The sequence below is a fragment of the Holdemania massiliensis AP2 genome (assembly GCF_000327285.1).
Lineage (GTDB): Bacteria > Bacillota_I > Bacilli_A > Erysipelotrichales > Erysipelotrichaceae > Holdemania > Holdemania massiliensis.
Window position 1 is genome coordinate 1,379,649 of sequence record NZ_HE998567.1, and the last position, 57,318, is coordinate 1,436,966.

The following is a 57,318-nucleotide window of genomic DNA, read 5'->3' on the forward strand; positions in this document are numbered from 1 at the left end:
TACTTTTTTAGATGACGAGCCGAAAACTAAGCTTGCCGCTTGCACCACCGCAAAAAGGTTTCGTGCGAAACGCCAAGCTGCGAGGCCGCCTGCCGTGATGAAATCTCTTGATTTTTCCACTGCTGACGTAGTTCATTGAATTGATCGGGAACCGGAATCTTCGGTCTTCCGAATTGAACACCTTTGCGTTTTGCGGCTTGAATTCCCTCTTTTTGCCGCTGCCGGATATTTTCACGTTCAGTCTGCGCGACATAGCTTAACAGCTGCAGCACCAGATCGGCAATCAAAGTGCCGGTGAGGTCTTTTCCTTCCCGCGTATCCAAAAGCGCCATGTCCAAAACCACAATGTCAATGCCTTTTTCTTTCGTCAGATGCCGCCACTGCTGAATAATTTCTTCATAGTTGCGGCCCAGGCGGTCAATGCTTTTAATTACAAGCAGATCGCCCTTTTTCATTTTGCGGATCAGCCGCCGGTAACGTGGGCGGTTAAAGTCTTTTCCACTTTGTTTCTCGATGACGATGTTCTTTTCAGGGACCGGGAATTCCAACATCGCAATCATCTGTCGATCTTCGTTTTGATCCTTCGTCGATACTCGTACGTAGCCATAGATTTGGCAAGTCATGATCTTTCCTCCTTTTTCCATTCTATATAAAACCCTATACAAAACGCAATTATACGCTAAAGGTAAAAATTTCCAGCACTTTTAGTAAAAATAAAAAACACAGATTTCTCTGTGTTTTCAATGAATGTAATAATTAATGGAGTAATTACTCGCCAGATATCGCCAAATTTTCTACATACAGCGAGCTGCAGCGCACACCGTTTAAATCCTGCCGGCCGTCATTGCCCACAGCCACGATCGAATTCATCATTTCCAAATAATTGGCAGCGATCGTAATTAAGTGAATCGGATAGGCAATTTGACCTTTTTCAATTTTAAACCCGCTGGCCTGCAATGAGAAATCTGTCGTCAGCGGATTCAATCCTGCATGCAGTCCCTGCAGATCAGTGATCAGCACGCCTTCCTCGATCTGAGCCATCATGGCGTCCAGGGATTGATCTCCCGGCTCGACAAGCAAATTCGTCGGTGAAATCTGAACCGGACTGCTGCAGCCATTTTTAAATCCATTGCCAGTCGAGGCTCGGTTCGCTTTCAGCGCACTTTTCCGATCATAAAGCGCTTCTTTAAACACGCCCTTTTCAACCAAGACTGTGCGTTGGGTCGGGACGCCTTCATCATCAAAGTCACAGCTGACAAAACCATCAGGAAGCTGCGGATCATCGACAATCGTGATCAACGGACTCATAACCGCCTGTCCCTGACGATCCTTCAATACCGAAAGGTCTTTCTGAATCTGTTCCGAACTGAACATCGACCACAGAGAACCCAGCAGATCTGTGGCGACATCATAACGCAGGATCGCCGGATAACGGCCGGAAGGAATCCGTACGGCAGAGAGCTTGGACACCGCCTCCTGTACCGCTTCTTCGACCAGCTCATCCGCATCCTGGGATGTCAGATCCTTGATGGAACGCCAGCTGAACCCATTTGTTTGTTCCTTGCCGTCCGACGCAATGACGCTCAGCGTGATCAGACCTAAAGTAGAACTGCGGGTTCCCTGTAATCCCTGGGTGTTGGCCAGAGTCGTCAGGGAAGCGACCTCTTGATAGCCGCAGGCAGATACCCGCTGAATTCGGGAATCTTTTTTCAAGGCGGCTGCTTCAATCTTTTTCATGAATTCAATTTTTTCCGATGCCGTATGCTTGGCCAGCGTCTTATCGCTGCGATCATCCGTCATCGGTGTCTGGCCCGGTGTAAACAGAACGGTATCCTCGGTTTCCAAAGCATCCGCCAGTTCACGACATTGTACTGCCAAGGCCTGCAGTGAAGCCTCGTCTGTTTTTTCGCTGTAAACACTGGCGCAGCGCCCCTTCCGGGTTCCCCGCAGCGAAAGTCCGCTTGAATCCGAGACGACAAACTGCCGTGACTGCTGATCAAGGATATCAAAGCGCAGTGTCTGAGTTTGACTTTGATAGACCTCAGCCTCTTCCAGGCCCTCTTCCCGGGCAAATTTCAAAAGTGTTTCTGCGATCATTTCAGTTTTCCTCCTTTGCCGCCGACGGTCATTGAACGGACACGGATTGTCGGCTGTCCCACATCGGTGGGAATGGAACCGCTCTTGGATCCGCACATCCCCTGTTCCCGTGAACCGTTATCTGCGATTTTATCAATTTTAAACAGGATTTCAGCTCCGTTGCCGATCAGTGTCGCACCTCTTACTGGTTCGGCAATCTGACCGCCGCGAATCATGTAGGCTTCCAGTACCGCAAAGTTGAAATCACCGGTAACCGGATTGACTGAACCGCCGCCTAAACGCTTCGCATACAGGCCCAGCGGGGTATCCGCAATGATTTCTTCCATCGTCGAGGTTCCATTTAACAAAAATGTGTTAGTCATCCGGGAAGTCGGCTCAAACGTGTAGTCCTGACGGCGCGAAGAACCGGTCGCTTCCATCCCCATCCGCCGAGCGTTCAGCGGATCGATTAGATAGCCCTTGAGGATCCCGTTTTCGATCAGCAGGTTCCGTCGGCATGGGTAACCCTCATCATCGATGTTATTGCTGCCCCAGGCGTGCGGAATCGTTCCGTCATCGACGGCGTTGACCAGCTCACTGGCGACTTTCTGCCCCAACTTACCGCAGAAGACTGAATTGCCGTAGGCGACACTGGTGGCTTCCAGCGAATGTCCGCAGGCTTCATGGAAGATGACGCCGCCGAAGCCATTGTCAATGACCACGGTCATTTCTCCGCTTGGACATTCATCGGCGTTCAGCATCACCTTGGCTGTGCGGGCAGCATCCTGAGCCATGGCTTCGATGTCGATTTGATCATAGAATTCATATCCGGCATGAGCGCCCGGCGCTTTCGCGGAGTTCTGCATCCGATCTCCCTCGACGGCTACCGCCTGCATGCGCATCCGTGTCCGCTGACGGTTGTCACGGACAAACTTACCTTCACTGGACGCGATGATGACGGTTTGATCTTCATCGGCAAGATTAACCATGGCTTTTTTAATCACAGGATCATAGCTTAAAAGGGCATCGTTGGCGCGCTGCATTAACTGGCGGCGCTGCTTTAGGGTCACGCTTTGAACCGGGATTTCCGGTGCATGCTGATCTGCGATTTCCTGCGGCTGAAGAAGCCGGCACTCCGCCTGCCGTTTGCGGCCGATGGACTCGGCCAGCTGATCGATCACCGCCATGATTTTTTCATCGTCCTGTTCGTTGGTATAGCCATAGACTGTGCGTAATCCGTCAAAAATCCGGATTGACAAACCCCAGCGTTCACCGCTGTTAGCCGCTTCAATTTTGCCGTTGAGCATGGAAACACTGCACGTCCATTTTTCCTCTTCAAACAATTCTGCGAAATCTCCGCCCCGAGCCAAAGCCCGATCGAGATATCGCTGTGCTTTTACCGTATCTAAAAACATAGTTTTCCCTTTCTTTTTCTGTTTTTCAGCAATTATTCACACAGGATAACTTGTTTTTCTGTGTGAACCTTGTTATTATGGGACTTGTAGTTTTTCAAAAGGAGTGATTTCATTGGAAAAACCCATTGGATCCCGTAAAAATTTCGCCGATTCCGAAGAAACGCTGGTCAGCGAATTCATGGAACTGGTTCAGGATATTCTGCATATTGACGACGTTCAGGAGCTGCGCGATTATGTTCAGCATTGCAAGACCACCCGTCTGCAGCATTGCGTTAACGTCGCTTATTATACCTTTTTAATCAGCCGCCGCTTGGAGCTGAATGTCCGCAGCGCTACGCGCGGGGCACTGCTTCACGACTTTTACCTGTATGACTGGAAAAACAACGAACAGCCGATCGAAGGCCGTCACAGCGTGGTTCATCCGCAGGTTGCCCTGGCCATGGCCAAACAGTATACGCAGGTCGATTCCATTATGGAAGACTGCATCCTCAATCACATGTGGCCGATGTCCCGGCAGCGTCCGCAGACGAAGGAAGGCTGGGTTGTCCAGGGCGTAGACAAGCTGTGCGCCGCGATGGAAATGGGAACCCAGTCCGTTCGCCGCGTCAGCCCGGTAAAGCTGAAGGCCCTGATGGTTTCCGCCATCGCTGCCCGTTATTAATTTCTGCCCTTTTTCTGTCAGGTTTAAAACATACATTCAGCACACCCTTGCGGTGTGTTTTTTTATGCCTTTGCAATCCGGTGGCTCTGTTTTCTTTTTAACAAGCAAAGGCTTACCACTGCGGCAAGCCTTTCCTGTTTGGGATTATGCTTGGTAGACAATCTTGCCGTCGATGATCGTGCAGAGATTTCTGGCTTCGGTATCCACTGCCGGCATGCCGTCAAAAATCAGCACATCGCCGTCTTTGCCGGCTTCCAGAGAGCCAATGCGATCGTCGCAGCCGATGATTTTGGCCGCGTTGATCGTAATCATATGCAAAGCCCGGATTTCATCCAGACCAGTGCGGACGGCCTCGCCAGCCTGGGTTATGATCATGTATGGAACAAAGCATGGGCCATCGGTCATGATGGCGCAGCAGACTCCGCGCCGATCCAGCTCCGCCAGACAGTCGATATCCACCTTGCAGCCTTCCCCGCCAAATAACGGAGCCCCTAACGGCCCGTAAATCACACCGCGGACATGCTTGCTGGAAGCAAGCTCGTCATAGAAATCACTGGAACCTAACGCATGATCCAGCGTCACATCAAAATCAAACTCCTCGGCCAGCTGCAAGAGCGACATCATATCATGCTGATAACAATGAACTTTGAGCGGAATTTTCTTCTCCAGCACCAACAGACCGTTTTCCAGCCCCTGATCGAACTTCGGCATTTTTTCCGGATCCGTTTGACCCTGAGCTTTTTTAGCCTGATAGTCTTTCACCTTTAGAAAGTAATCACGAAATAAATCCGCAACCCCTAAGCGCGACATCGGCATCGCTGTCCGCGGTCCGTAAACACCTTTGGGATTGACGCCCATTGCGGCTTTTAAAGCGATGGGATTGCGCAGTGTTCGGCTGGCCAGCGACGTTCCGGCGGATTTCACGGCACAGGCTAATCCGCAGATCACGTTGCCGCTGCCGGGGGTAATCGCGCTGGTTGTGATTCCGGCCTTCGCTGATTCCATAAATGAACGATCCAGCGGATTAATGCCGTCGTAAGCCTGAATTTCAGGTGTCTGCGGCTTGGTCAGCTCATTGAGATCCTGAGCGCCGGTGTCCGTATCAAAACCGCCGATATGGGAGTGGGCATCGACAATTCCCGGCATGACAATCCGGCCGGACGCGTCGATGACCTGAGCGGCTTCGGCTTCAATCGCCGCGGCGACTTTTACAATTTTGCCGTCATCGCCGATCAGCACATCAGCCTGTTCCAAAACACCCTGCGGCCCCATCGTCAGCACTTTCCCGTTTTTTATAAGAAGCATTTCATCGCATCTCCTTTCCGATACAAAATTTCACCGTTGGCGATCGTCATTTCGACTGCGCCCTTGTAGCTGGTGATCGGATTGGCACTCCACAGGACAAGATCGGCACGCTTGCCTTCTTCCAGCGAACCTGTCAGGTTTTCAATTCCCAACAGTTTGGCGGCATTGTAGGTCAGCATTGTCAGCACCGCCTCATCATCGTGGATCACTTTCTGCATTTCCAAAGCCGACCACAACAAATCCTCACGGCCGCCGAAACCATTGTCAGCGGCGCTGAAAGCCACCGTCGCTCCCTGTCGGGCCAGCTCGGCAATTCCGGCATAATCGGTATTGCGCGTATATTTATTAAACCCATTGGCCGGATTGGCGACGATCAGACCGCAGTGCTTCTCTGCCAGTTCGGACAACGTACCATCGACGCCAAACCCGCCGCAGAAAACCAAGTCCAGGTCATACTCAGCGGTTGCCCGCAAAACCGAACGAATCTCCGTCGGCGTATTGCAGCTGACAAACAACGGCATCCGCTTGTCAACGACCTGTTTTAAAGCTGCCAGTTTTTCATCTCGTTCTGTCTTTTCATCTTCTGGATTATAATTTTTGGCTGCCTCCAGCTTTTCCTTGAACATCGCAAAAATGCCCATTTTGGTCATTGGCGCCAGATTGCGGGATCCATACGCCTCTTTCACCGCTTCGGTTACCGAAGCTTTCATGCCTGTCTTTTCCTTGATCAGCATCTTCATCGGATTGACGCCATGAACGTCAAAAGCCGCCATCTGTCCGCCGAACACATTGTTGTTGGCCGGAGCGACGCCCACCGCCGTAATGCCGAAAGCATAGATCTGCTGCCGGGTAATGCCTCGGCCGTTAAAGGCATACTTGACATCCAGCTGCGGCGTGAAGACGTCGGAGCGTTCATCATTGTCATTGGCATTGCCGCGGATTTCCCGGCCTGGGCCTAAAATTCCCCAGTCGCTCAGCGGATCAATAAAGCCTGGAAACACCTGCATCCCTGCCGCATCGATCACCTCGGCTCCGCTGGCCTTTAGATGCTCACCGATTTGAACGATCTTGCCGTCTTCGATCAACAGATCCGTGTTTTTTACCTGTCCCCGGCCGTTATGGACACAGCCGTTTTTGATTAAAATCATCGAATTCATCATCCTTTCCCTGATGTTCATTATACTCATTTAACGCAGAGTCTTCCAGCGATTTCCGACAGAGAATGCACAAAGTCATCAAAACGAGAGAGTTGAGTCATTTTCAAGAAAAATACAAACTAAAAAAGGCTGATCCTGCGGCCAATGGATCAGACCCTTTTTTGATTTTCTGATGTCTGATGAAACAGGGCCAGGCTTCACCCTTAAGCATGGAGGCAGATCATCCCCGACAGCGGCGGTTTTCCACAATTCCCCATAACATCAAACCGATCGCAATCAATTCGATGAGAATGAATAATCCATGCGGCAGCTCCTCAACAAGACCATTCAGCATCAAAGCGAAAGCATTAAGGAATAATCCCAGCGTTAACGGCCAGGCTTGTTTTTGACGGCGGCACATAATCTCAGGCCTCCTTCTAAATCCGACGGCTGTAGTAGGTTTTACAGCCGATCATGACGACTAACAGCACCACCAGCACCGCTAACAGAGTAAAGAATACCGTGGAATTAAACATTCCGCTTAATAACAGCGCAAAATATTCCAATCCCATCATGATCATCAAGGTCGAAGCACTGGTCTTCATGCCGATCAAGGCCTGACGTTCGTCCTTTTCTTGAATTTTGCTTCGCTTCAGCTGTTCAGGATTTTTCAGCAGCTTCATTTTTTTATAGACGTCAAATGCACCAATGATGACTAAGCCTGTTCCTGTTCCCATATAAACTCCCTTTAAAAAAGAAGCAAATTCCAGTTCACCCGAAGGCTTCCACAGACTGGCGATCACAATCACGATGATCCCCAACATGACCCCCAGAATCGAAAGATTTCGGCGATTTTTTATCGTTTTCGTATACTCTGCATCGCTGAGCAGAGCCTGACTTAATGCTTTTGCCAACATTTCATTCATCCTCCTCAAATAAGAAAATATCCTCGATCATCAAGCCGAAATACCGGGCAATCTTGTGCGCCAAGGTCAGCGAAGCATTGTACTTCCCATTTTCCAGCGAGATGATGGTCTGACGGGTGACCTCGACCGCATCGGCCAGTTCACTTTGCGATAAGCGGCGCTGTTTGCGCAGCTCCTGAATTCGATTTTTCAATTTATCACGCTCCATAGTATAGCTAGCTTTACATTTATAGTATAGTCAGCTTTACACATTTTGTCAAGCGAACTTTACACTTTTTCTGCAACTGACTTTATGACCTTCCTTTTTGAGGATTAATCGTTGACATGCTTCCCTCAGCTCGCTGCAGTCTGCCGAAAAAACCAAACGCTGTCAAAGTCGGCGGATGCTTCTTCCGACTTTCTTTCGTCATGAAGAAGAGAACAGATATTGCCTTGATCGGCATTATAAAAAGGGCATTTCTGCCCTTTATCAGACTATTCCGGTTTTGAGGAATCTTCTTTTTTCTGCGTGTTCTCTTCCAAATGATTCAGCCGCCAGACCAGCGCACTGCCCAGAATCAGTCCGGCCAAGATCAGAAAGAACTTCCACAGAATAAACGGATTGGATCGGTCATGAATCATATAATCATCATACAAGGCGACATTAAAGCCCATATCCAGATAATTCACAAACAGCAGGATCAGAAATAAGACAACGATCGCGGATCCCAGCCAGCGTGTGACTGTTATTTTTTTCATAGGTTTACCGTTAGTCTTACATCTGTTTCAAAATGACAGACAGCTTCGGCATCAGCTGCTGCTTGCGGGAAATGATGTCATGATCATATCCTGAATGATCATCAAACTTCGTGTCGATGATTTCATTCATCACATAAGAGAGCGGTCCGCTGTAAACGAACATGGTTCCCTCCGCCATGATATGCGAGAACATCATGACCATCAGATCAAACTGCTTGGTTGTCTGTTCCTTTTCCAACTGCTCGCGGAAAGCCGGCAGGATTGCCTGAATGTCTTCAATATTTTTATAGTTGGTCTGCCCGATCGCTATCTTGTATTTTCCCATATCATAGGTTTTCAGGTCGCGGTTGAGAATCTGGGTCGGCGTCGACTCCTTAAGCGCCACCGAAGCGCTCAGCATTTCATCGGCATAGTGATCCAGATCTACTCCGGCAATTTCCGCCAGACCGTAAGCGATATCCTTATCCAGCTGCGTTGTCGTTGCGGATTTGAAATGCAATGTATCGGAGATAATCGCACTCATCATAATTCCAGCCATCTGAGCGGACGGCGTAATCCCGTTTTCCTTATACAGCTGCGCGATAATCGTACAGGTACAGCCGCAGCGCTGATTGCGGTAAAAGATCGGATACGAGGTTTCAATGTTGCCGATGTGATGGTGATCAATAATTTCTTCAATCTCGGCATCTTCAATGTTGTTGATCGCCTGATTCTTTGCGGAATGATCGACGAGAATAAACTTCTTGCGCCGATAATTCAGCAGATGATAGCGGGATACGGCGCCGACCGCTTTGCCTTCGATATCCAATACCGGATAGCTGCGGTAACGGGTATTCGCCATCTTCTTGGCGACATCATCCACATATTCATCATCCTGGAAGGTAATCGGATTGCGGCTCATCAGACTTTCCACCGGGAATGCCTCGTTGATGACCTTGGCCACCTTCATCGTGTCCCATGGTGTACGGATGACAGCACAGTCCTGTTTGCGCGCCAGCTCCAGATTGTCCGGGCTGATCTGTTCGTTGCATGTAATAATCATGCAGCGGGTTCCCATTTCCAGCAGTTGCCGTTGTTTGCGGTTGCCGTCTGAAAGGATCGTGATGGAATGCTTGAAGTTTTCTTCAAATTTTGTGCCGTCATTGAGCGTCACAATGAAAACTTTGCCGTTGGTCTTGAAGTTTTTAGGTTCGTAATCAATTTCACCGTTGATCGTTTTAGCCAGCGCTGATAACGATGCGGTTTTCATCAGTTTCTGCATCAGTTCATCGCTCATCATCCGCGGGGAAGCCAGATTGGAAGTGGAAACGATCCCGGTCAGTTTCTGCTGCTCATCCAGGACAAACAGTGACTTGTTGCGAGCCTTGAACAAGACGTCCCAAGCTTCTTTCAGTGAGGTTTTCGTTGAGATCAGCGTGGGTTCATCAATGTCAATGTCCCGCAGCTGAGAACGCGCATCTTTCAACAACAACGGATTCTCCAGACCGAAGCGTTTTAAAACATATTTGGTTTCTTCGTTGAGGGGGCCTAAGCGGCACGGAATCGCATGGACGCCCAGCCGCTGCTTGAGTTCAGCATAGGCCAAGGCAGAACAAATTGAATCGGTGTCCGGATTCTTATGACCGACGATATAAACATATTGCTGCATAAATTCACCCTATCATATTTTCTGCGCCGTTATCCAGAACGGCGGTCTTTCTTACAGCGTTATTATAGCATAAAGCCGTCCCTCGCCAACGGTCAATGCTCAATTTTTTACGATGAAAGCGCATTTTTTTGACTGGGACAGTTGACGAAAAAGCGCAGAAAACCTAGAATGAATGTTAAATCAAAACAGAGTTGGGGGATTTTTCAAGTGAGAAGCGAAAACAGTTTAGGATGGAAACAGGGGGCTCGGGATGGACTGCCGATTGCATTCGGATATTTATCCGTGTCGTTTACCTTCGGCATGGCTGCCGCGGCGGCCGGCTTGTCGGTCAGCGAAGCCGTGATGATTTCAGCGACAAATCTGACTTCTGCCGGTCAGTTTGCGGGCTTAACCTTGATTCAGGCTCAGGCTTCCTTCATGGAAATGGCGCTGACGACGCTGATCATTAATTTGCGGTATGCCTTAATGTCGCTGTCGCTGGCCCAAAAACTCGATCCTGCCTTATCCCGATGGCAGAAGGCGATCCTGGCCTTCGGCAATACCGATGAAATTTTCGCCGTTGCCGTCAGTCATCCCGTTGTCTATTTCCGGTATATGCTGGGGTTGATTTTGACGCCAATGGCTGGCTGGGTCGGGGGTACTTTTCTGGGCTGCGCCTTTAGTGCCTTGCTTCCAACGGCAATCCGCTCCGCATTTGCGGTTGCGATCTACGGAATGTTCATCGCGATTATCGCGCCGGTCGCCCGGCAGCTGAAATCGGTAGCCGTCGTTATTGGCATCGCTGTCATCCTAAGCGTAACCCTGCGGATATGTCCGTGGTTCAGCTGGATTTCTGAGGGCTTTTCAATCATTCTCTGCACGATCATCGCAGCCGCGTTAGGAGCATGGCTGTTTCCGGTTCAGGAAGCTGAATCCACAGTCATGCACGACTCATCATCAAACGGCCAAGTTGAAAATTGAATTTTACACGCAGATTAAAGAAAGAATAAAGCAAGCAAATTTTCAGTGCTGAATCAAAAATCATCTGACAATTAAGAACCGGCCGAATCCGAAAAACTTCAATATTGGGATCAGGCCGGTTTTTTTCGTGTTTTCAGATCAAGAAATGGACGCATGAAGCTGCATATTTTGACTGGCTATCCGCTTCATGGATTTTACTGACAAAACACAGATCAGCAAAGTAAGCAGATCCGCTGCTGGCTGGGCAAAATATATTCCATTAACCCCCAGCCAAGGCGGCAGGATGAGAATAAATGGTACATAGAACAAGCCTTGTCGAATCAGAGATAGAAACAAGCCGTATCGGCTGGACCCGATCGTCTGAAACGTAATCGTCATCATATAACACAGCCCGAATGCCGGATACAGTACAACCTGAGAAATCAGCAGTTTTGCACCATACTCAATCACCGCCGGATTGGAATTAAACAGTTGAATCAACGGTCTGGCACTGACAATATAAAGCGCGGCTACGATGATCGTCAACAACAGCGATGCCTTTAAGGCAAACTGCACGCACGCATGAAACCGATCTTCGTTCTTCGCACCAAAAGCATAGGATGCGACCGGCTGGTATCCCTGCATAAAACCCATGATCACATAACAGCCAATCAGCACTAAACGTTGAACCACACCATAGGCTGCAATAATCAAATCAGCATCTGCCATCGGTTTAGCCGCCATGTTGGTTAATGAAGTTGCAACTGCCAAACAGATCTGAATGACCGCCGTTGGAATTCCGATCAGGGTTACTGTTTTTATCAAATTCCAATTTGGTTTAAAGTATTGAGGATGGATTTTGATCAGTGATTTTCCACTGACATAAAAGATGATTAGGATCGCAAAAGTGACAAACTGAGAAACCGTCGTCGCCAGCGAAGCCCCGCCAACCCCCATTCCCAAGCCCCAGTCGAACATGAAAATTGGATCTAAAACAACATTGAGCACCGCTCCGGTAATGACCGCAATCGAGGAAATGCGCACGGATGATTCCGCTCTGGCGGCACAATTCAGACTCTGTGCCGGTAAATTTGCCAGCGCAGCGATGAACATCCAGAACGCATAATCCTTGGCCTGCGGCAGAACCGCGGAAGAAGCGCCAAACGATCGTAACAGCGGTTCCATGAAGAAGATTCCGCCAACACATAACAGAATACCGATCAGAATCGAGATTCCAATTATGGTAGTAACCGTAGTATTGGCCCCTTGCTTATCCGCTGCGCCTAATTGCCGGCCCGCCAGCACCGCAGCCCCGGCGGCAAAGATATTTTCTACGGACACCATGATCAGCAAGAGCGGCAGTGTCACACCAACGGCAGCCAGCGCGATATCAGAGTGTAGCATACCGATATATGCCGTATCTACGATGTTATAAACAGCCTTTGCCAGCAATGCGATTGTGGCCGGAACCGCGAGCTTTACAATCGCTTTTGATGGCTGCATAGCGCTTAAAATTGAACTCTGGGTCTGACTCATAAGCCTTTCCTTTCTGCGTCGACGACGCCGTACAGCAGAATTGCCAAGGCTCTTTGACAAAGCTGCTCACGTTCTTTTCCGTTTTCCGGATCGGTTTGACCTTGGCCTGCATATTGCGCATTGATGAAGTCCTGGGTCTGACGAAACAGATCAATCACTTCCTCACGAGAAAAATCCGGCCGCAGCGTAAGCTGGCCCAAAATCGTATCCAAGACCTCAATGTTATATCGATCAAATTCAACACGTACTTCAGCGATCGCTGAGCGCAGATGCGACGGAGCTGATAAAAGTGCCTCACAGAATAATCGAAGCTGATGCGGGTGTTGATCAAAATAATCCCAGCGTGCTGCAAAATATTGATCCAGCTGGGCCTGAACGCTGGCTTCAGCCTTTGATAAAGCAAGCTTTAGATAAGCAGTTAATCCATCAAAACAATCCTGAATGCACGTCAGATATAATTCATCTTTATCCTTAAAATAGTGATATAGAATTCCCTTTGAGATATCACCCTCCGCACAGATCACATTGATTGAGCTTAATCCGTAGCCCTTTTCCGCAAATTCCTTCGCTGCGCTCTCCAGTATCCGCTGACGGCTGATCTGATTTCTTTCTTCTCTTTTCATTCTAGCCTCCATAAAACAAACTATCTAGTCTGTTTTTCATAAACGATCCTACCACAAACAGACCAAGTGGTCAATCTTTAAGAAATAAAGATTGACAAATTTCCTTTTTTGTATACGCTATACTTTTTCTGTTTTACAGGCCGAACTGATTTAGTCTTTCAGCCACAATAAAACCGTGCGTTTTTGTGCACGGTTTTATTGTGAATCATTTTGATCTGTTAAATCAACATCAGCCAGGCGCTGAATATTCTGAATCAGCTGTTTATTGACTCGCTTATAAGTTTCCAGATCCGATTGAGATATCTCTTGTGTGATCCATTGGGAGAACTTTGCCCGGTTTTCCTGCAGCAGCTGAATAATCGGAGCCGCTTTGTCCGTTAACATCAGATGCACAATACGACGATCACGCTTATCCACTTCTCCACGAAGATATCCCTTTTGCGTTAATGAATCAACACTGCGGCAGATCAACCCCTTAGACACACCCAGTGTAACGGTCAACTCTTTAGCCGTATCCATCTGTGGATTATTGGACAAAAAAATCAATAAATTCATTTCATTTGGGGAAAAAGGCTCCTTGATGATCGCGCGGCAGCAGTATTTACTGTAAGCTTCACGATAACGAGCATACCATTGCAGCATTTCGCCCGCTTTTAAATCAGAAACTGAGATCATGATGTATCCTCCTTTACAGTCTGTTTTAACAGTGATTTCTTTTGATCAATTCTTTCAATGTCTGCCTTATTTCTTTTATTCTATGCTAAAATAAGTACAAATTCCAGTTTTGAATCATTTCCAACGCGATTAACAGAACGGAAGAGTCAGCATTGCAACAAAAGGGAGAGAATTTTTATGCGTTTATCTTTAATTTGTTATACCTTAATCATGGCCGGTGTGACCTATCTTCTGCGGGCAGCGCCCATTCTTATTTTTCAAAAAAAGATTGAAAATGCCTTCATTCAAAGCTTCCTGTTTTATGTTCCCTATGCGGTACTGGCGGCGATGACTTTCCCAGCGATTTTGATGAGTACACGCAGCGGGCTGAGTGCGGCGGCAGGTCTGTTGATCGCTCTGATCTTAGGCTGGCGTGGCAAAGGCCTGTTAACGGTGGCACTGGCAGCCTGTGCTGCGGTGTATCTTGTTGAACTGATTATCTTATAAAAATAAAAGTGATCTATTGTTAAAGAAGGTGATAGGATGCTCATGCTCTGTTCTAACGGTCTGACCTGCAGAGCACTCCGGGATCAGGTGCGTCAGGAACCCCATAAACTGCACAAAGAAAAACCGCGGGCAGCTTTGATCGTTACTTCTGATCCAATTTATAAAGAAAAAAACTATCATGTTGCGCGCTGCCTTCAGGAATTGGAAAGTCTGGGTTTCAGCGTGGATCTGTATGATTTTGATTATCAACGTGCTGAGATGCTTCTGGCCTATGATTGTGCCGAACTGATCGGTGGTAATCCTTATACTTTGCTTCAATCTCTGCGCAAAAGTCAGGCTCAGCCTATACTTAAAGAATTAGCGAAGCATCATATTTTGATTGGCTGGAGTGCAGGGGCACTGGTTTTAGGACCAACAATCGACTTGATTGAACAATATTTCCCTGAGATGAACACGCTTAATCTTACGGATTTGACAGGAATGAATTTGACAAGCAGACAGATATTACCTCATTATCATCAATTTTTAAACCGTGATCCACAATATGAAATACTTTGTCAAGCCTACGAGCAGGATCATCACTGTGAAATTATCCGGCTTAGTGACGGTGAAGGGATCATTATCGATTCAGAAAATGACTCTTTCATACGGATTCAATGACTTTTATGGAATTTAGAATTTTCATTATTCTGACAATAATACTTCTTTCATTTTCAACATAAAAAGAAAACCACGATGCGATCCGGTATGATCAAAACGTGGTTTTTGCTTTATGGGAGAAAAGCCTGGGATTTGGCCTTATCGAATACAGCGTGAATTTCAGAGAACTTTATTCCTTGAACTCCGGTGGATTTTTACGGGCTGGATCGAAGTGCTGACCATCTCCGGACAGATCAAAATAAATTCGGGAATCGGACGTGACGCCCCAGTCCTTTTGCGAACCGCTGTCCACAATCCGATTAAAGGCCTGACGGAACATCGTGTTGTGCGCTTCCTCGCGGTTCAGCAGAAAGTCAATGACTTCGCGGACGCCTTCATCCTCAATCTGACGGTACAGATACTGATACACAACTTTTGCCCGCTGCTCGGCCGCAATATCGGAAAGCAAATCGGCCGCCAGATCGCCGGTTTCATTGACATACGCCGCTGTCCACAAATAGCCTGAAGCATTCGCCAGCAGCGGTGTTAAACCAGTCAGCACATGCGCTTCCATGCCTCCGACAGTAGCATCCTTAGCGTTGAGCTGATCACCGTTAAGCTGATTGATCATCTCGGCGACGATTTCCATGTGACATAATTCTTCGGCTGCAATATCAAGAAATAAATCTTTGATTTCCTTATCCTGAATCCGCAGGCTCTGAGCAAAATACTGCATAGCCGCTTTCATTTCCCCCTGCGGACCGCCTAACTGTTCCTGCAGCAACGCAGCATAGGTTGGGTTGGGTTTCTTCACTTTGACCGGATGCAGCAGCTTTTTCTGATGTTTAAACATGATGTTTCCTCCTTCGTTATTTTTGAACTTTGTTCGTTTGGTATTAGGATGAACCGAATTGAGAAAAATCAAACGTGAAAAATCAAAAATAAGAAAAACCGCGGGTCAGGAACAACATCTGCCGCGGTGCTCAGAAAAAAATAAACGATAAGAAAAACGCCTAAACCACAACCGTCATGGTTTCAGGATTGACCGGATGGGCGTCCGGCTGCTGCGCCGGGGTACCAATAACCAGCGATCCCACGCAGAAATAATTCTCCGGGACGCCTAAGGATCGGGATAGACCGGCAAATTGCGGATGGTTAAAAACATGCCGGCTGTAATCAATCCAGCAGGAACCCAAGCCCAGCGCCTGGGCTGCCAGCATCATGTTGCCCATCGCCAGCGCTGCGTCCGTGATCGGCGAATACGCCTTCTTATCGGCAAACACAACGATTAACAAAGGTGCATTATAATACGGATCTTCCTCTACATTCAGCAGCGAAGCTAGCTCTTCGATCATCTCCTTGCGCTGGATTGCGACAAAATACCAGGGCTGCTGATTCATCGCACTCGGCGCTGCCTGCCCTGCTTTCATCAAAATATCCAGCTGTTCGCGGCTGACCGGCTGTTCCGTATAGCTGCGAATGCTGCGGCGGTTAAAAATGGCGTCTAAAACTTCACTCATCCTTGGATCTCCTTTCGGCTTTTATCTGATTTCTGCTGATTCAGCCCACGCTTTCCGCCTGGGACTGTAACAAAAATCATTGAAACAGAATTCACAGAAGCCGCCGGCAGTCTAATAAGTCAGAATCTGCGGGCCATCCTCCGTGATCAAAATCGTATGTTCCCATTGTGCAGACGGTTTGCCATCCTGGGTGTAGATCGTCCAGCCATTGTAGCGATCCATCTCGACGCGGGCGCTGCCCATGTTGATCATCGGTTCAACCGTCATAACCATCCCCGGCACCAGCAGCATCCCGGTATTTTTCTTGCCGATATGGGAAACAAACGGATCGTCATGGAATTTCAAACCGACGCCATGACCGCCCAATTCGCGGACAACCGAGTAGCCGCAGCTCTCTGCATAACTTTGGACGGCCGCCCCGATATCACCGACAAAATGCCAGGCCTGTGCAGCGGCAATACCGCGGTTCAGGCATTCCTTCGTTTCTTCAACCAGACGACGATTTTCATCGCTGACCTCACCGATCATAAACATCCGCGAAGCATCGGAATAAAATCCATTGTAAATCGTCGATACATCCACGTTGACGATGTCGCCGGCTTTCAACTTGCGGCGATGACTCGGAATCCCATGGCAGACCTCATTGTTGACGGAGGTGCAGACACTTTTTGGGTATCCCTCATAATTCAGCGGGGCGCAGATCGCTCCTCGTGCGGTGGTCGTGTCATAGACAATTTTATCAATTTCCTCAGTGCTCATGCCCTCACAGATTGCGGCGGCCACCGCATCCAGCACTGCCGTGTTAATATCAGCACTGGCTTGTATGCCGGCAATCTCCGCCGGAGTTCGGATCAGACTGTGAGAGGGGACGATGTGACCGCGCTTTTTATAATACGCAATTTTCTGATCCAGCGGCTGGTGGCACTCACTGTATAGATGACCACTGCCGCACCAGCATGGATCTTGGGGTTTAAGATGAATTCGTTTCATACTTCGCCTACTTTCTATAAAATGATCTGATCATTAATCACTAAGGAAAAAGTCAGACCTAACTTTTCCGCCGCTTTGCGGCACAGCAGCATCCGCTGCATAAAGATTTCAAAATAATCCATCACGGCAGAAATCTGCGTGTCGATTTTCAAATCCAGCACAATCTTTTTGCGATCCGGTGTGATTTCTGTGCGCGACTGATGCACAGCATAATTGACCCGGTCGTGAATATCAAAGGTGGCAAAATCACGATTGCGGACACGCGTGCGGCGGACATCGGTTTTGTCTGCCAGAATCAAGGCCGCAGCAATCGGATTAACGGGGTAGGCAGTGCTTTCATCATGATTGCCGATGGCGCTGATTATCGTTGAGATTTCCTCAGCTTCCGCTCCCAGCTTGTCAAGAATCCGAAAAGCCATAACCGCTCCGCTCTGCGCATGATCGACACGGTTAATCACGTTGCCGATATCGTGCAGCCAACCGGCAATTTCCGCCAGTTCCACCTCTCTTTGACTATATCCCAATGTCAAAAGGATTTCCCGCGCTTCTTTCGCGACCTTGCCGACATGCGCAAAACTGTGCTCAGTATAGCCCAGCGCCGCCAAAGCTTCATCCGCTTTCTGAATGTACGTTCTGACCTGGGGATTATTTCTGACCTCTTCAACGGTGATCATCGCGTTCCTCCTTTTCCGTCCTTTGCAGGATTTCCTTCTCTGCCTTTACTATGGACCAATACCGGCATTCTAATCGGCCTGCTGGATCAGCACGCCCTCCTGCGGCATGGATCTGTGGGTACTGTAAAACCGCTGGATCGCCAGGATCATGGCTTCGCTGTCCTCGACTCCGGCAGTTTCATTGCAGGAATGCATCGCCAGCTGAGCTAATCCGATATCGACGGAAGCGATGCTGACCTGAGAAGTGCTGATGCTGCCCAGCGTACCGCCGCCTTTTAAATCAGAACGATTGGTGAAATATTGCGTTTTCACTCCAACTTCAGCGCAAAGCTCCTTGAATAAAGCCGCGCTGATCGCGTCCGAGGTATAACTCTGATTAGCATTGTATTTGATCACGATGCCCTGATTCAGATAAACACGATTAGTCGGATCGGATTTCTCTGGAACATTGGGATGCACGGCATGCGCGTTATCCGCAGAAATCATCAGCGACGAAGCCAGCGCCCGCTGCAGATCCTCCTCCGTCAATGCCATTGCCTGCGTTATTCGGCGCAAGGTATCGATCAAAAAGGTCGAAGCCGCGCCCTGGCGTGTCCGGCTGCCGACTTCCTCATTGTCAAAGCAGCAGTAGACATTCAATGAACGGCGGCTGCGGCCCTGCAGAAAGCCCTGCAGCGTCGTATACGCACACTGCAGATCATCCAGATGCGGACTGGAGATAAACTCTTTGTTCTTGCCCCAGACATAGCCTTTCTGCAAGCAGGTTAAGTACAGATCAAAACTGAGTACCGCCTCCGGTGCGACCTTGAGCTCTTCTGCCAGCAGCGTCTTGATATCAAACGGCTCCTGACCCAAGCCCAGTAATGGAAGCATATCTTTTTGAGCATTGTAGCTGGCGTTGGTATTGGCTTCACGGTTCATGTGAATCGCCAAAGAGGGAATCGTCAGCAGCGGACGGTCAATGTTCAAATACCGGCTGACAATCTTCTCTCCATCCCGCACGATCACCCGGCCAGCTAAGGACAGCGGGCGATCCATCCAGGTGCTGCACAGCATTCCGCCATAACCTTCGGTGTTCAGCTTCAGATAACCGTTTTCCTGAATCACGGCGTTGGGCTTAAGCTTGAAAGTCGGCGCATCACTGTGGGACGCTGCGATATTGAAACTGAGATCTTCTGTTGTTTCTGGCATTTGCCAGGCCAGCAGACTGGAATGATTGCGGATCGTAAAATACCGTCCGCCGGGCGTCAGCGACCAGCGGGCACTCTCAATCTGTTCTTCATATCCAGCCTGGATCAGCCGTTCACGCAGCTGATCGACGGCCTGAAAACAGGTGGGGCTGGCTGCGATAAAATCAAGCATGTCTTGAATTTGTGTGTTTGTCATTTCTTCACCTCATTAAAATTGATCCGGAAAATCCGGGGTTTTTAACCAACAAAACTTAGCCGCAGAAAACTGCGTCATCTCAATTATACTCATTTTCATGCCAAGCGACACATAAAAACATGAATTCCCGGCAGATTTCCCTGTTAAAACAGCGCAAATCGGACAGAATGACTATCAGAATCATAAGTCATTGAAGGAGGAAACAACATGACCATCCAAACCACTCTGCCCCGGATCAATGAACTGGGGTACTATGAAATGCGGCTGGAAAGCATCGGCGGCCTGGGCGCAAATCTGTGCGGCAAACTGTTGGGCGAGCTGGGGGCTGTTCAGCTGGGCCTGAATGCGGCCAGTTTTTCCAGTTATGGCTCGGAAAAACGCGGCTCTCCGGTGAAAGCCTTTATTCGTTACAGTGCGCCGACTCAAGAAATCCGCATCAATTCCCCCGTCCGGCATCCCGACTGTCTGGCCTTATTTCATGAAGCCATGGCAGGAAAGCTGCCGGTTAACGCCGGGGTACAGCGGCATTGCCGGGTTGTCATCAATACGGCGTTGGACGGAGCCGCAATCCGGGATCGGATGCAGCTGTCAGCGCGTGATATCTACTGTGTTGATGCCCTGACTCTGGCGCTGCAGTCGAAGTCGCGTGTGAACATGGTCATGCTTGGGGCGATTGCCCGCGCCACTGGCTTTATACCGTTAGAGGTCGCAAAGCAGGCAGTGATCGCGACACTGGGCAGCAAAGCACCGGAGCTGTTGGGCGCTAACTTAGAGGGTGTGCAGCGCGGCTATGATGAAGTTCAGCTCTATCATTTTGATGATGAACGCTATCCGGAAATTCCATTTGACAGCGAAAGTGAAGGCTGGGGCTGGAAAACCGCTCCGATCGGCGGGGTTAACCCGATCAGCGGCAGTTCTGTACGCAATGATCTCTCTGCCAGCCGTGAAGGTTATCTGCCGCTGTTTGAGCCGGAAAAGTGCATTCATTGCGGCCTGTGCGATTCCACCTGTCCGGATATGGTATTTCAATTCTTTCCTGGGGAACTGAAAGGCCGGAAAACGATGCTCAACCGCGGACTTGACTATCGTTTCTGCAAAGGCTGTCTGCGCTGCGTTGACATCTGCCCGACTCATGCCTTAACCCGCGGAGTTGAGAAAGAACATCCGCATCCAGACTATTTCACTCCGGTTCGCGATCTGTTAACACCCGATCTGCAGCAGACCCATGTCGGCGCCAACAGCTGGGTTACCAGTGAATCACCGAATGAAGAAATTTTGAAAAAGGGAGGAAATGTGTGATGAAAAAACAGATCAGCCTGTATGAAAGCGGCAATGAACTGGCTGCGGTTGCCGCCAAACAGATCAACTATCATGTCATGGGTTACTATCCGATTACCCCTTCAACCCAGATCGCTGAAAATCTTGATCTAATGAAAGCTCAAGGACTGCACGATATTTCCCTGATTGCTGCCGAAGGCGAACACAGCGCGGCTGGAATCTGTTACGGCGCCAGCACCGGCGGCGGCCGGGTTTTCAATGCCACCAGCGCCAACGGTTTGCTTTATGCCCTGGAACAGCTGCCAGTTCAATCCGGCACTCGCTTTCCGATGGTGATGAATGTTGCCTGCCGGACGGTATCCGGCCCCCTGTCCATCAAAGGCGATCACAGCGATATTATGATGATGCTGAACTGCGGCTGGATCATCCTGTTCGCCAACAGCGTGCAAATGGTATACGATTACAACCTGATCGGACTCAAGCTGGCTGAAACTGTCAATCTGCCGGTTGCGGTCGCCTTTGACGGTTTCTTTACCAGCCACCAAAAACGCCGCTGCATGATTTTTGAGAAGGATCAGGACGTTCAGGACTACATCGGACCCGTGAAAAAACGTACGGATATCCTCGATACCGAACATCCGGTAACCATTGGTTCCTATATGAACGAGCCGGATTTAATCAATAATAAGTATCAGCTGCATGAAGCAATGGAACAAGTGTTCAATGAGATTGAGCCGCTGTTTGAAGAATTTAAAGAATTGAGCGGACGGCCGCAGCACCTTGTGGAAACTTATCGGGCGGAGGAAGCCAAAGTGGTCATCTTTGCGCTGGGCTCGACTTATCACACATTAAAAGAAGCTGTCGATCAGCTGCGGAAAGAAGAAATTGAAGTCGGCGCTGTCACACTGACGATGATCCGCCCGTTTCCCAAAGCTCAGCTGATTGAAAAGATCGCCCATGCTGAAACCTTAATTGTCTTAGATCGGCAGGACAGCTATGGTGCCCAGGGCGGCAACATGTCACTGGAAATCCGTGCGGCTCTGCAGGAGGCGAAACTGGATTGCGAGGTCTATACACGAATCTATGGTTTGGGCGGCAAAGACTTCTACTATGAGGAAGCTGTAAAACTGGTGAAGGATTGTCTTGGGCAGGATCTGCCGCGATTTGATTACCTGCAGATAAGCGAAGGTCAGCCTGTTTCCAATCCGGAATACTTTAAACCGCTGACGGCGGAGGATACAGAGTTAGGGCTCACCCAATGCCGGCTTAATGATCAAGGCCAGCTGCAGGTGCAAGGCGGTCAGATCGCTGCGACGACCGCGATGCCGAAGCGGCTTGCGCCGGGGCATGGAGCCTGTCCGGGATGCGGAATCCCAGTCAATGTCAATTTACTGCTTCGGGGGATTGAGGGCGTGGTTGTCCTGTTATTTCAGACGGGGTGCGGAATGGTTGTTACGACTTCTTACCCAAAAACTTCATTTAAAGTTCCCTACCTTCATAACTTATTTCAGAATGGCGCGGCTACGGTTGCAGGCCTGGCGGAAATGTTTCATCAGCGGCAGAAGCGCGGAGAATTGCCTGAGGGGGATATCACATTCATCATGATCAGCGGTGATGGAGGGATGGATATCGGTTTGGGTTCAGCTATTGGTGCAGCCCTGCGCAACGATGCATTCATTTTGATGGAATATGATAACGGCGGATATATGAATACAGGGTATCAGCTTTCTTATTCGACCCCGATGGGAGCGCGGAGTTCCACCTCGCACATCGGCAAAACTCAGTATGGAAAGACCTTTGTCAACAAAGACACGCCGCAGATTATGGCAGCCGCAGGGGCTCAGTATGTAGCGACGGTGGCAGAATCCCAGCCGGCAGACTTTTTAAAAAAGGCGGCAAAAGCTCAGTATTATGCAAAGAATAAAGGCTTTGTTTATCTGAAAGCTCTATCAGCCTGTCCGTTAAACTGGGCAGATGTCCCGAGTCAGGAACGGAAGGTGATTCAGGCTGCCGTTGACTGCGGATATTTCCCGCTTTATGAAATTGAGGAGGGGATCACGTTGATTAACTACAATCCGGAAAAGAACGGAAAACAGATTCCAGCAATCGACTGGCTGAAGATGATGGGACGGACGCGGCATTTAGGAAAGCCGGAATATGCGGAAGTCGTTGGGCATATCCAGAAAGAAATTGACAAACGTTGGACACGTTTGAAAGCGCGGGCCGAAAGTGATGTTTTGTAACTGAGAAGTTTCCTGATTTCATTCTTTTCTCCAGCATAAAGAAAACGCAGTTCTCTTCCCTTTCATAGTTCTTGTGTTAGAGAGGAAAAACTGCGTTTTTATATACGGCTTAGAAAATTTTACTGTTAGAGGTACTGCCGAAACCACCATTTCGCAGCTGATCGACTTCATCATCTACCGTGATGCCGTATTCTACAAAGATTCCCTGCATAAAGCCTTCCCCCTGAGTAAGCGATAGTTGTTTTTCTTCACGGGAATCATTGAGCAGCTTGCAGAAAATATGGCCTTCATTGTCGGAATCATAGTAGTCGGAATCAATAATTCCCACGGTGTTGTTAAACTGCAGCCGATATTTAAAACCCAGACCGCTGCGCGGATAGCATTTTAAGACCCATCCGGCTGCGATCTGAACCCGAATACCGGTTGGTATTTTGATAGATTCTCCTGGTTTGAGGATAAAACTCTGGGGGGCAAAGAAATCATAACCAGCGGAACCGATGGTTGCCCGCTTTGGCAGCTGAAGCTGATCATAGATCTGAATGGCTTCCGCTTGTGTCGCTGTTGTAAACGTATCAAGCCAATCCTGAACAAATTGTTTTTTACTTACTTTTTCAAATTTTGCGATTTTCTGCATGGAATTTATTCCTTTCTTCAACATGTCTGACCTGAATTGTACCTATTGTAAAGAAAAGGATCGGCTTTTGTCAACTCCAGGACTTAACCGATCCTTGCACACTTTGAGATCCCCCTTATCTCAAAGATTATTATTGGGTTCAAACCTCACAGCGTGATTGAGATAAGGGCACGCAAAAACCCGTCCTGACACAGAACATATAGTTTGCCAGGCTATCCAGTCACAGGACTGGATTCAGGTGCATGAACAATATTCATCGCACCGACGATATCGCGATGACAGTGGAAGCCGCAGACACATCGATAAAAACGCTTGTCAGGGGTATTGAGTCTGCCGCAGCGCGGACATCGTTTGGATGTATAGCGAGGATCAACAAAAACTAAACGGAGTCCTTCGCGCTGTGCTTTATAACGGACGTTGTCAATCAAACGGTAATATGACCACTGGTTCAGCTCCCGCTTATCTCTGGATTGTTTCATTTCTCGTTTGCCAATTCCGTGAAGCTGCTCTACACAGAGCACGCCAACATTCTGATCGACTGCAAACTGAACAATCTGAGAGCTGATGAGATGACATTGCGTAATCATCCAGCGGTAAAGACCATGATTCAATTCTTTAATTTTTGAATAGTCTTCCTTTTTTTGAAGTTCTGTAAGTTTTGCATAAAAAGCATTGCGGCGAAAACGGGACTCTCGTCCATTTCCGAAAAAGTGGATTTTTCCATCTTCTGTGAAGGCAACCGCAGGAACTTTAATTCCCAGATCAATGCCCATTCTTTTTGTCGATATGGATTGCGGTTTTTCCGGCACTTTAACATTAAGTTCAGCAGCCCACCATTGTTTGTAGGGATGAATGGTCAGTTTGCCTAATTCCATGCTGAGAAAACGTTGTTGATATGGCTCGGCCATGATTGGTAATTTCAGCGTGTCACCGATACCGAAGCGGCCGCCAACCTGAATTTCTAATTCATTATCCACAATTTTGAAGTTTGGCTGATGCCAGCAGCATTGCGATGTTTTCAATCTCAGTTTTAGATTGTTAAATTTTTGAACATGTTTGAAGATTTGCTTTGCATCCTGAACGACCATTGCACGACTCCAGAAAGGGATGAAAGTGCAGAAGTCGCCATAGGATACATAAACAGGATGTTTGTTTTTGATATAAAGCTGAAGTAAGTTGTTAACCTCATTTTGATAGGCCTTTGCCATAATTGTAAGAATTCTTGATGTATTTTCATCAGTTTTTAATAAGATCCGACAAGTAAGATAAATATTGTCACCTCCTCAGAGTTATTATTCCCTACACTTATAATATTGCGCATTTTTGAAAAAAGCCCCACAAAAAAAATAAAAATTTTTTAAATGCTTCCAACTGCTTTGAAATTTACAGAATTTCGGATCCTTCTCAAGTCCGGCAGAAGCGTCCGATTTGGACAATCTCTACTTTTTTTGTTTTTTTCAAATTTTTTTAAAAAAAGACTTGTCAAATGTACTTCTTCATGATAGTATATAAAAGCGCTGTGAGTTACCAAGTGAAGAAGTACTCAAGAGGCTGAAGAGGTGCCCCTGCTAAGGGCATAGGTCGCGAAAGCGGCGCGCGGGTTCAAATCCCGCCTTCTTCGCCACATTACAGTGCGCGCGCCGAAACAACGATATTGGTCTGGTGGTGTAGTGGTTAACATGCCTCCCTGTCACGGAGGAGATCGCGGGTTCAAGTCCCGTCCGGACCGCCATTATCGCAGGTGTAGTTCAATGGTAGAACGCAACCTTGCCATGGTTGACACGAGGGTTCGATTCCCTTCACCTGCTCCATTGCGATATCAATGACCTTGATTCAATCAAGGTCATTTTTTATACTTTCCGCTCCCTGTTTCGCAATCCCCAATTACAAAAGTCTCCGGGCCTCTCTCCCTGTTCCAAATTCATGGCAAGGTCAGCGGCTTTGACTGTCATCCCCCCTGCTTTTGGCTTCAGACTCTATCTTGGTCCTTTCCCCGCACTCCCCCGCGTTCCACCAGCCCTCTGTTCCGAATTCGCGACCTAAGCCCATCGCAAGACAAACCCGCAGCCGCAGCAGAAGATAACTAAACGTGCAATTTAAAATAAAAAGGCCGCTGTAACATGGCGGTCTTTCCTTTACATGAGCTCTAGCCCCAGACTGACGCACAAAGCTTCGTCTATCGCCTGTAAGGTCTTTCGATCTAATGTGCAAACCCATTGTCCTAATCGCTGCTTATCAATCGTCCGAATCTGTTCCAGCAGTACGATCGACGCCTTTTCTAAGGAATCGGCCGGCAGAATTACATGAGTCGGAATCGGCGGTTTAGTCAGCCGGCTGGATATCGGCGCCACAATCAAAGTTGGCGAAAATCGATTTCCTTTGTCATTTTGAATAACCACCACCGGCCGCAATCCGCCCTGTTCACTTCCGATACTCCCCGCCAGGTCCGCATAATACACATCCCCTCGGCGCACCATCATTATTTCATGACCGATACTTGCATGCTTTCCACAACCTGCATCATCTCCTGCGGCGTCAGATCGTTGGAGTATACAGAATATTCAACCTGACTGTTGGTAATTGTAAGCCGATTTCCGTCATAATATCCGACCAACCCCAAACCTTCGATCAGATCGCCGTTCACTTCCGTGACAGTCAGTTCTTGACTAGGCGCTCTTTCTGTCTGTACAACCGTGAAATCCCGATCACCGCTGAATTCCAGAATGTGCTGAGGCTGACCGTTGACTGAGGAGACCGTTGATGCGACTAGCTTGGAATCAAAAACTGTCATTGGATACAGCGGCAATTCAATCAGTCCAGTGTAGCTGCTGGTCGGTGTTTCAATCGAGTTCTTCGGCGTATCAAAATAGCCAGCTTCAAAGCCTTCATTATAACTGACCGCCGTAAATTCCATGGTTAATGCCGGAGCGTTGTTTGCATCATAGGCAATCAGATATAATGGCTTCGTGTCTTTGTTGAACTTGATTTCCTGGCGGACGAGCTGAGCGGCACTTGGATATTTAGCCTCGGCGCTGATCAGAATCCCATCCTTTTCTTTTTTCGTTTGATGGTCATTCTTCAGGACTTCCATCATCGTCTGAAGCAGATAAGGCTTCGGCGAGTTCATCGGCCATTCGCCTTGGAACTTAAAAACCTGGTTCAATGAAGGAGTAACAACAAAGACACCTTCTTTATTCTTAAGAATAATCTGTTCCTGGTTCAGCGACTTATCGATCATACTGACCTTAAAGTACTCGTCTTCGCCCTCCTTCATCCATGAGGATGTAATCGCGTAGTTCTTGAATTCTTCGCCGCTGGAAATTTCCATATTCCCTTCCAGCTTGTAGCTGGTCAGCTTCTGCATGGTTTTGTCCGCCTTCTTCTCAAATGAGCTGGGTTTCAGCACAAGAAATAACGCGACAACCAACAAAAGGACCCCAACGATCACTGCGACTTTCTTCTTCATAATTCCACCTTTCCTTTTCAACACAAGGTATGCGCTTTTGTGTCGGTTCATGCATAAATCCGCAAAGGTTCGCTATTCTGTAATAGGAGGAATTGTGTATGAAACGAATTCTCAATCTAGCTCTATTCCTGTCCATTATTGCCTGTCTGTTATACGGCCTGGACGGAATCTTTAATCTGGATCTGATCGCCAGTCTTTCGCTGCACTCACCCAGTCTTGCCGTGATGGTAAAGGTTATATTTGCCGCCTGCGGAATGATCAATATTTTATGGTTCTCCGCAGATAGAGATTAAGTTTCTACTTTCTTTTTTTCTGATTGAAAGCGACAGCCGCCTGATTCAGATTTTTTATCCGGCATATAACTGACCGAAGAATAAAGCATCACAACCAGTCTCATTAAAGAAAGTGATGTTAATGTTTGAGGTAAAAGAAAAGAGCGCCGGGAAACGCTCTGCCATTTGTTTAGTGTTTCAATCCACGATCATTGAACAGAGTACGATCCCATCCTTCAATGCGTTGATTGACTTCATGTCCGTGGGGGGATACCAATTTCTCTTTACCCGCCACTGCCATTCATTTTGTTTTTGTGATTCCTCTTTCCACTGATCGAGGTGGAAGAATCCTCACTGATTCTTATTGAATCGTAAAACCGGCTTCCCGGATCGCAGTTTTTGCGGCGTACACCAAATCGTTAGAGCCCTCGATGACCACGGCACCGCTTTCCAGCGCAACTTTATATTCTACGCGAGTATCATCCAGAGCCGCTCGAATGCGGTCTGCCTGATCCTCGGTTTTCATGTCCCGGACAAAAATGATCGTTTTCATTTCTCGGCCTCCTGTTCTGCGTGTTCATTATAGCGAGTTTCCGGATCCTTGCCAAGATGGATGTTGAAAGTTTCAGGAATTCTTCAGTTGGGCTGCCGTTGAAATCTGTCTGGCAATGGCAGCGATTTGACAGGCTTGCAGCGGATCTGAGGTCAGCCGCAGATGCCACTGTCTATCATTCTTCCCCTTTTGTATTTGATCAATCAATATTCGTGTTTCCTGACGGGCATTCTGGAAATGATCCAGTATTTTCTCAGACGCAAGCACTAAGGAATGGTCCGGCTGCTGCAATAATCTGCAAAGCTGCTCAGCAGTAAGGGATCGATTCAGGATAAGGATCAGATCGGCTTCCACATACGACTCCCCTTCCCAGAGCTGAGCCTTTCTTATATTGATCTTTATTTCAGGAAGCAGCCTTTCCAGCTGTGTTTGCAGACAGGAAGCCAACTTCACAGGTTGGTTTTTCAGTTTTTTCTCCTGTCTTTCTGTGCAGACCTCCACTTGCGTCAAAATCGACAGCTGGATCAAAGGCTGCAGCGCCGTCGCAATCATCCAAACTTCCGGCAGTGGTAGTTGGATCTGCCGCAAGGGCCCGTTTTCCAGTCCTAACTGACAAGGCAGATTTTCCGTGTACTGCGCACTCACCAGTTTAGCCTTCCCGTGTTTGTATTGTTGAATTATTTTGTCATTGTCGCTGCAGGGCGGCAAAATCACAATCAGTTCAGCCCGCTCAAAAAGTATCCGGTTCAACGGTTGAGGCCGGATCTCTCCTTCCGCCAAGGTTAAAGGCCTTAACCCTTTCTGACTGCTTGCCCAATTCAAACTGCACGGACATCCCAATACCGTGCATGCATCAATCAGCCGGCTAAGCTGCGCCGGCTTATCCGTAACCACTAATGTTCGCAGTCTTCGCATAGCTGAATCCAAGTTCCCTTTCCAACCTGCAGCGAGGAGCCCACCCAGACACGCAATCGGTGTTCACGGGCAAACAGAATACTCTGCCGCTGCATTACGCGGGCTCCGGCATCAATCATGTGCAGCATCTGATCGTAATCAACCTTGTCCCAATGTCGCGCTTCGGGATTAAGTTTAGGATCCGCATCATAAATTCCGCTGACGTCCGTTAAGATATAGACATCCTTCAGACCTAATGCTTGGGCCAGAAGCATCGCCGTATAATCACTGCCGCCTCGTCCCAGCGTCGTGATTTCATGATCGAGTGTGATCCCCTGATAGCCTGGAACAATCAGACAATCGCAGTGATCGAGCTTTTCCAGCAGCTTCCCCGTCGTGACCGTCAGCACTTCCGCTTCACCATAGTGATCATTAGTGATGATCCCCAATTCCTGCGTACTGAGCGTATCGCTGAGAATTCCATTCTGCCGGCACAGAGAATTGATGACCAACGTGCTAATCATCTCCCCTGCCGAAACCAGCCGATCGCGCTGCTGAGGGGTCAGATATTTAGCCAGGGACATCAGTGTATCCGTCGCATAGGGATCGGGATAGCGCCCCATCGCAGAAACCACTGCAATCACTTTCATTTCCGGAATCAGACGACGGATCAGGCGAACAGCTCGATTGCGGGCAGCTTCCTCTTTCAGCGAGGTTCCCCCAAACTTAATAACACAGATTTCCATAATCCAGCCCCTTTCGTCTTCAACCTAGACTATGAGATGGATCTTCAGGGGACCGGGAACTTGCCCAAATGGAACAAAAAGAAAAACCGGTTTTGAGTTTCCCGGTTCTTGCTTATCAATTTAAGGATTTGATTATTCTGCAGCTTCCAAAGCAATTTCCATCATCTTGGTGAAGGATGTCTGACGCTGCTCTGGGGTTGTCACTTCCGAGGTCACGAATGAATCGGATACCGTGATCAAACAGGCTGCGTTTTTGCCTAAGACCTGAGCATTGTGGAACAGCGCAAAGCTCTCCATTTCAACAGCCAGACAGTGATGAACCTCCGTCAGTTCCTGAATGTAATCGTTGCCGCCTTCGCGATAAAAAACGTCGCTGGAGTGGATGCAGCCGATATGCAGCGGCATTCCCAGTTTTTCTGCCGCATCTTTGATCCGCTGGTTCAGCGTCTGCGATGGATAGGTTTTATCCTGATCATAGCCGCTCTGTACTTTAGCATAACTGGATTCACTGTAGGCACTGTCCGCCAGGACGACATCAAAGACCTTCAAATCGGGTGAATAGGCGCCTGCGGAACCGATACGAATGATGTTTTCGACACCGTATTGACTGAACAGCTCATAGGAATAAATTCCAATACTCGGCATTCCCATGCCGCTTCCCATTACTGAAATCGTCTTTCCTTTATAAGTTCCGGTATAGCCGAACATATTGCGGACGGCATTGAACTGGACAGGATTCTCCAGAAATGTTTCAGCAATGAATTTTGCGCGCAGGGGATCCCCCGGCATCAGAACAGTTTTGGCGATCTGCCCTTTTTCGGCACTGTTGTGCGGTGTTGACATAGTTGAGTTCCTCCTTATTTTCCAGAAATATTATACCATGTTTAGACTCAGGAAGCGATGATGAGTTTGTTCAGAAAAAGGAGTCGAACAAGCGTCTGTATTGACATCTGAGTAACGGTTGAGTATGATCAGAACAGAAAGAAGGCGCGTTATGAAAATTTCTGTCTATTCTGATTTTGTCTGTCCATTTTGTTATGTCGGGCTTTACTCCTTATCTCAGGCCATGGCCGATCTCGATGTTGAACTGGATTTCCATCCTTATGAGCTGCGGCGGTTTCCGACTCCCAAAGTTGATCCGATGCATGACGAAAAGCGTCTGAAACGGTTTGATGAAGTGCTGAAACCGATGGCGGAAAACCTGGGCGTGGAAATGAATTTGCCCATGATTTCTCCGCATCCTTATACAACCGATGCCTTTCAGGGTTATTATTTCGCCAAACAGGCTGGAAAAGGGTTGGATTATGTAAAACTGACCTTCGATGTTTTCTTATCAGCAGCAGAAAGATATCGGCAATCCTGTGGTACTGCGGGAAATTATGGATCAGCTGGGATTGGATGGAGCTGCGTTTTTAAAGGCTCTGGAAGCAGGAACTTACCGGTCCGAAGTCGATCGGGATTGGGAAGCCAAGGCGGAACTGGGGATCCAAGGAATTCCGACTTATCGAATCCATGGCGAAGAAATTCGAGGATATCACACACCGCAGGAATGGCGGACAATCATTTTGGATCAGTCTGAGAAAACAATGGCTGGGATGGTCTGTACTTCGGAAGGCTGCGGTCCAGCTGCGGAATAAGTGTTTTGCCTTCTCTTTTCCCACGATCAGCATGATTTTCAATAAACCAAACAAATTCTGAGTTCTTCATAAAACAGCGTTCACAGATTAAACCGAGGGCTGTTTTTTTAAGTATCTTCTGCTCTGCTGTCTAAAAAAAACAAGACTTGTTGTTCCTAGAATTTTTCGAGATAATAAGACTCAGTTCTTTTATCAACAATTTTTACAAAGAACTGCTTACAGCCTTGCATCCATGAAAATAATTCGTCTGATCTTAGGCGACAGGCAAGAAAAAGGAGAAGAGAAGATTCATGAGAAAAACAACACGCAAACGTTCAGTACAGCGATCTAAAAAGAGAACGCCGCTCACATGGGGTTCTTTAATTGGAGCGATCCTTTTAGCGGGTTTGGGATATTTCAGTCCGCAACTGCTTCCTGAATCTGCCTCCCCATTCAAAAACACACCTTCCCCAGTTCATACCCAGGTCAATTCAGCCCTGACTGTTCATTTTATTGATGTCGGGCAAGCGGATGCGATTTTGATTCAGTCCGGGGAGGAAGCGATGATGATCGATGCAGGAAACAACGCTGATGCCAAGCTGGTCACCGATTATCTTCAGCAGCAGGGCGTCACACACCTGAAATACGCGATTGGTACGCACGCGCATGAGGATCACATCGGCTCATTGGACGCCGTATTGTACTCCTTTGACGTCGATACGGTCATGCTACCAAAGCGAACGCTGGAATCCAAATCGTATAAAGATGTGATTCAGGCTATCGAAACCACTCAGACAGCCCTGATTCACCCCCAGCCTGGGGATACGTTTTCTTTAGGCGAGGATCAATTTGTTGTCTTGGGACCATTAAGTGAAGACTACTCTGAAGTTAACAACTCCTCTCTGGTCTTGCGCTATGTTCATGGCCAAACTTCCATTTTATTCACCGGTGATATGCAGGCCAAATCAGAAAAAGATATCCTGGACAGCTACGCACCCGTTCAAGCCGACATCCTTAAAGCTCCTCATCATGGTTCTGATACTTCTTCCACCCAAGCGTTTTTGGAAGCGGTCAATCCCCAGGACGTAATTATCTCAGTCGGCTTAAACAACGACTATCGGCTGCCTTCTGAAGATGTTTTAAAACGGTATGAAAAGCTGGGATTCTCTGTTTACCGCACAGATCAGTTAGGGACCATTCTGATTGAAAGTGATGGGGTTCATTATACGATTCATAACTAAGGCTTTACGCCAGCTGTTTCCGGATTGTTCTATTCGAAAACAAGCATTTCCATTCTCAAATTTCAGCATAAAGAAAACAGTTTGCCTGTCTGCTTAACAAAATCAAGCGACAAGAATCAAACTGTTTTTTACTGATTTCCTAGCTTTTATCAATGATTACTTTTATCAGAAAACCGACTCAAAATCCAATTTTACTAAAAAAGTATTTGAATCGGCCATCGGGATTTTTTGAAAGAGAAACGATTCAGCACGCCGGAGCTGCTTTACTTTGTGCCTTTGGTTCCTTTGGTGCCGCCGCTTTTCTTATTTGCGCTGTAGCTGGCAAGCAAGTTTGTTTCGTAGGAAAAGATCATTTTCTCCCGTCTGCGCTGCCGATCAATCGCCTGGGTGATCAAGGCATCCATCAGCTGAGTGAAGCTGACTCCTACCGGCTGCCACAGATAGTAAGCCAAAGAGCCTGGAATGGTATTGATTTCATTCACATAAATTGCCCCGGAATCTCCATCCATCATAAAATCAATCCGGCAGACACCGCTGGCGCCTAACACTTTGAACGTTTCGATAGCCAAATTTCGGATTTTTTCCGTCGTTGCTTCATCCACTGGAGCCGGCACGATGCGCGCCGCATTGGCCATTCCGCCTTCAGCACTCTTGGCTCCTCCCTTAGATCCGCACTTAGAACCGCCCTTTGCGGCAGACTGTCCTAAATACTTATCCTTAAAGCTCATAATCTCATCCTGTTTGCCGACTTCTTCAAGCACGCTGGCCTGGCAGTCAAAACAGCTGCCTAAAACGGAACAGTTGATCTCCCGCAGATTTTTGACCATCTGTTCAACCACGATTTTGTTATCATACTGTCGGGCATCTTCAACACCGGCAATGAATTCTTCATCATTATGGGCAATCGTTATCCCCACCGAAGATCCCAAGCACGCCGGTTTCATGACAACTGGATAACCCAGTTCATGAACCTTAGCTAAAATTTCATCCTGTTTTTGTGCAAATTCATGTCCATAAAGCCACAGCCATGGACAGACCGGAAGGCCGCTGTTCTGCAGAATATGCTTCATCACTGCTTTGTCCTGGCCCGCGGCCGCACCGATGACATCACATCCAGCATATGGAATCTTCAGCATCTCCAAATATCCCTGAATTGTTCCATCCTCACCATTGGTTCCGTGCATGATCGGAACAATCACATCGACAGTGCCGATCGGCTTGGTGAACAGGCCTTTTTTTATAGGTTCAACAATCACTTCCTTGCCTTTTTTCACCAGAACAACCGGCGTTGCTTTTTGAATGAGTTCGTTAAGATCTTTATAGTTTTCGATATCCAATAATGCCGGGGATGAATAAAAATCCCGCTGTTTTGATACATATAACGGAATTACTTCATAACGTTCTTTATCCAGAGCTTCGATGCCCTGCAGAGCAGAAATCACGCTGACCTCATGCTCGACGGATTCACCGCCGAAAACTATTCCAACACGAATTTTCATACTTCACTCTCCTAATCTGACCTCTTCTTACTGTATGCCGGAAGGGGTCCTCCATTTCCTTGATTTCCAGGAAATCCTTGTTTATTATATCAGATTTTCATCAGGTTGACCTTGTATTTTAAGCTTAATCATTATAATCTATAACTAACCGTGATTTATTGATGGAAAGGATAAGATTATGATTCCTAAAGATATCTTAAAAAAGATCAAGCCCTGGATGTGGCTGTCCACGTATATTGTACTGCTGCTTTTTGCGATGTTACACTTTCAGGATCTGATGAGTGTTCTCCGCCGCTTGTTTCATCTGTTAACTCCCTTGTTTTATGCCATCGGCATCGCCTTCGTATTAAATCAGCCGATGAAAGCGATCGAAAAAGGATTAATCAAGTTGATTCAGGCTCTGCCGCATAACAAAAAAACCAAACCTCAGCAAGAACCAAAGGTGCGGGGCATTTCAATTTTTCTGACTTTGCTTTTAGCGTTGGCTGTCCTATTTGTTTTGTCGAGTATTATTTTCCCACAGCTGATTGCTTCCATCGTTCAGTTGTTCAACAACTGCGTTGTTTATTTAGGCAACATTGTGGAAAACATCAACAGCTTATTAGCCAGTTTGCATTTGGAAAACATTGAATGGGATTTCGATACCGTGAAAGTGCAGGCTGCTTTAGATCAACTTGGATTGAGCGCAGATAAACTTCTCCAAACTGCTACCAACTGGGTCGGCGGTACAGGCATGACCGTGATTAACAATATCTCGGCGATCACCGTTGGTTTAAGTAATTGGGTTATGGGTTTTATGTTAAGTCTTTATTTGCTTTCCAGCAAAGAAAAATTCATTCGGCAGCTAAAAAAACTAATCGGGGCCTTGCTTCCATTATCGGCTGCCAACCGAGTTTTGACCTTGGGTAGAAAAACAAACCAGACATTCTCCAACTTTATCTCTGGTCAACTGCTGGAAGCTTGTATTTTAGCTATGTTGTACTACGTTTCCATGACTTTATTCAAGATGCCTTATGCGATGTTAATCAGCACTGTAATTGGAGTCACCAGTATTGTTCCTATGTTCGGAGCAATGCTTGGCATGGCCTTCGGCTGTGTTCTTATCTTTGCGATCAATCCATGGATGTCCTTGTTTTTCATGATTTACTTCCAAATTGTTCAGCAATTTGAAAACAATCTGATTTATCCCCGAGTTGTAGGAAACTCAGTAGGCCTTCCAGGAATCTGGGTTCTGCTTTCCATCGTGGTGTTCGGCGGTTTATTGGGATTATTTGGCATGTTAATTGCTGTTCCAGCAACAGCTGTACTGTACACTTTATTAGGTGAATTCGTTAATAGCCGGATGCGGAAAAAAGGACAGGTTCTAGATGAGTCAGGCTTACTAAGTGTGAAGTCAAAGGTAAAAGAAGAAGCTTCACCTACTGCTGAGGATGAAATCAATTAAACTTTAAATATTAGAATTTCACTGCAAGGCTTTTAAAAGTCTTGCTTTTTTATACTTTAATCCAGTGCGAACCTGAGGTGAACATGAAATCCCTAGGAGGTTCGCACCGGAAATATGTGAAAAATGAAGAAAGTATTGTAAGTACAACGATGTTTAGTTATGATAGAGATACGATAAGAATCATATGGGTACCTTTTAGTTTCTTATTAACTGTCGCATCGCTCACGCGGTGCGTGGATTGAAATCTGAATCTCCCGTTAGTGGAGATCCGCAGCAGGGTCGCATCGCTCACGCGGTGCGTGGATTGAAATACTAGCCCCTGGTTTTGTTACTAATTTGCCACCGGTCGCATCGCTCACGCGGTGCGTGGATTGAAATAGTGCAGGCCGATCAAGACGGTTAAGTATAATAGGTCGCATCGCTCACGCGGTGCGTGGATTGAAATAAGTAATGGCGGTTTTTGCGAATTTTATGGTGGCGTCGCATCACGCAAGTGGTGCGTGGATTGAAATAGTGTAAAGAGTGTGGCAACATCAGCACTGAAGTTAGTTGCATCGCTCAAGCTGTTTCTTGCATTAAGATTGTTCCATTTGTCTTTGTTAATTTACAAATCAGTATTGCTTAGCAGCTAACCAGTTCTTATCTCATTCAAGGATATACATCGAAAAAAGCCTGTCTTCATTTTAATATGAAAACAGGCTTTGCTACTTTTTCTAACTAATCTACATCTTGGTCTGCAACATTCCAAGGACGAATTACACACCCCTCCGATGTCAGTTCGGCAACACAGACCTTCGCAGAATGATCTTGATCACTGACAACAAAGGCAAATTTGATATTGGTTCCAACACCCCAGCGGCCATCTTTATCTACACAGATTAAGGAAATCGCCTCAGCTTGTCCACGCTTACGAATCAACTTTTGGGTAAATTCTGCAACTAAAGTTGAGGCCGCCTCTTGGGGCTCCTGCCCCTGCTGCATTCTACGCACTACTTCATAGCTCAGACAGCCTTTCATAATTTCCTCGCCAACCCCCGTCGCTGCCGCGGCTCCAATATCGCTGTCTGCATAGAAACCACTTCCGCAAATTGGAGAATCACCCACACGCCCCGGCATCTTCATAAATAAGCCCGATGTTGATGTTCCAGAAGCTAGCGTTCCTCGGCTATCCAAACAACAGACACCCACAGTATCATGTCCTTTATAGCTGGATAAGGACTCTGGCTGCGCTTTTCGCTGCTCATAGATCATCTGCGCTTCTGGCGTTAACAATTTCTTCATTTCTAATCCAGATTGAATCGCATATTGCCGAGCGCCCTCACCAACCAGAAAATTATTAAACTGATAGTCGGCACACTGTTTGGCCAAAGTGAAGGCTGACGCTACATTTTCAACACAGCCAACCGCACCGACCGATAACGTGTCTCCATCCATATATCCCCCATCCAGTTGAACCACGCCTGCTTGATTGGGCAAACCTGAATAACCAACCGAATGAAAGCGAGGATCATTCTCTACGTTCGTAATTACAGTTGTCAAAGCTGCCTCAGCCGTTCCTGCTTCCCGCAGCGCTGTTTCAGCCAGCTTAACCCCTTCTGCAGCCATTTTCCAGGTTGCAATCACAGTCCATTTCATCCTTTTCTGCCCTTATTGATTAAACGCATCCGGCAAATCATTCTCCAACAGGATTGTATCGGTATAAGACGCTTTTTGATAGACCAAAGCAAACGCTTCCTTGACTGTCGCTACGACATGCACATGATCCATATCAAAACCGCATGCCTGCAAGCCCTCGACAATCGGCTCAGTCTGCCGCTTGCCTACCAGAATCACTTCGTCTGCACAATCCTTCACCTTCATACCAAACTGCTTGTTGATCTCATGCTGGCGCGGTCCTAAATCGATCATGCCCGGAGTTACGATAAACCGCGTTCCCGGCATCGTCTTTAATACCTGCAAGGACATCGCAGAACCTACCGGATTGGAGTTAAACGCATCATCAATAAAGGTATAACCATTGATCTTTTTAACTTCCAGCCGATGTTCAACATAACGCACCTGTGCTATTGCACTCTGCAGCTGCTCCCAGCTTACTCCCAAATGCCGGCCAACGGCAACCGCGGCCAAAATATTGGCAATATTGTGTTCACCCAAAAGACGGGTTTTAAACGGAATATCGGCTCCTTCCCGAGTATGAATATCAAACGTTGACCCCTGCGGACCAAAACTGATATTCACAGCGCGGTAATCCACATCCGTTTGCTCAATCCCATACCAGGCAATCGGGCATTTATTTTTAATATAGTAGTTCCGAATCAACTCGTTATCCTTATTCAATACTCCGAAACCCGTAACCGGCAGCTTCTCGATCATCTTCATTTTCTCTGTGATGATATTTTCCTGAGAACCGAAAGTATTCAAATGCTGCGGTCCAATCGAAGTGACCAAGCCAATCTGCGGCTGAACAAAATCCATCAGCTGTTCGATATCACCCACATGATCCGCTCCCATTTCGCAGATGAAAACCTCATGCGTGGGTTTCAGCTGCTGACGAATTGTAATCGTAATGCCCATCGGTGTATTGAAGGATGCGGGAGTCGGCAAGGAGTAGAATTTCTCAGAAAGAATCTGCTGCAGAATATTTTTAGAAGAAGTCTTGCCATAGCTGCCAGTGATCCCGATCTTAATCAGCTGGTCATGTTTCTTTAAAATATCTTTTGCCAATTTCATATAGTGCTTTTTTATCAGCTTCTCAAACGGGCTTGTAATCCATGCCATCGGAAAAATGAAAAGCCAGTTGATCCAGCAGGCCGCAACCACCCAGACAACCCAGACAGGATAATCAGTGAACATCACAGCCGGGATTAACCAAAGACAGTTCAATATAAACATCACTGCAATCTGACGCTTAACCCGCGCTGTCATCGCCAGAGGTTTGATATAGTTTTTCTTCTTTTCCAAATACAGCATCATGCCGCCGATCAAGACCGCCAGCCACACTGTCGCGATTTTACCCAGACGATAATCCGGAATGATGATGCACCCCAGCGCCAATACAATGATCAACACAGGAAACAGCCAGTGCTTCCATACTTTCAGCTGATCTTTTCCCCATTGAATATAGCGGCCAGGCTCATAGCGGTTCTGCTGGAACATATGCAAGGCATGTTTCCAGGGAACGACCATCATACACAAAAGCAGTGCTGTAAACAGCACTTTTTCTAACAAATCCTGAATCTGTCGTAAAAAATCCATGTCAATCCTCCCAGTCTTCCTTTAAAAAGACATCCAAACACCGGTTAAACCGAGCGCTCTGGTTAAAATAAGCGAAATGATCATCACCTTCAAAAATTGCCAGTCCGGCATTTTTCATCTTCGCTTCCATTTGTTTCCCCATCCAAAGCGGTGCGGCTTCGTCGTTTTCTCCCCATACTAATAAGACTGGAACTGTAATGTCTTCCAGCATATCGCTGACGTCATCGTTGACAACTTTAACGAAGGTTTCACGCATGACGCCGGTCGCATTGCGGTAATCATCAGATCCGGATTTGCGCTTAAATTCTTCCAGCATGGCTTCGTTGCCTGTCATTGAAATTGCTTTTTTTGCTGCCTTATAACCCGCAATTTTTATTTTTGCCTGCCAACTCTGCTTCGGCCGAATTCCCGCGGCGCCCGTCAGCACCATTTTATGCACAGGATTTTTTGCAGCGTAATGGATCGCCACTCGGCAGCCAAAGGAATGGCCGATGAGAATCGGATCCTGAATGTCAAAAGACTGACAAAAGGCCTCCAGAAATTCCCGGTATTCCGGTACGCCCCAGGCAGCTGGCGGTTCATCGCTTTGACCAAAGCCAGGAAAATCGAAATTAAAAACCCGGAAATGCTTCTTCAGATGGTTATAAGCAGGTTCCATCATGATCATACGCTGCCGCCACCCATGCAAAAGCACGACATCGCGGCCCTGCCCTTCTGTCGCAACTTCGATATTCAGTCCGTTAATTTTTATTTGCGGCATAAAAATCCTCCATTGTTTCTACTTTATTATATGCAATCTTCACAAGCTTGGAAAGTACAAAAATAATATTCAGAATAAGCAAAATAAGATATTGAAGATTTTGAGGATTCAGCGTATAATAGAGACATGTAAAAGAAAGGAGATCGAAGTCATGTTTGAGTGGGTTAAGGGCAACGCCTACACGATGTTAGTGACCTTGTATCCAAACAATTTCACATTGAACAACGTAGCGGCTGCCTATTTTGAAGATATTCGATGGTGCTGTATCGGACTGGACCGAGAAGAACGGAAAGTTGCGATCCGCCCCGTAACCAAGCGAGAAGTAGATTTAAAACTCATCCCGCTGGAGCAGCTGCATAAAGTATCCATGGGAAAGGGATATGCCCGCATCAGCAACAAAGCGCTGATTGAGGAAATCGCCCAGCTGACAGGCATCGAATGCAACGGGATTAAAGTTCCCGCGCAGTTTGATGAACGCGAAAAAATGCTGATTATTGATCTGAACAATCCCGTATAAGGAGGTGAGGAAAAATGTATTTCGGTTTATGGATTTTAGTATTCTTGGGGGCTTTAATTGTTGAACTGGCGACCGCAACCAGTCTTGTCAGTATCTGGTTCTGTGTCGGAGCTTTGTTCGCCTTAGTTGCAATGGCGCTGAATCTGGCATTCATCTGGCAGGTTGTCATCTTCTTTGCGGCATCGCTTGTCTGTCTGGCAATGATCCGACCGATGGCCTCGCAGTATCTGCGCGGCAACATTGTGGCCACGAACGCTGATCGTGTGATTGGCCGGCATGTCCAGCTGCTGAAAGACATTACCGGGGAAACCTGGGGGGAACTCAAGGTGAACGGTGTCGTCTGGAACGCATCCAGTGTTGACGGACATCCGATTGACGGCGGTTCTTTAGTCGAAATTGTTGCAATCGAGGGGGCTAAACTCCTCGTGAAAAAATTAGAGGACTGAATACTCAGTCAAGAAAGGAAATAAATTATGAATGGGTTCTTACAGATTTTGATCTTCTTAGTTGTCTTTTTGATTGTGATTGCAGTTATCTGCTACTGCGTGCGAATTGTGCCGCAGGCTAAGGCTTACGTGGTTGAACGATTGGGGGCTTACCACAGCACATGGCATACCGGTCCGCACTTTATGGTTCCGTTTATTGACCGGGTTGCCAACAAAGTTTCTTTAAAGGAAATCGTTAAGGATTTCGATCCGCAGCCGGTTATCACGAAAGATAACGTTACGATGCAGATCGACACTGTCGTTTATTTTCAGATTACTGATCCGAAGTTATACACTTATGGTGTTGAACGTCCGATCAGCGCATTGGAAAATCTGACCGCGACAACCCTGCGTAATATCATCGGTGAATTGGAGCTGGATGAAACGCTGACTTCCCGCGATATCATCAACACCAAGATGCGGGCAATTCTAGACGAAGCGACAGATCCTTGGGGCGTTAAAGTCGGCCGTGTGGAAGTTAAAAACATCATCCCGCCGCGCGATATTCAGGAATCCATGGAAAAACAGATGCGGGCTGAACGTGAACGCCGTGAGGCAATTCTGCGGGCGGAAGGTGAGAAGAAATCCGCAATTCTGACTGCTGAAGGTGAAAAAGAATCGATGATTCTGCGCGCTACAGCCAAGAAAGAAGCCATGATCGCGGAAGCGGAAGGCCAGGCTCAGGCTACCGAACGGTTATATGCCGCTCAGGCTAAAGGTATTGAGATGATTAAGAATTCAGATCCAAGCATGGAATTCTTAACTTTAAAGGGCTATGAAGCCTTGCAGAAAATGGCAGATGGCAAAGCAACAAAGCTGATCATCCCAAGCAACCTGCAGGATATCGCCGGAACCTTAGCTTCCTTATCCGAAGTTATTAAACCGGTTGACAACAAAGATTAATGGAATAAGGCGCCGTCTTGACGCCTTTTCTTATTCAGCAGTAAGTTTATCAATTCAAATCCGAAGTTGACCAAACGGAAGTATCCGCTGGATGGCTTTGTCTGAGATTGGATTTTTGCACATTCGTTTTACTGCCATAGATGGAAGTAACTAAAAGAGGAGTCCTATGATTATGGAAAAACCAAGTTCAGCCACTATCCGTTTATTCTTTCTGACGCTAAGCTTGATCGGCCTTGGAATTTTAAGCGCTATCTTGAAAATAACAATTTTATGGTTCATCTTATTTGCCGTCCTTTGTCTTTATTTCCTGATTCGCTATCATCGCAACATACGACGGGCCGACATTATTTTGGGTGCTGTTATGGCATTGACTGCCATGGTTTCCAATCCGCTAATGGGATTCTTTGTCTTTCCCGGCTATGTCGCCGCGATGGCAAAAATACGTGACGCTCAGCATCCGATCGTCTTGTTTCATCATCAAAAACAAGAGCTCTGGAAAACCATTGGCTGGATCCTAGTCGCAGGGTCTGGTTTGGGAATATTCAATCTTGGACTGGGCTTGGGTCATTTAACCGCGGCCCCTTCCTTTCGGTTCATTTTTCTGTTTGATGCCCTGCGGGCGGGTTTATTTGAGGAAATCTTATTCCGGGTTCTTCTGTATGCCTTTTGCATTGAAGTTACCGGCGGCACTGAGCTAAACCGCGTACAATCGTTCTTCTGTCTGGTTAGCATGATCATGCCGCATGTGCTGATTCATTTTTCAGGAACGATTGAAATCGGCAGTTTAATCGTCATGACGTTGGCTTTTGGGCTGCCGTTTGCCTTGCTGCAATGGAAAGTAAATCTGACCTCTGCGATTGGAGCCCATGCCCTGGTCGATTTCATTCGTTTCCTTGTTTTTGGCGCGTAGTCCCGTTATCCTGCTTTTCTAAGTTCCACTGTTCTTTCTTCTTTCTGTGATATCGTTCCCTTAATTCTTTCCGCAAGCAAAAAGGAATACCGTTTGGCAGTATTCCTTTTTAGCTTATTCTTCCCAATCATATACTGGATATCCTGATCCTTCAAATTCATAATATTGCGGATACCGTTCCTTGTAGGCATCGACTTCTGCTCGTGCCAGATCCGGATAATTAGTAATCAGTCCGCTGACGCCCATATCCAGATAGTTTCTCATTTTATCATAGTCATCCACGGTCCAGACATACACCGGCATCCAGGCCCGTCCCGCCTGTTCGAGAAAGCTCACCGAAATCTGACTTTCCTCCACAGCCAGAAAATCAATATTCCAGTTCCAAATTCGATAGTCCATTTCGCCGGCTGTTCCATAAACACAATATCCAATCCACCATTGTGGACGAAGCCGCTGCAGGATCTGTACTGCTTCGTAGTCGATCGACATAAAAATAGCCCGCGATACAAAATCTTCTTTTTCCACGACATCAATAATTTTCTTAGCCATTTCTTTTTGATTGCCGTTTACGGGTTTCAATTCAATTAACAGCCCGGTTTCCTCTTCCCAGGTTTTCATCGCCGCGATCAGCTGCTGCAGCGTTGGAATTTTCCCTAACTTGCCATCGGTATCCGTCAATGTCAGCGCCTGCAGCTGTTCCACTGTCAAATCCGCAACTTTTTTATTCACTCCCGCTAACCGTGACAACGTTGCATCATGGAAAACAACCGGAATCCCATCAGCACTCAGCTGGATGTCAATTTCCGCATAATCCGCCTGAGCGATAGCTGCCTGGCGAACGCTTTCAATCGTATTTTCCAGGGCATAAATAGATCCGCGGTGACCAATTGACCAGGGCTGATGTTCACGGGATAAAGGGCGAAGATAGAGATCAGCGCTGTACAGCACGGTTAAAATCATCAGTATCCGGATTAGCCAAGGATGCCGCTGCACAATCCGTCGCCGGCTTAACCAGCCATGAATTTTTTGATAGACCCAATCCAGCTTGCTGAAAGTCGTCAAATGCAGCTTCTGCACCATATATCCTAAAAGATACAGCACGCCGGCAATAAGAATAATTGGCAATAGAACAGAGATGAAATCAGGAAAGACTGCGGAAAGGAAAAAGTATAAGATAAAGACCGCTGTCAGACCGCTAAGCCAGGGATGACGATGAATCCATTGATGGAAGCCCTCCCAGGATTTCACCTTCTGAACACTCGCTGCGGTTACCCCGCGAACACGCTGTACAGCTTCATTGAGTTTCTCCGCTTCTTCGCTTTCCGGTTCTTCTTCCAGCATAACCACGCCCTGTGCAGAAACCAGACGAACCAGAAAATACAAAAATGCCAGACTCATCAAGAAAAAGCCGAACTGAATTAATAATGACTGCGTTAAATAGAGGCGAAAGGTCGGCGACATAATTAAATTTTTCAAAAAAAACCGATTGAAATCAGAGTTGATCAGCAATGCCTTTGGCAGGAAGTTGACGATCAGCCATTCCGCCAAAAACCAAACGCCGCATCCTAGCGCCAGCTTAGTCTTTGCCTTGTTGGTCAGCTGCTTCCATATCTGGATATTTTTACGAACAGCCTGGCTGAGTTTCAAACGCTGAAAGATCATCAACAACGGCACAAAGATCAGAAAAATGCCGGCACCATACAGACAAATCCAGAAAGCACCGACGAGCATCCGGCCTGCGGCTGTCAGCTGTAATTCGCCGATGACAAAGTCTGGTACACGCAACCGCGGAATCAGCGCATTGATATAAACCAGATGGACAACGGGCAGAAACAGGGCATAATACAAGGTGCATAAAGGCAGCTGCAGATTGCGGATTCCTTTCAATGAGAATACAGACTGTCGGCAGGCTTCACGAATAGAGAGCGATTCTTGACGTTGGCCTTTATCAATCAGATGAAGGATAACGCCCAATTCAAAAACAATCAGTCCCGTGCCGACCAGCATATAAAACAATGCCAGCAAAATACCGGGCACCGATAAAAATCCCATTACAATCTCGGAGTTAAAGGTCATTCCTGAACGAGCCCGACTGAGATAAAGACGAAGCAGCTGTCCCAACAGCGGATTGACAAACAAATATAAACAAATTCGATAAATAATTTCAAACTGAATAATTTTTCCCAGCCACGGACACTTCTTTCTCATTATTGGAATCTCCTTTAAGCTGTCTTATTATACCACGTTTGCTTTTAAAGATTTCAATCAGATCCATTTTCCGATAAAAAGGGATCCTTCATTCTTAGATTGATTATTGAAATGACATCATAGTGACAAAAAAAAACGTCAGCTTATTTACTGACGTTAAAGAAGCGAGAAAGGATTGGAGTTTCTGCAGAAATTGGCAATCCTTTTTTTGATCATTCAGCATTTTTCATATTGCTTCCGAAATCCATTCTCAGGCTTTCTCAGACTGTGCAGCGAAATTGATTTCAGCTTGATCTGCCAATCTGTCCAACATGGCGGATTGATTAGGCCTGTGACAATTCCTGAATGACATTCAAAAATTCCAGCCGGTTATCAGCGCTTAAGGTATCCTGCAGCGATTCATAAGTCATTCCATCAAAGGAAGGCCCTGCAACGTAATGACTGTATCCCTGCGAATAACAGATCAGAGCACTGCGGCCTGGAATTGTGGCGGTATTGTATTCGCTGAACAGTTCAAATTCACTGAAAATCAAACGGAAAGGGCCAATTTTCCAGGCTGTAAACGTCGTTTCATGACGCAGTTTTTCCGGATGAGCCAGGTTTTCGCGGCTTCGTTCTATCCCATATTGCAGCGTGATGCGTTCCCGCTCACTGTAATACTCAGGGATCACAAGCTCCGAGGGATCTTTCAGCTCATGATTCAGCTTAACAAGGCGTTCACTGTAACCCAACTCGACTGGAAACAAAGGTACTGGTTTATTTAACAGACGATCAAATTCTTCGGCCATCCAAAAACCGAATTGTTCCATCTGTGCCGGTGTTTGTTCCTTACGGGTAAACCGGGTACTGACGTCGCCTGCCGCTGACTGCAGAAACGAAAAGAATTCATCCGGATACTGCGCATCCAGCTGCCGCATGGCATAGCCTGGGTATTCTGAAGTGAAAAAGGGTGTATCCCCATTCAGTGATGTAGGATGACAGTTATAAATCAACAGAGAAGCAATTCGTTTTTCATTTTCATAAAAACACAGTGCATGCGCAAAAATTTGATCCGTTGTCCAATGACTGATGCGGCTTTGGCCAATTCGGATAAACGGTTCAGCCACATAGCTGCACGTCAGCTCAGCTTCACGCAGGGTCAGCGGAATTAAGGCTTCACACACCTGATCCCGCACCTGATGGCGATAGCTTTCTACCCGCATGTCCGGCGCAAAATGGGTATGCGTCCCGCTGATGATGACAACCGTCGGAAGGCCCCAGGCTTGTTCCAAACGCTCGCGAACATCCTTGACTAAGGTGATTGGTGCCTGCAGGGAATCCAAAGCGATATGCACATAACGGCTGCCGTTTTGTTCCAGCACGAGGATCCGCGCATACAGCGGATCACGCACAGTGTCCAAGGGCTGAACCTGCTGCGCAAAGCCCGCCGCCCGTATCGGTTCACGGGGATTGATGTTGAGTTTAACTGTTTGAATTTTCATTCTTTTCCTCCCTGATTTTTTCCTTTTTCCCTTTCAGTTTCCCTTCCAGCTTACGCGGCTTTTCCCGTTTCAGGCCGCCCGGCCGGGAAATCCTGAAAATAACGCCATTATTAAGATTTTCAGCTTCCGCCCGATAACCATACGTTGTGCAGACGCGGTAGACAATTGACAATCCGAGCCCGAATTTCCCATCCGTGCCTTTTTCATACGGTTTAAACAGTTTGCTTAAACGTTCTTCACTCATAAGCGGTCCGTCATTCGCCACGGTCAGTTCTTTTTCATTCAATGTGATTACAATTTCATGCGTAGCATAACGAATGGAGTTATCCAGCAGATTTTCAACAACGACCCGCCATGGATCCTCTTCGCCATGGAAATAAATCTTTTCCAGCTGAGTTGAAATTTCCAGCTCGGGCCGGATCACTTTTAAGGAAAGAATCGCTTTATTGATCACAGCGCTCATATCCAGCGTATCCCCTGCCATCCCATCATCCGTCAGATAGCCCAGTTTGTTCAGCATGATCAAGCTGTACACTTTCTTTTCCAGACGATCGGCGTGTTCAATGATCACATCTACGCTCTTCTCCAGCGTTTCATACGGATAGATTCCATCCTTGATGCTTTCGCCATAGGATTTAATCGTTGCGATCGGGGTTTTCAGATCATGCGAGATATTCTGAATCATTTCTTCCTTAATCTTTTCCTGCTTATCCAGCTCCTCTTTCATCGCGACCAGGGCCTGCGCCACCTGTCCGATTTCATCCCGCCGTTCGATATGCAGCTCGGCTTCCTCACCGCGGCTGACCTTCTCAATGTAATTACGGATTTGATTCAGCGGATGGATCAGCGAGCTGATCCACAGCATCAGGCAGACAAACAACAGGGAAACAACCAGCACATTGAGATTGATGACACTGTTCAGCAGCATATTTTTAAAATCACTGCGATAACTGTCGCTCATTAACGAAATTAAGATCGTGTGCGAATCCAATCGTGCCAGCGAATAAAAATACGTCTTGCGATCCTGCACATAGGCTCGATCAGCAACCTCCTGAGCCAATCCATCCCCTTCTTCCAGCAGATGGGAAATCAGCTGCGGATCCAGCGATGTCGTGCCAATTTTGGAAAACTGCCGTGTTTCCTTATCGTAAAACAGGTGAATAATGCTGGGATCTGTATTCTCGGCAATTTCCTCAATATCCATATTCATCGAATAGTTGAAAGCAATATTGTTCTGTGCCCGATGCAGCATACTGTACATTTGCTTTTCTACAAATTCATTCACATTTTCTGACAAATAAACAAAGAAAAACACGGTGAAGACAGTGACGACCAGGAAGATCAGCGTCAGCAGCTGCTGGGACAGCGACAGCTCTTTGAGCCAGATACGTAATCGTTTCATTTATCCCAGCCGATATCCGAACCCATAAATCGTATGGATACTCAAATTCGGCATCTTTTTCCGCAGCCGCCGCAGCGTATCATCCACGACCCGATCGGAACCAAAATAATTGACATCCCAAACCTGTTCAAGTATCTGTTCACGTAAAAACGCGGTTCCCTTATTCTTAACAAACAGCATTAACAAATCGAACTCTTTCGTTGTCAAATCCAGTTCGCGGCCTTTTTCAAAGACGAGCCGTTGAGCTTCATCAATTTCATAACCATCAACGACAATCCGATTCGCATCTTCCTTATAGGTTCGCTTCATAATGTTATTGATCCGCAATACAAGCTCTTTCGGTGAGAAGGGCTTAGTAATGTAATCATCACTGCCTTTTTCCAAACCGATGATGCGGTCGAACTCCTTATCCCGCGCCGACATGAAAACCACCGGCACTTCCGGAGACTGCATTCGAATTTCTTCAATCAGATCAAAGCCGCTTTTATCATCAAGCATAATATCCAGAATCCAACAATGAACATCATCGTCCGAGGTATGGGCAGAAGCTTCCTCATAGGTCAAATAAGAACGGACTTCGTAGCCTTCCTTTTCCAAGTATCGCTTGACCAGTTCATTGAGATCTTTTTCATCTTCCACAATCGCTATTACTTTCTTCACTTGCATCTCACCCCACGTTTCCATTGTATCAAATTTAACCCTGGAAATCCATGAAACCCGAAACGGGATCGGAATAAAAAGAAAACGAAGCCGGTCTTTACCGTTTCTTCGCTTTAAAAATAATCATCATCGGACGATGCCGTTCTTCTTCCATTTTCGGTACTTCGCGGATCAATTCCGCCGTTGGCTGCGGCTCTTGGATATCCTCCAGCTCAAAGCCATTGTGGATCAGCGCCTGTACGATCGTCGTCAAGGAATGATGATATTTCACAACTGGCGCCCCTAAGAAAATTGAATCCCGTCTTCCATCAAGAAAGTAACGCGTAACCGGCCATACTGGATCTGGATCGGAAGTTTGATCAAGCCATTGCTGACTGCCTTCAGCTGTAAAAATCGGATGTTCCATCGAAAAGATGAATTCTCCGCCTGGCCGCAGGGTTTTCGCAATCTGTTGAAACAAGGCACCCAGATTTTCAATATAATGCAGCGTCAGCGAGCTCAGAACCACGTCAAAACTTTCGCTTGGATAAGCATAGTCTTCAAGCGCTCCCTGCTGATATTCAATTCCTTCCAGCTGATTGATCGTGCGGGCTTGATCCAGCATCTTCTCTGAAAGATCCATTCCCAAGACTGAAACCGCGCCGTTTTCCATCGCATATCGGCAATGCCAGCCATAACCGCAGCCCAGATCCAGAACCTGTTTATTTGTGAAATCCGGAAGCATAGCCTGCAGCACTGGCCATTCGCCAGCCCCTGCCAAGCCTTTCTCCGATCTGCTCATATGACTGTATTTTTCAAAAAAATCCTGATCATCATAGCGATTCTCTTTCATAATTTATCCTTCTTTCCTTTCCTGTCAGCGAATTTAACGCTGCTTTAATCCTTCTTTATTTTATCCCGATCATTCCTGAAAAGCGATGTTTTTTTGCATTAGATCTTCTTGGTCAAGACAGTATCAAGAGCATTATGAACTATGTTTTTTAAGAAAAAGGAACACCGCGCAGCAGCATTCCTTCTCATCTTTTTTTCTTCGATCACAAACCGGATTGTTCAATCAGATCGACAACACGGTAAACATAGTGGTGACACAGCTCATCGCTTTCGGCTTCAACCATCACACGAACCAGCGGTTCAGTTCCGGATGGACGAACAAGAATCCGTCCGTTGCCCTGCAGCTCTTCATTGATTGCCGCAACTTCTTTCACAATCGGATCAGCCTGCATCGCCGCTTCCTTATCTTTCACCGGTACGTTGATCAGCAGCTGCGGATAAATTTTCAGGCCATCCTTGAGCTCCACAATCCCCTTGCCGGTTTTATGCATAACTTCCAACAGCTTCAACGCCGTCAGCAAGCCATCCCCCGTCGTCGCATGTTCCTTAAAGATAATGTGTCCGGACTGTTCGCCGCCCAGCATGTAATCCTTCTTCACCATACATTCGTAGACGTATTTATCCCCCACCTGTGTGGATTCGGTTGCAATGCCAAGCTGTTCCATGGCTTTAAAGAATCCCAAATTGGCCATCACAGTGCTGACTACGGTATTGCCGCGCAGATGCCCGGCTTCCTTCAAATACTTGCCGCAGATATACAGCACATAGTCGCCGTCGATCAGCTCACCATTCGGATCCACCGCGATCAGACGATCAGCATCGCCGTCAAACGCCAAGCCTAAATCGAAGATTCCGCTTTTCATCAGTTCCTGCAATGAACCCGGATGCGTGGATCCGCATTGCGTGTTGATGTTAATGCCGTTGGGTTCGCTGTGAATGACTGTGCAGTGGGCGCCCATGCGCCGCAGCAGCTTCTCCGCGGTTGTGGTTGCCGAGCCGTTGGCCAGATCCAAAGCCAGATGGAACGATTCAAGACGGAAGTCAAACAGGGATTCTATCCAGTCCAAATAATGCTCCAGCCCTTCGTCATAACGCACGATCTGACCAATCTTATCGCCGCTGACCAGCGGAATTTCCGTCAAGCCGTCGATATAGTCCTCAATCAATCCCTCGATCTCTGCCGATAGCTTAATCCCTGCCTGCGAAAAAACCTTGATTCCGTTGTCATAGTACGGATTGTGGCTGGCGGAGATCATCACGCCGCAGCTGAATTGTTCACGTTTTACCAAATAGGCCACGCTGGGTGTCGGGCAGGTTCCCAACAAATACACATCCGCACCGCTGGCGGAAGCTCCGGCCGCTATCGCATTTTCAAACATCCCGGAAGATAAACGCGTGTCCTTGCCGACCAGAATCCGGCCTTTTCCGGTTTTGGAGAAATAATATCCCAAATACCGTCCGACCTGGAAGGCACGCTGCACATCCAATGTTTCATTGGCTTTGCCGCGAATGCCGTCAGTTCCAAAATAACGTCCCATTAATTCGTCCCTCCATCACTGTCATTATCGTCTGACGCTGCAGAATTGCTTGGATCCGTAACGTTGACGGTCAAGGATGCCTGCTGCAGGGTGTACTTCACATAGGTTCCAGTATCCTGATTGACCTGTAATGTCACTTCCTGTTCCCCTGGCTGCAGATCCTTCATATCAAAATATACATAAATGTCGCTGGCGGTGATTTTATCAACATTGGCCTGCGTTCCATAAACGGTAACGCTGACCGCAATCTGATCATCTTTGGTCTGAACGTTGTAACGTTTAGTATTGTTGATGGCATTGATCGCAACGTTGTCGATGGTTTTGGATACGGCATCGCCCAGCTTGATATCCATATTGACGCGTGCTGGATTGATCTGGCGAACACCCGTCGGCAGTGTGATCGTCTGATACATCTTGGTATCGGAGGTTAGCTTCGTCGCATCCAGCTGAACTGAAACCTTATCAAGCTTATCCAGTACAGACTGCTGCGCATAAATTTTAACGGAGGAATGATCGAAAATGATCTCCTCAATCGCCTTGCCGTCCGGAATCTCACCCTGCAGTTCCACCGCAACAGGTACATCCTTGCTTGGCGAAGTAACTTTGACATTGACCTTTACCGTGCTTGGAATGATATCCGCTTTGACCGGCGTTCCTGTCTGATCGTAAGCGACCAATACAGCATCCTGTTCAAAATCAGCGGTTTTGCCGGAAACATCGATCAGCGCTTTTACAAACGCGATGCTGTCAAGCGTATCAGAAGCCGCACGAACATTAACCTTGGTCGCTTCAAACTGCGGATCTCCCAGGATGTAAATGTTGTCAAGCTTGTCGGTATTGATAAAATCATAACTCAGATCAAACTGTGTCGTGACTTTTTTCTTGATCGTAACCAAAGCCGTAGACGGTTCTAGTTTTACATTGACCCGTTCGGAAAAATCCTTTGGCTGCAGCTTCACCTGATAGGTTCCTTCGGTCAGACCCGAAAGATCGGCGACAACGCTGTAATTTTTCTGTGTCCGGACTAACTGGACATCCGACATTTCACCCATGACATAGGCCGCAGCTTCGCTGGGCAGACCGGAAATTTCAAACATATCGGAATTGTAATTGATGGTGACCGGAACAGATGGGATCTCATGGACACTCTGGATGTTGTTGGATAAGCTGGTGTCGGTGTAATTGACAGTCAGATACAGCAGCACAGCCAAGGCCAGAGAAACGACTTTGCCATACCGCGGATTAAACAGGATCCGATCAATCCAGGAACTTAACCAGCGTACACCTTTAAACAATCCGTCTTCAATCGTAGCGTAAGTCTTTACAACTTTTTTGCTTTGGCGGGCGATTTTGTTTGCCAGCTCCAGCTTGGACTCGGAATCCTTCATCTGCGGATTCTGTCTAGGATCGTTATTCTTCATGCTTGTCACTTCCTTCCTGATCGGCGGAGTTCACCGCTTCTTCCAGGGAGTGTTCACTGACTTCCTCGGAAGCGCTAAATTCCAGCTTGACATCATCAATCGGGGAATGATTTTGATTTTCTGCAGTGATGTCGGCGGAGGCCGCATCGGTTTTCACAGCGGCTTCCGTATTTTCATTTTCAGTAGTCATCTTTTCTTCTTCCGACTTCTTCTTAGTGCGCTTAGCCTTAGTTTCGGCAGGATCTTCCGTTTCCTTTGGCTTCTTGGCCCGCGCCGTTTTCTTCTTGGTCTTCGTTTCTTCTTCGCTTGAAGCCGTTTTAATTTCGAGAACTTCGGTTACTGCCGGCTGAACCCGCTCCTCTGCTTTCTCAGTGACGGCCTCGGCCTGCGCCTGCTTTTCTGCTTCCTGAGCAGCGATCTGCTGCTCTAAAATTTCTGGTTCCTCAAACATCGAAGAAGACGGCGCTTTCTTCTTTTTCTTTTTCGGCAGCTTGATATTTTCTTCTTCTTTTTCAAGCTCGCTCAGCCGATCCGGAGTTTCGGCGTCCTTCTTTTTATTAAAGATTCCGGTAAACAGATTGCCTTTATGGTCCGCAGGTTTTTTCTGAACTTCAGCGGTTTCTGTACCGTCCTGCTTCTTGACCGCAATCTTGTTCAGCAGGCCTTTTTCATTCTTCTTTGTTTCAATTTCTTTCTCTACAACCAGCTGCGGTTCATCGATAACAAAATAAGATTTTCGAGTTTCCTTCTTCGGTGCTTTTTCACGAACCACCGTTTCCTCATTGCAGACAACACGCAGCAGATAATCGCGCAGTTCCTTCTTCGAGACGGTTGTGATTTGTCCGCCTTCCGCAATCGAAATATTCCCGGTTTCTTCAGAAACAACAATCGTTACTGAGTCCGTAATTTCACTGATGCCGATCGCTGCCCGGTGACGTGCGCCGTAACGCGACGGCAGTTCCTGATTGGTCGGCGGGAAATAGGCGCTCGCACAGGCCAGGCGGTCACCCTGAATGATGACTGCGCCGTCATGCAGCGGCGTCGATGTAACGAAAATCGAAGTCAAAAGTTCTGCGGTAACCATGGAATTCATCGGCGTTCCCGTTTTGACATAATCATTCAGCGAATGAGATTGTTCCAGAGAGATCAGAGCGCCGGTCTGATCCTTTGACAAAATCATCACGGCTTTCACTAATTCATCTACCAAATGCTCCTTCTCGTTTCCAGAAAGCGTGGAAATCCGTGAGAAAACATTGGATTTCCCCAGCTTTTCCAATAAGGATCGGATTTCCGGCTGGAAGATGATAATGACGGCGATAAATCCCCACGAAACAAACATATCGGCAATCCAGCCGACAGTATTGAGCCCAAAGACATTGGCAATGGCTTTAATGATGAGAATCAGGACAATTCCCTTAAATATCTGAATCGTTCGTGAATTATTCCGAACGATTTTTATTGTGTAATAAAGTAGCAGCCACATGATCAGGATGTCAAAAAACATCCGGGTGTAGTTTAGGATCGACTGAATGGTAGTGTAATAATTAACCATTGGTGAATCCTCCTTTCATTGAATTATTATAGCACAGTTCTAAAAGCCTTGAAAACTGAAATTGCCTGAAACCCCACGCGCTTGTTTCATCTGTTTTCAACAGTCTGATTCCGCGGTCTGCAAATTTCCTGCCGATTCTTTGTTTTTGAAGTTGATCCTGTGACAATCGTCAAGCTCCAAAGAAAAACACAGATCCACCCGGGGTCTGTGTCATCATGGCTGCTTATTTTGCAGCAGCAGGGTTTGCGGAACGGTGCCTTCAAAGCGCAGAGCTTCATCGTCAAGACTGAACACACTGATCTGTAACCCCTCCATCTTATCTAATATACTTTTTAAATTTTTATTCACAGCGGTATTCGTAGATTGAATCAAAGCCGAAGGCAGATCGACGCCCGCCAGGCTGATCCGCTGCAGATCCACAGTGATTTCATCCTGCTGAGCGGCCAGCTTGGCCTCCACCGCAACACGGCAGCCTTTCGCCAGATTCAGCAGTCCGCCGTATTCCTTGAGTTTGGGAAACAGCTGAACCAGCGCTTGGGGATCATTGACGGTCACCTCCAGCACCGCTTCGTTGCCGTTTTCCAGCGTAAGCTTAGGATTGGAAAGCCAATCTCCCACCGCGGCACTCAACAGTTCGCTGAGCTGCTGCCCGGTTAAATTCACCTGCAGCTGCTGTGTTCCCTGAGCCGTAAACTGACCCTTGGCAATCTGCGTCAGCTGACTGATCAACAGCTCGCCCTCCGGCAAAATACCGGACAATTCCGGCGGCAGCGAAGCCGCAGGCGCGGCACTGGGAGCCGGCAAAGCAGCGGGATCGGGACGGCGGCTCCAATAAGCCCCCAGCGCAAGCGAACCGGTTATGACGATCATCACCCAGCACAGGGCCAGAAGAACATTGAATATTCGTGATGTTGGTTTCATAAATACGGCTCCTTTCTATCCAGAAGTATGCTCGTCAGCGTTCTTTTTATCCTCAAACTGCAGTTTGAATTTCAAAAGATGGAAAAACCATGTCGGTTGCGGTACAATAAACAGGAAATGAGGTTAGTTTGATGGATAAACAATGGACAACTCTGCGGACGCAGGGAAAAGAAATCACCTTGATCGGCACTGCGCATGTTTCCAAAGTCAGCGCTCAGGAAGTCAAGGAAGCACTGGAGGAAATTCATCCTGACAGCATCTGCATCGAACTGGATGAAGATCGCTACCAGTCGCTGCTGCATCCCGGACAATGGGAACAAACCGATATCGTACAGGTCATTAAGCAGAAAAAAACAGGATTTCTGCTCGCTAATATTATTCTAAGCTCGTACCAGAAGAAAATTGCCAAAAAAATGGATATCAGCGCGGGAGCGGAAATGCTGCAGGGCATCCAAAGCGCCAAAGAATTAAACGCTGAGCTGGTTCTGGCAGACCGGCGAATTCAAACGACATTTTCGCGGATCTGGCGCAAACACAGCTTCTGGCAGAAATGCAAACTGCTGACCAGCATCATCTTCTCCTTGTTTGATGATGAGGATATTACCGAAGCGGACCTGGAACAGCTCAAGCAAAGTGATATGCTGGAAAGCGCGCTGAAAGAAGTCGGCGACAGCTTCCCGGTTGTGGCTGAAGTACTGATCCATGAACGGGATCAATATCTCGCCGCCAAAATTGCCCAGGCTCAGGGGCCCAAAATTGTCGCTGTGCTGGGAGCCGCTCATGTTCCGGGTGTCGCGGCGCAGATCGAAAGCGGAAATCTGGCGGATCTGAAGGAACTGGATTCGTTACCCCCCAAATCGATTTGGGGGAAAGTGATCGGCTGGGGCATTCCGATTGCGATCATCGTTGTGATTGTGGCTACTTTTCTGAATTCGCACAGCGCAGGCTGGGAACAAATTCAGAGTTGGATTCTGTGGAACGGAACATTATCCGCCCTCGGCACGCTCTTGGCCGGCGGTCATGTGCTCTCGATTCTCACGGCTTTCATCGCCGCTCCGATCACCTCGCTCAATCCGTTATTAGCAGCCGGCTGGTTCGCAGGCTTAGTCGAAGCATCAGTGCGAAAACCCAAGGTCAGGGACTTTGAAAATCTGACCGAGGATGTCAATTCGGTAAAAGGCATGTGGAAAAATCGGGTAACACGGATTCTGTTAGTCGTGATCCTTGCTAATGTTTTCAGTTCATTGGGCACCTTCATCGGCGGCACGGACATTATCAAAACTTTCTTAGAAACCGTATTCAGATAAGATGCGGTTTTTTTCTATGTTTGAAGCGGAATACGAAAGTCCATACTAAGAAAGAATAGAAATGCTCAGAGGTGACAGAATATGCAGAAATCATACTGGCAGAAACAGCGCCCGCAATGGGAAGCAGCACAGCTGAATGAAGATCAGGAAACGGACATTGCGATTGTCGGCGGCGGGTTAACCGGCTTGTTATGCGCCTGGCTGCTGAAAGACAGCGGCAGGCATGTTACCGTCGTTGAAAAACGGCGTTTTCTGGAAAACAACTCCGTACGCAACACCGGCAAGGTCAGCGCGCTGCACGGTGCTTTTTATCATACGCTGCCTTCAGAATTAGCGCAGTCGGTGTTTGAGATCAATCGACGGGCTGTCGATCAATACGAACAGCTGATTCAGGCTGCGGATATTCAGTGCGGCTGGCAGCGGACAAGTGCTGTTCTGGCAGCCCAGAGTGAGGAAGGGACCGCGATCCTGAAGCAGGAAAAAGCCGCGTTGAATGCAATTGGCGCACAGCTGGCAAATCCGCCGGCATGGGATCTTCCCTTTAAGCAGCAGGATGAAGTGGTCTTAGCCCAACAGGCTTTGCTCGATCCCTGGCTGTTTCAAAAGGGATTGCTGGAAGCCTTACAGGATAAAGTGACGCTTTATGAAGAATCTCCAATCATTGAAATTCAGGACCATTGCCTGATCAGCGACGGCAGCTATGTTTTGCGATTTCAAGATTTGATTTTAACCACCCAATTTCCGGCCTTTGACCGGCTGCAGCTGTATGCGGCGCGGTTTCACTACCAGCGTGAAGCGGTTGCCGCTTTCCGCTGCGATCCGGCGTTGAACGGCTTGCTTCTCAATACCGTCGATCCCAATGAAGCCTTGTCGCTGCGGTTTGCGCAGAAAGAAAACGAACCGGCTTTGCTTCTAGCCGGTCCGGCCATCGGAATACATCATTATCCCAAAGATCCTTACGCCCAGCTTTTACAAACCGCCAAAACGTTGAATGTTCATCAGCCGCTGGCATGCTGGACAGCCCAAGATTTAATTCCGCGCCACCACCTGCCGTTTATCGGTCAGATTCAGGATCATTTCTGGGTTGCGGCGGGTTATTCCAAATGGGGTTATACCTGGGCTATGGCTGCCGCTGAGATGATCAGCACCCAGCTGCAGGATGCCGCCTATGTCATTCCTGATTATCTGCGGGCCCGGCGCAAGGGAGATTTGTTCAGTCTGTATACCTTAGGCAATGCAGGAACACTAACCGAAGCGTTTTTCAAAGACCGATTCTCTGTCAGTCCCGACGGCGAACCGCTCCGTACCGGAAGCATCGTGCGCCTGCGTGGCCGCCGTTACGGCGTCGTCATTCCTGAACAGGGACTACAGTTCATGGTGGATCTGACCTGTCCGCACATGGGATGTCCGCTGCATTACAATCCCGCAGATCAAACCTGGGACTGTCCCTGCCATGGTTCCCGCTTCACGCTGGACGGCCGCAGTCTTTACTCCCCCTCCAATGTTTCGCTGCAGCATTATCCGGGAATCAACAGCCTGCATCCGAATCTGAAATAACAATCGTTCCCTATTCTTGACTCCTTTGATTCCTATGCAAAAAGGACAGATGCTAAAGAAACTTCAGCTCTGTCCTTCTTCTGTTTTAATTTTAACTCAGTGTCCTTATTTCCACAAATCAAAGGGGTACAGTCCCTGATCTTTGTATTCTTTCAAACACTGCATAACATACGGCTTATCTTCTTTATAAGTAACACCGAACCAGCGATCATTGGATGTCAGCACCTTTACCGTACAGGCCTTGCGCTCCAGCAGCGTACCGATCGCTGTCGGAATGACATGCTCGCACTTCATCGGATTTTCAACGATGCCCTTGCGGATAAATTCTTCAAAAATGGGTTCGCACTGAGC

General features: G+C 47.4%; 56 protein-coding genes, 3 tRNA genes, 1 pseudogene and 1 CRISPR repeat array (1 of these 61 cut by a window edge). Of the genes and pseudogenes, 20 read left to right on the plus strand and 40 right to left on the minus strand.

Features of this window, described 5'->3' with window-relative positions; translation table 11 throughout:
• Positions 1-26: 26 nt before the first annotated feature.
• The 3 genes from BN162_RS06475 to BN162_RS06485 form a co-directional block, all read right to left on the minus strand.
• A complete protein-coding gene (locus tag BN162_RS06475; protein WP_020224277.1) occupies positions 27-623 on the minus strand; it encodes a recombinase family protein in 597 nt (198 codons plus the stop codon).
• A 145-nt stretch (positions 624-768) separates the two neighbouring features.
• Complete coding sequence (locus BN162_RS06480) at positions 769-2,097, minus strand: TldD/PmbA family protein (RefSeq protein ID WP_020224278.1); 1,329 nt, start codon at positions 2,095-2,097, stop codon at positions 769-771.
• A complete protein-coding gene (locus BN162_RS06485) occupies positions 2,094-3,491 on the minus strand; it encodes a TldD/PmbA family protein (protein WP_020224279.1) in 1,398 nt (465 codons plus the stop codon). The genes BN162_RS06480 and BN162_RS06485 overlap by 4 nt, the downstream gene beginning before the upstream one ends.
• Positions 3,492-3,594: 103 nt before the next feature.
• On the opposite strand from BN162_RS06485, the gene BN162_RS06490 reads away from it, so the two are divergent.
• Positions 3,595-4,152 (plus strand): HD domain-containing protein, encoded by a 558-nt coding sequence (locus tag BN162_RS06490; RefSeq protein WP_051032510.1) that lies wholly within the window; start codon positions 3,595-3,597, stop codon positions 4,150-4,152.
• A 144-nt stretch (positions 4,153-4,296) separates the two neighbouring features.
• Here the strand turns inward: BN162_RS06490 and BN162_RS06495 are convergent, their stop codons facing one another.
• The 7 genes from BN162_RS06495 to BN162_RS06525 form a co-directional block, all read right to left on the minus strand.
• On the minus strand, positions 4,297-5,457 hold the full coding sequence (locus tag BN162_RS06495) for an amidohydrolase family protein (protein WP_020224281.1): 1,161 nt from the start codon (positions 5,455-5,457) through the stop codon (positions 4,297-4,299).
• On the minus strand, positions 5,445-6,605 hold the full coding sequence (locus BN162_RS06500; protein WP_020224282.1) for an amidohydrolase family protein: 1,161 nt from the start codon (positions 6,603-6,605) through the stop codon (positions 5,445-5,447). The genes BN162_RS06495 and BN162_RS06500 overlap by 13 nt, the downstream gene beginning before the upstream one ends.
• 229 nt (positions 6,606-6,834) lie before the next feature.
• Positions 6,835-7,014, minus strand: coding sequence for a hypothetical protein (locus BN162_RS06505; protein ID WP_020224283.1), 180 nt, complete (start codon positions 7,012-7,014; stop codon positions 6,835-6,837).
• A 16-nt stretch (positions 7,015-7,030) separates the two neighbouring features.
• Positions 7,031-7,510 carry a DUF2178 domain-containing protein gene (locus tag BN162_RS17790; protein WP_020224284.1) on the minus strand — a complete coding sequence of 160 codons (480 nt, stop codon included), beginning with the start codon at positions 7,508-7,510 and terminating at the stop codon, positions 7,031-7,033.
• Position 7,511: 1 nt separating this feature from the next.
• Entirely contained in the window at positions 7,512-7,712 is a 201-nt protein-coding gene (locus BN162_RS06515) for a helix-turn-helix transcriptional regulator (protein ID WP_040451586.1), read from the minus strand.
• Positions 7,713-7,993: 281 nt separating this feature from the next.
• Entirely contained in the window at positions 7,994-8,257 is a 264-nt protein-coding gene (locus BN162_RS06520; protein ID WP_020224286.1) for a hypothetical protein, read from the minus strand.
• Positions 8,258-8,273: 16 nt separating this feature from the next.
• Complete coding sequence (locus tag BN162_RS06525; protein WP_020224287.1) at positions 8,274-9,905, minus strand: putative manganese-dependent inorganic diphosphatase; 1,632 nt, start codon at positions 9,903-9,905, stop codon at positions 8,274-8,276.
• 207 nt (positions 9,906-10,112) lie between these two features.
• On the opposite strand from BN162_RS06525, the gene BN162_RS06530 reads away from it, so the two are divergent.
• On the plus strand, positions 10,113-10,865 hold the full coding sequence (locus BN162_RS06530) for an AzlC family ABC transporter permease (protein WP_040451588.1): 753 nt from the start codon (positions 10,113-10,115) through the stop codon (positions 10,863-10,865).
• A 138-nt stretch (positions 10,866-11,003) separates the two neighbouring features.
• On the opposite strand, the gene BN162_RS06535 is transcribed toward BN162_RS06530, so the two are convergent.
• The 3 genes from BN162_RS06535 to BN162_RS06545 all read right to left on the minus strand — a co-directional run bounded on the left by BN162_RS06535 (position 11,004) and on the right by BN162_RS06545 (position 13,678).
• The gene (locus BN162_RS06535) at positions 11,004-12,380 is read right to left on the minus strand and encodes an MATE family efflux transporter (protein WP_020224289.1); all 1,377 of its coding nucleotides are present in this window, start codon (positions 12,378-12,380) and stop codon (positions 11,004-11,006) included.
• A complete protein-coding gene (locus tag BN162_RS06540) occupies positions 12,377-13,003 on the minus strand; it encodes a TetR/AcrR family transcriptional regulator (protein WP_020224290.1) in 627 nt (208 codons plus the stop codon). The genes BN162_RS06535 and BN162_RS06540 overlap by 4 nt, the downstream gene beginning before the upstream one ends.
• A 195-nt stretch (positions 13,004-13,198) precedes the next feature.
• Positions 13,199-13,678 (minus strand): MarR family winged helix-turn-helix transcriptional regulator, encoded by a 480-nt coding sequence (locus tag BN162_RS06545; protein ID WP_020224291.1) that lies wholly within the window; start codon positions 13,676-13,678, stop codon positions 13,199-13,201.
• Positions 13,679-13,855: 177 nt separating this feature from the next.
• On the opposite strand from BN162_RS06545, the gene BN162_RS06550 reads away from it, so the two are divergent.
• Positions 13,856-14,164 (plus strand): AzlD domain-containing protein, encoded by a 309-nt coding sequence (locus BN162_RS06550; protein WP_020224292.1) that lies wholly within the window; start codon positions 13,856-13,858, stop codon positions 14,162-14,164.
• A gap of 36 nt (positions 14,165-14,200) precedes the next feature.
• Positions 14,201-14,824: a Type 1 glutamine amidotransferase-like domain-containing protein gene (locus BN162_RS06555; RefSeq protein WP_020224293.1), complete on the plus strand. Its 624-nt coding sequence runs from the start codon at positions 14,201-14,203 to the stop codon at positions 14,822-14,824.
• Between the two features lie 169 nt (positions 14,825-14,993).
• Here BN162_RS06555 and BN162_RS06560 read toward each other — a convergent pair whose 3' ends face one another.
• The 5 genes from BN162_RS06560 to BN162_RS06580 all read right to left on the minus strand — a co-directional run bounded on the left by BN162_RS06560 (position 14,994) and on the right by BN162_RS06580 (position 19,373).
• Positions 14,994-15,656 carry a manganese catalase family protein gene (locus BN162_RS06560; protein ID WP_020224294.1) on the minus strand — a complete coding sequence of 221 codons (663 nt, stop codon included), beginning with the start codon at positions 15,654-15,656 and terminating at the stop codon, positions 14,994-14,996.
• 160 nt (positions 15,657-15,816) lie between these two features.
• Positions 15,817-16,323, minus strand: a complete 507-nt coding sequence (locus tag BN162_RS06565; RefSeq protein ID WP_020224295.1) for a nitroreductase family protein — start codon at positions 16,321-16,323, stop codon at positions 15,817-15,819.
• 111 nt (positions 16,324-16,434) lie between these two features.
• Positions 16,435-17,304: a methionyl aminopeptidase gene (locus tag BN162_RS06570; RefSeq protein WP_425279937.1), complete on the minus strand. Its 870-nt coding sequence runs from the start codon at positions 17,302-17,304 to the stop codon at positions 16,435-16,437.
• A 23-nt stretch (positions 17,305-17,327) separates the two neighbouring features.
• The gene (locus BN162_RS06575) at positions 17,328-17,987 is read right to left on the minus strand and encodes an HD domain-containing protein (RefSeq protein WP_020224297.1); all 660 of its coding nucleotides are present in this window, start codon (positions 17,985-17,987) and stop codon (positions 17,328-17,330) included.
• 69 nt (positions 17,988-18,056) lie between these two features.
• Positions 18,057-19,373 carry a M18 family aminopeptidase gene (locus BN162_RS06580; protein ID WP_020224298.1) on the minus strand — a complete coding sequence of 439 codons (1,317 nt, stop codon included), beginning with the start codon at positions 19,371-19,373 and terminating at the stop codon, positions 18,057-18,059.
• 207 nt (positions 19,374-19,580) lie between these two features.
• Here BN162_RS06580 and BN162_RS06585 point away from each other — a divergent pair, with 207 nt between their 5' ends.
• Both BN162_RS06585 and BN162_RS06590 read left to right on the plus strand, forming a co-directional pair.
• Positions 19,581-20,672 carry a 2-oxoacid:acceptor oxidoreductase family protein gene (locus BN162_RS06585; protein ID WP_020224299.1) on the plus strand — a complete coding sequence of 364 codons (1,092 nt, stop codon included), beginning with the start codon at positions 19,581-19,583 and terminating at the stop codon, positions 20,670-20,672.
• Complete coding sequence (locus BN162_RS06590; protein ID WP_020224300.1) at positions 20,672-22,894, plus strand: thiamine pyrophosphate-dependent enzyme; 2,223 nt, start codon at positions 20,672-20,674, stop codon at positions 22,892-22,894. Before BN162_RS06585 ends, BN162_RS06590 begins: the two co-directional genes overlap by 1 nt.
• A 109-nt stretch (positions 22,895-23,003) precedes the next feature.
• Here the strand turns inward: BN162_RS06590 and BN162_RS06595 are convergent, their stop codons facing one another.
• Complete coding sequence (locus BN162_RS06595) at positions 23,004-23,528, minus strand: dUTP diphosphatase (protein WP_020224301.1); 525 nt, start codon at positions 23,526-23,528, stop codon at positions 23,004-23,006.
• A gap of 212 nt (positions 23,529-23,740) precedes the next feature.
• Complete coding sequence (locus tag BN162_RS17795; protein ID WP_167539996.1) at positions 23,741-24,616, minus strand: RNA-guided endonuclease InsQ/TnpB family protein; 876 nt, start codon at positions 24,614-24,616, stop codon at positions 23,741-23,743.
• Positions 24,617-25,061: 445 nt separating this feature from the next.
• Between BN162_RS17795 and BN162_RS06605 the strand changes: the two genes are divergently transcribed.
• The 3 genes from BN162_RS06605 (at position 25,062) to BN162_RS06615 (ending at position 25,339) form a co-directional block, all read left to right on the plus strand.
• Positions 25,062-25,152 (plus strand) — tRNA-Ser (locus BN162_RS06605).
• A 32-nt stretch (positions 25,153-25,184) separates the two neighbouring features.
• A tRNA-Asp gene (locus BN162_RS06610) sits at positions 25,185-25,260 on the plus strand.
• A 5-nt stretch (positions 25,261-25,265) separates the two neighbouring features.
• A tRNA-Gly gene (locus BN162_RS06615) sits at positions 25,266-25,339 on the plus strand.
• 324 nt (positions 25,340-25,663) lie between these two features.
• On the opposite strand, the gene BN162_RS06620 is transcribed toward BN162_RS06615, so the two are convergent.
• Positions 25,664-26,005 carry a type II toxin-antitoxin system PemK/MazF family toxin gene (locus BN162_RS06620; protein ID WP_020224303.1) on the minus strand — a complete coding sequence of 114 codons (342 nt, stop codon included), beginning with the start codon at positions 26,003-26,005 and terminating at the stop codon, positions 25,664-25,666.
• A 2-nt stretch (positions 26,006-26,007) separates the two neighbouring features.
• Positions 26,008-26,994 carry a LolA family protein gene (locus BN162_RS06625; RefSeq protein ID WP_020224304.1) on the minus strand — a complete coding sequence of 329 codons (987 nt, stop codon included), beginning with the start codon at positions 26,992-26,994 and terminating at the stop codon, positions 26,008-26,010.
• Positions 26,995-27,092: 98 nt separating this feature from the next.
• On the opposite strand from BN162_RS06625, the gene BN162_RS06630 reads away from it, so the two are divergent.
• The gene (locus BN162_RS06630; RefSeq protein WP_020224305.1) at positions 27,093-27,287 is read left to right on the plus strand and encodes a DUF378 domain-containing protein; all 195 of its coding nucleotides are present in this window, start codon (positions 27,093-27,095) and stop codon (positions 27,285-27,287) included.
• 340 nt (positions 27,288-27,627) lie between these two features.
• Here BN162_RS06630 and BN162_RS06635 read toward each other — a convergent pair whose 3' ends face one another.
• The 4 genes from BN162_RS06635 to deoD form a co-directional block, all read right to left on the minus strand.
• Entirely contained in the window at positions 27,628-27,819 is a 192-nt protein-coding gene (locus BN162_RS06635; protein WP_020224307.1) for a hypothetical protein, read from the minus strand.
• A gap of 72 nt (positions 27,820-27,891) precedes the next feature.
• On the minus strand, positions 27,892-28,734 hold the full coding sequence (locus BN162_RS06640) for a hypothetical protein (RefSeq protein WP_147612151.1): 843 nt from the start codon (positions 28,732-28,734) through the stop codon (positions 27,892-27,894).
• Complete coding sequence (locus BN162_RS06645; RefSeq protein WP_020224309.1) at positions 28,713-29,459, minus strand: amino acid kinase family protein; 747 nt, start codon at positions 29,457-29,459, stop codon at positions 28,713-28,715. The genes BN162_RS06640 and BN162_RS06645 overlap by 22 nt, the downstream gene beginning before the upstream one ends.
• A 132-nt stretch (positions 29,460-29,591) precedes the next feature.
• Positions 29,592-30,302 carry a purine-nucleoside phosphorylase gene (gene deoD / locus BN162_RS06650; RefSeq protein WP_020224310.1) on the minus strand — a complete coding sequence of 237 codons (711 nt, stop codon included), beginning with the start codon at positions 30,300-30,302 and terminating at the stop codon, positions 29,592-29,594.
• A gap of 151 nt (positions 30,303-30,453) precedes the next feature.
• On the opposite strand from deoD, the pseudogene BN162_RS19225 reads away from it, so the two are divergent.
• From BN162_RS19225 to BN162_RS06660, 3 genes and pseudogenes are all read left to right on the plus strand, one after another.
• A pseudogene (locus BN162_RS19225) lies at positions 30,454-30,729 on the plus strand (DsbA family oxidoreductase); the annotation flags it as partial.
• Between the two features lie 52 nt (positions 30,730-30,781).
• The gene (locus tag BN162_RS19040) at positions 30,782-31,096 is read left to right on the plus strand and encodes a DsbA family oxidoreductase (RefSeq protein WP_020224311.1); all 315 of its coding nucleotides are present in this window, start codon (positions 30,782-30,784) and stop codon (positions 31,094-31,096) included.
• A 290-nt stretch (positions 31,097-31,386) separates the two neighbouring features.
• Entirely contained in the window at positions 31,387-32,316 is a 930-nt protein-coding gene (locus BN162_RS06660) for a ComEC/Rec2 family competence protein (RefSeq protein WP_020224312.1), read from the plus strand.
• A gap of 263 nt (positions 32,317-32,579) precedes the next feature.
• On the opposite strand, the gene BN162_RS06665 is transcribed toward BN162_RS06660, so the two are convergent.
• Entirely contained in the window at positions 32,580-33,815 is a 1,236-nt protein-coding gene (locus BN162_RS06665; RefSeq protein ID WP_020224313.1) for a D-alanine--D-alanine ligase family protein, read from the minus strand.
• A 178-nt stretch (positions 33,816-33,993) separates the two neighbouring features.
• On the opposite strand from BN162_RS06665, the gene BN162_RS06670 reads away from it, so the two are divergent.
• On the plus strand, positions 33,994-35,259 hold the full coding sequence (locus BN162_RS06670; protein WP_020224314.1) for an AI-2E family transporter: 1,266 nt from the start codon (positions 33,994-33,996) through the stop codon (positions 35,257-35,259).
• Between the two features lie 212 nt (positions 35,260-35,471).
• Positions 35,472-35,771: a CRISPR direct-repeat array (repeat unit 33 nt; unit sequence GTCGCATCGCTCACGCGGTGCGTGGATTGAAAT).
• 205 nt (positions 35,772-35,976) lie between these two features.
• Here BN162_RS06670 and BN162_RS06675 read toward each other — a convergent pair.
• Genes BN162_RS06675 through BN162_RS06685 form a run of 3 tightly spaced genes read right to left on the minus strand, consistent with a single transcriptional unit; the run spans position 35,977 to position 39,274 of the window.
• Positions 35,977-36,882: an isoaspartyl peptidase/L-asparaginase gene (locus BN162_RS06675; protein WP_167539998.1), complete on the minus strand. Its 906-nt coding sequence runs from the start codon at positions 36,880-36,882 to the stop codon at positions 35,977-35,979.
• Positions 36,883-36,906: 24 nt separating this feature from the next.
• A complete protein-coding gene (locus BN162_RS06680) occupies positions 36,907-38,514 on the minus strand; it encodes a Mur ligase family protein (RefSeq protein ID WP_020224316.1) in 1,608 nt (535 codons plus the stop codon).
• 1 nt (position 38,515) lies between these two features.
• A complete protein-coding gene (locus BN162_RS06685) occupies positions 38,516-39,274 on the minus strand; it encodes an alpha/beta fold hydrolase (protein WP_020224317.1) in 759 nt (252 codons plus the stop codon).
• A 151-nt stretch (positions 39,275-39,425) separates the two neighbouring features.
• Here BN162_RS06685 and BN162_RS06690 point away from each other — a divergent pair, with 151 nt between their 5' ends.
• From BN162_RS06690 to BN162_RS06705, 4 genes are all read left to right on the plus strand, one after another.
• Complete coding sequence (locus BN162_RS06690; RefSeq protein ID WP_020224318.1) at positions 39,426-39,791, plus strand: hypothetical protein; 366 nt, start codon at positions 39,426-39,428, stop codon at positions 39,789-39,791.
• 14 nt (positions 39,792-39,805) lie between these two features.
• Positions 39,806-40,237: an NfeD family protein gene (locus BN162_RS06695; RefSeq protein ID WP_020224319.1), complete on the plus strand. Its 432-nt coding sequence runs from the start codon at positions 39,806-39,808 to the stop codon at positions 40,235-40,237.
• A 27-nt stretch (positions 40,238-40,264) separates the two neighbouring features.
• Positions 40,265-41,179: an SPFH domain-containing protein gene (locus BN162_RS06700; protein WP_020224320.1), complete on the plus strand. Its 915-nt coding sequence runs from the start codon at positions 40,265-40,267 to the stop codon at positions 41,177-41,179.
• 172 nt (positions 41,180-41,351) lie between these two features.
• On the plus strand, positions 41,352-42,089 hold the full coding sequence (locus BN162_RS06705) for a CPBP family glutamic-type intramembrane protease (RefSeq protein WP_167539999.1): 738 nt from the start codon (positions 41,352-41,354) through the stop codon (positions 42,087-42,089).
• Positions 42,090-42,203: 114 nt separating this feature from the next.
• On the opposite strand, the gene BN162_RS18315 is transcribed toward BN162_RS06705, so the two are convergent.
• From BN162_RS18315 to BN162_RS06750, 9 genes are all read right to left on the minus strand, one after another.
• Entirely contained in the window at positions 42,204-44,297 is a 2,094-nt protein-coding gene (locus BN162_RS18315) for a glycerophosphodiester phosphodiesterase (protein ID WP_020224323.1), read from the minus strand.
• 323 nt (positions 44,298-44,620) lie between these two features.
• The gene (locus BN162_RS06715) at positions 44,621-45,778 is read right to left on the minus strand and encodes a hypothetical protein (RefSeq protein ID WP_020224324.1); all 1,158 of its coding nucleotides are present in this window, start codon (positions 45,776-45,778) and stop codon (positions 44,621-44,623) included.
• Positions 45,759-47,180 (minus strand): HAMP domain-containing sensor histidine kinase, encoded by a 1,422-nt coding sequence (locus BN162_RS06720; protein WP_020224325.1) that lies wholly within the window; start codon positions 47,178-47,180, stop codon positions 45,759-45,761. Before BN162_RS06720 ends, BN162_RS06715 begins: the two co-directional genes overlap by 20 nt.
• On the minus strand, positions 47,181-47,840 hold the full coding sequence (locus BN162_RS06725) for a response regulator transcription factor (RefSeq protein WP_039865455.1): 660 nt from the start codon (positions 47,838-47,840) through the stop codon (positions 47,181-47,183).
• Between the two features lie 97 nt (positions 47,841-47,937).
• A complete protein-coding gene (locus BN162_RS06730; RefSeq protein ID WP_020224327.1) occupies positions 47,938-48,672 on the minus strand; it encodes a class I SAM-dependent methyltransferase in 735 nt (244 codons plus the stop codon).
• Between the two features lie 202 nt (positions 48,673-48,874).
• Entirely contained in the window at positions 48,875-50,209 is a 1,335-nt protein-coding gene (gene glmM, locus BN162_RS06735; RefSeq protein WP_020224328.1) for a phosphoglucosamine mutase, read from the minus strand.
• A complete protein-coding gene (locus BN162_RS06740; protein ID WP_020224329.1) occupies positions 50,209-51,630 on the minus strand; it encodes a CdaR family protein in 1,422 nt (473 codons plus the stop codon). Before BN162_RS06740 ends, glmM begins: the two co-directional genes overlap by 1 nt.
• Positions 51,620-53,182: a diadenylate cyclase CdaA gene (gene cdaA, locus BN162_RS18320; RefSeq protein ID WP_020224330.1), complete on the minus strand. Its 1,563-nt coding sequence runs from the start codon at positions 53,180-53,182 to the stop codon at positions 51,620-51,622. The genes BN162_RS06740 and cdaA overlap by 11 nt, the downstream gene beginning before the upstream one ends.
• A 213-nt stretch (positions 53,183-53,395) precedes the next feature.
• On the minus strand, positions 53,396-54,103 hold the full coding sequence (locus BN162_RS06750; protein WP_020224331.1) for a hypothetical protein: 708 nt from the start codon (positions 54,101-54,103) through the stop codon (positions 53,396-53,398).
• A gap of 131 nt (positions 54,104-54,234) precedes the next feature.
• On the opposite strand from BN162_RS06750, the gene BN162_RS06755 reads away from it, so the two are divergent.
• On the plus strand, positions 54,235-55,410 hold the full coding sequence (locus tag BN162_RS06755) for a TraB/GumN family protein (RefSeq protein ID WP_020224332.1): 1,176 nt from the start codon (positions 54,235-54,237) through the stop codon (positions 55,408-55,410).
• 81 nt (positions 55,411-55,491) lie between these two features.
• A complete protein-coding gene (locus BN162_RS06760) occupies positions 55,492-56,967 on the plus strand; it encodes an FAD-dependent oxidoreductase (protein WP_020224333.1) in 1,476 nt (491 codons plus the stop codon).
• Between the two features lie 105 nt (positions 56,968-57,072).
• Here BN162_RS06760 and BN162_RS06765 read toward each other — a convergent pair whose 3' ends face one another.
• Positions 57,073-57,318 carry the 3' portion of a nucleotidyltransferase family protein gene (locus BN162_RS06765; protein WP_020224334.1) on the minus strand. The gene runs 666 nt beyond the window's last position, so the window shows 246 of its 912 coding nt (coding positions 667-912); its start codon lies beyond the right edge, outside the window; the stop codon is at positions 57,073-57,075.

Excerpts from the sequence above, each read along its gene's own strand:
- BN162_RS06535 (WP_020224289.1), bottom strand. The coding sequence starts at position 12,380 with ATGAGTCAGACCCAGAGTTCAATTTTAAGCGCTATGCAGCCATCAAAA.
- BN162_RS06555 (WP_020224293.1), top strand. The coding sequence starts at position 14,201 with ATGCTCATGCTCTGTTCTAACGGTCTGACCTGCAGAGCACTCCGGGAT.
- BN162_RS06500 (WP_020224282.1), bottom strand. The coding sequence starts at position 6,605 with ATGATTTTAATCAAAAACGGCTGTGTCCATAACGGCCGGGGACAGGTA.
- BN162_RS17790 (WP_020224284.1), bottom strand. The coding sequence starts at position 7,510 with ATGTTGGCAAAAGCATTAAGTCAGGCTCTGCTCAGCGATGCAGAGTAT.
- BN162_RS06720 (WP_020224325.1), bottom strand. The coding sequence starts at position 47,180 with ATGAAACGATTACGTATCTGGCTCAAAGAGCTGTCGCTGTCCCAGCAG.
- BN162_RS06595 (WP_020224301.1), bottom strand. The coding sequence starts at position 23,528 with ATGCAGAAAATCGCAAAATTTGAAAAAGTAAGTAAAAAACAATTTGTT.
- BN162_RS06630 (WP_020224305.1), top strand. The coding sequence starts at position 27,093 with ATGAAACGAATTCTCAATCTAGCTCTATTCCTGTCCATTATTGCCTGT.
- BN162_RS06705 (WP_167539999.1), top strand. The coding sequence starts at position 41,352 with ATGGAAAAACCAAGTTCAGCCACTATCCGTTTATTCTTTCTGACGCTA.
- BN162_RS06750 (WP_020224331.1), bottom strand. The coding sequence starts at position 54,103 with ATGAAACCAACATCACGAATATTCAATGTTCTTCTGGCCCTGTGCTGG.
- BN162_RS06505 (WP_020224283.1), bottom strand. The coding sequence starts at position 7,014 with ATGTGCCGCCGTCAAAAACAAGCCTGGCCGTTAACGCTGGGATTATTC.
- BN162_RS06475 (WP_020224277.1), bottom strand. The coding sequence starts at position 623 with ATGACTTGCCAAATCTATGGCTACGTACGAGTATCGACGAAGGATCAA.
- BN162_RS18315 (WP_020224323.1), bottom strand. The coding sequence starts at position 44,297 with ATGAGAAAGAAGTGTCCGTGGCTGGGAAAAATTATTCAGTTTGAAATT.
- BN162_RS06690 (WP_020224318.1), top strand. The coding sequence starts at position 39,426 with ATGTTTGAGTGGGTTAAGGGCAACGCCTACACGATGTTAGTGACCTTG.
- BN162_RS06760 (WP_020224333.1), top strand. The coding sequence starts at position 55,492 with ATGCAGAAATCATACTGGCAGAAACAGCGCCCGCAATGGGAAGCAGCA.
- BN162_RS06695 (WP_020224319.1), top strand. The coding sequence starts at position 39,806 with ATGTATTTCGGTTTATGGATTTTAGTATTCTTGGGGGCTTTAATTGTT.
- BN162_RS06590 (WP_020224300.1), top strand. The coding sequence starts at position 20,672 with ATGAAAAAACAGATCAGCCTGTATGAAAGCGGCAATGAACTGGCTGCG.
- BN162_RS06700 (WP_020224320.1), top strand. The coding sequence starts at position 40,265 with ATGAATGGGTTCTTACAGATTTTGATCTTCTTAGTTGTCTTTTTGATT.
- BN162_RS06730 (WP_020224327.1), bottom strand. The coding sequence starts at position 48,672 with ATGAAAGAGAATCGCTATGATGATCAGGATTTTTTTGAAAAATACAGT.
- BN162_RS06715 (WP_020224324.1), bottom strand. The coding sequence starts at position 45,778 with ATGAAAATTCAAACAGTTAAACTCAACATCAATCCCCGTGAACCGATA.
- cdaA (WP_020224330.1), bottom strand. The coding sequence starts at position 53,182 with ATGGTTAATTATTACACTACCATTCAGTCGATCCTAAACTACACCCGG.
- BN162_RS06685 (WP_020224317.1), bottom strand. The coding sequence starts at position 39,274 with ATGCCGCAAATAAAAATTAACGGACTGAATATCGAAGTTGCGACAGAA.
- BN162_RS17795 (WP_167539996.1), bottom strand. The coding sequence starts at position 24,616 with ATGGTCGTTCAGGATGCAAAGCAAATCTTCAAACATGTTCAAAAATTT.
- BN162_RS06550 (WP_020224292.1), top strand. The coding sequence starts at position 13,856 with ATGCGTTTATCTTTAATTTGTTATACCTTAATCATGGCCGGTGTGACC.
- glmM (WP_020224328.1), bottom strand. The coding sequence starts at position 50,209 with ATGGGACGTTATTTTGGAACTGACGGCATTCGCGGCAAAGCCAATGAA.
- BN162_RS06525 (WP_020224287.1), bottom strand. The coding sequence starts at position 9,905 with ATGCAGCAATATGTTTATATCGTCGGTCATAAGAATCCGGACACCGAT.
- BN162_RS06520 (WP_020224286.1), bottom strand. The coding sequence starts at position 8,257 with ATGAAAAAAATAACAGTCACACGCTGGCTGGGATCCGCGATCGTTGTC.
- BN162_RS06575 (WP_020224297.1), bottom strand. The coding sequence starts at position 17,987 with ATGATCACCGTTGAAGAGGTCAGAAATAATCCCCAGGTCAGAACGTAC.
- BN162_RS06585 (WP_020224299.1), top strand. The coding sequence starts at position 19,581 with ATGACCATCCAAACCACTCTGCCCCGGATCAATGAACTGGGGTACTAT.
- BN162_RS06540 (WP_020224290.1), bottom strand. The coding sequence starts at position 13,003 with ATGAAAAGAGAAGAAAGAAATCAGATCAGCCGTCAGCGGATACTGGAG.
- BN162_RS06480 (WP_020224278.1), bottom strand. The coding sequence starts at position 2,097 with ATGATCGCAGAAACACTTTTGAAATTTGCCCGGGAAGAGGGCCTGGAA.
- BN162_RS06485 (WP_020224279.1), bottom strand. The coding sequence starts at position 3,491 with ATGTTTTTAGATACGGTAAAAGCACAGCGATATCTCGATCGGGCTTTG.
- BN162_RS06635 (WP_020224307.1), bottom strand. The coding sequence starts at position 27,819 with ATGAAAACGATCATTTTTGTCCGGGACATGAAAACCGAGGATCAGGCA.
- BN162_RS06620 (WP_020224303.1), bottom strand. The coding sequence starts at position 26,005 with ATGGTGCGCCGAGGGGATGTGTATTATGCGGACCTGGCGGGGAGTATC.
- deoD (WP_020224310.1), bottom strand. The coding sequence starts at position 30,302 with ATGTCAACACCGCACAACAGTGCCGAAAAAGGGCAGATCGCCAAAACT.
- BN162_RS06580 (WP_020224298.1), bottom strand. The coding sequence starts at position 19,373 with ATGACAAACACACAAATTCAAGACATGCTTGATTTTATCGCAGCCAGC.
- BN162_RS06740 (WP_020224329.1), bottom strand. The coding sequence starts at position 51,630 with ATGAAGAATAACGATCCTAGACAGAATCCGCAGATGAAGGATTCCGAG.
- BN162_RS06665 (WP_020224313.1), bottom strand. The coding sequence starts at position 33,815 with ATGAAAATTCGTGTTGGAATAGTTTTCGGCGGTGAATCCGTCGAGCAT.
- BN162_RS06560 (WP_020224294.1), bottom strand. The coding sequence starts at position 15,656 with ATGTTTAAACATCAGAAAAAGCTGCTGCATCCGGTCAAAGTGAAGAAA.
- BN162_RS06755 (WP_020224332.1), top strand. The coding sequence starts at position 54,235 with ATGGATAAACAATGGACAACTCTGCGGACGCAGGGAAAAGAAATCACC.
- BN162_RS06645 (WP_020224309.1), bottom strand. The coding sequence starts at position 29,459 with ATGGAAATCTGTGTTATTAAGTTTGGGGGAACCTCGCTGAAAGAGGAA.
- BN162_RS06670 (WP_020224314.1), top strand. The coding sequence starts at position 33,994 with ATGATTCCTAAAGATATCTTAAAAAAGATCAAGCCCTGGATGTGGCTG.
- BN162_RS06565 (WP_020224295.1), bottom strand. The coding sequence starts at position 16,323 with ATGAGTGAAGTTTTAGACGCCATTTTTAACCGCCGCAGCATTCGCAGC.
- BN162_RS06545 (WP_020224291.1), bottom strand. The coding sequence starts at position 13,678 with ATGATCTCAGTTTCTGATTTAAAAGCGGGCGAAATGCTGCAATGGTAT.
- BN162_RS06625 (WP_020224304.1), bottom strand. The coding sequence starts at position 26,994 with ATGAAGAAGAAAGTCGCAGTGATCGTTGGGGTCCTTTTGTTGGTTGTC.
- BN162_RS06640 (WP_147612151.1), bottom strand. The coding sequence starts at position 28,734 with ATGCGAAGACTGCGAACATTAGTGGTTACGGATAAGCCGGCGCAGCTT.
- BN162_RS06660 (WP_020224312.1), top strand. The coding sequence starts at position 31,387 with ATGAGAAAAACAACACGCAAACGTTCAGTACAGCGATCTAAAAAGAGA.
- BN162_RS06495 (WP_020224281.1), bottom strand. The coding sequence starts at position 5,457 with ATGCTTCTTATAAAAAACGGGAAAGTGCTGACGATGGGGCCGCAGGGT.
- BN162_RS19040 (WP_020224311.1), top strand. The coding sequence starts at position 30,782 with ATGTTTTCTTATCAGCAGCAGAAAGATATCGGCAATCCTGTGGTACTG.
- BN162_RS06680 (WP_020224316.1), bottom strand. The coding sequence starts at position 38,514 with ATGGATTTTTTACGACAGATTCAGGATTTGTTAGAAAAAGTGCTGTTT.